This is a genomic window from Gymnodinialimonas mytili, from assembly GCF_037544085.1.
GTDB classification, from domain to species: Bacteria; Pseudomonadota; Alphaproteobacteria; order Rhodobacterales; family Rhodobacteraceae; genus Gymnodinialimonas; species Gymnodinialimonas mytili.
Window position 1 is genome coordinate 282445 of the sequence record NZ_JBBIFW010000003.1, and the last position, 57671, is coordinate 340115.

Below are 57671 nucleotides of genomic sequence, written 5' to 3' on the forward strand. Positions count from 1 at the left end.
GTTTGGGCACGAGCTGCTGCCCGACGATTTCGACAAGATCGAGGACAGCATCGCATTTGCCTATCGCCGTTTCCCGGTTCTGGAACGCGCGGGGATCAAATCGGTGATCCACGGGCCCTTCACCTTCGCGCCGGACGGCAACCCCTTGGTCGGCCCGGTGCCCGGCCTACGCAACTACTGGTCGGCCTGTGGCGTGATGGCCGGGTTCAGCCAAGGCGGCGGCGTCGGTTTGAGCCTGGCGCAATGGATGATCCATGGCGAGGCCGAGCGCGATGTCATGGCGATGGATGTCGCGCGGTTCGGGCGCATCATCACGCCCGCCTATACCCTGCCCAAGGTCATCGAAAACTATCAGACGCGGTTTTCCGTAGTGTACCCGAACGAAGAACTGCCCGCCGCCCGCCCGTTTCGCACCACAGCAATGTATGACGTCTTTGACCAGATGGGCGCCGTCTGGGGACAGCAATACGGGTTGGAAGTGCCAAATTACTTCGCTGCACCCGGCGAGGCGCGATATGAGACGCCATCCTTCCGCCGCTCAAACGCGTTCGAGGCCACCGCACGCGAGGTTGCGGCGGTGCGCGGCGCCGTCGGCATCAACGAGGTCCAGAACTTCGGGAAGTATAACGTGCGCGGCGCTGGCGCGCGGGCTTGGCTGGACAGGTTGATGGCGGGCCGCATTCCACCGCCAGGCCGCCTGTCGCTTAGCCCGATGCTATCCCCCAGCGGTAAGATTATCGGCGACTTTACGATCACGTGCTTAAAGGATGACCATTTTCAGCTGACTGGATCCTATGGCGCCCAAGACTACCACAAGCGTTGGTTCCAGCAGAATTTGGATGATGGTGTTGTGCTCGACAACGTCTCTGACCGACGCACCGGATTTCAGATCGCCGGACCAAAGGCGCGCGCGGTGCTCCAAGCGGTCACGCGCGAGGATGTCAGCGACTTGGCGTTCCTGCAGGTCCGACAACTGACAATCGGACACTCCACCGCCATCGTGCAACGTGTCAGCTATACCGGCGATCTCGGATACGAGATCTACGTGGATGCGATGGAGCAACGCGCGCTTTGGGATGTGCTTTGGGCCGCCGGTCAACCTCAGGGAATGAAGCCCTTTGGAATGCGTGCGATGATGTCGCTGCGCCTGGACAAGTTTTTCGGCTCTTGGATGCGGGAATACTCACCGGATTATACACCCGCCGAAACTGGGCTCGACCGCTTTATCGCTTGGAAAAAGAACATGGATTTCATTGGCCGCGCAGCCGTCGAAGCGGAGCGTAGTGCGCCGCCCGAACGGCTATTGGCCGCCTTTGAGGTCGATGCCCATGATGCCGATGTGGTGGCTTATGAGCCGATCTGGATCGATGGTGCTGTGCAGGGCTTTTGCACCTCGGGCGGCTATTCGCACCATGCGCAGAAAAGTGTCGCCTTGGGGTTTGTCCCGCGTGATCAGGCCGTCGACGGGCGCGCGGTTCAAATCGAGATCCTGGGGCAGATGCGCGATGCCACGTTGATCACCACGCCTTTATTCGATGCAGACAATACACGAATGCGCGGTTAATCAATGGCTTATCAAGCGACATTGATCTTGCTGGCGGCCGGCGAGTCGACCCGGATGCGCGGCGCAGACAAATTGCTGGAACACGTGGACGGCCTGCCGCTGCTTCGGCTGATGGCGCAACGCTGCGCCAAGGCCGGATCCACGCGCGTTGTGCTTGGGCCGGATCAGAGCAAGCGTCTGGCGGCGCTGGATGATCTGGATGTCGAGGTGATCACGGCCACAGATGATGACGGTATGGCAGCCTCTATCAGGGCCGGTATCGCAGGGCTTAAAAATCAGGCCGTGATGATCGTGCTCGCCGATATGCCTGACATCCGCGCGGCCGATTTGCATCTGCTGCTCGGGCTACACAGCCAAGGCGTAGCGCCGATTGTACAAGCCGCGAGCGCCGATGGCGAACCGGGACAACCCGTTGTCTTCGGGTCAAAATACCTGAAACAGCTTGCGACGCTGCACGGCGATCACGGAGCGAAGTCGATCCTAAAAGCCCATGCGCGGCAGGTGGCGTTGATCCCTCTGGACGGAGCGCGCGCACGCGTCGATTTGGACACGCCGGAGGATTGGGCGGCGTGGCGCCAATCACGCGCAGGGCAGTCAAACTGAAATCCACAGACCTCACACCTCGTACATCGCCTTTTCGACATGGGTGAAGCGGCTGCAATCGGACGACCCCACCCCCAATTCGGCCACAAAGTGACCGGGGATCGCCCGAAAGCTGAGGGCGGCGCGGTGACACGAACCGCGCGACGCGTCCTCAGAGTTGCAGCAATGCCGCTTTATGACGCTCCGCGATCGATGCCGTAGGGACGCCGAGCCGAGCTGGCTGAACCATCGAATCGCATCATATGGCGCCTATGGAATACATGTATACCGAAGTAGGCTTAAAACACATCACCTGAATTCACCATCCCCGTGAAACCTAGGCGGCTAATTGATTGCTCACGCGAGTCACCCCAAGAACATGTCGCGCAATGACCCACGAGCTCATGACCCGCAGGCGCCACCCTGATAGCCACTGCGCGTCTCTATTCGGTGAGATTATATCGATTGGGCTGGTACCCGAGGTCGGACTCGAACCGACAAGCCTTGCGGCGGGGGATTTTGAATCCCCTGCGTCTACCAATTCCGCCACTCGGGCCCAGGCGTGTGAGATAGCGAAGGCGCCACATCTCGTCCAGCCCAAATATATCGACCGACCGAATGGTGACACCGCTGCCGGTGCCGATCCGCCGCATGCTGGTGAGCGTGCTTCGGATTTGCTAGGCGGGGCCGGTGATTCAGGTGCAACAACCGGGTCCAGAACGCATAGGAGGCACGGGTATGACGGCACACCCCAACGAGGCAATGGCGATTTCGCACAGGCTTTCCCAATTGGCGGAAGACGCCGATGGGGATGCGGTCTCACTGGACTGGATTTTGACGCAGCTCCATGAACGGGCGTTCGGCTTGTTTCTTCTGGTGCTTGCGCTGCCCTGCTGCATCCCGTTTCTGTACGGTGTCCCGCAGATCGTCGCCCTGCCGCTGATGTTCGTGTCGGGGCAGATCCTGTTGGGGCGCAAAGCGCCGTGGCTGCCGAAAAAACTGGGCGCGCGAACGGTATCAAAGGAGGGGTTGGAGAACCTTGCGCGGCGCGCGAGACCGTGGCTGCGCCGGATCGAAGCGGTCAGCCGCCCGCGACTTGTGGCCTTGACGCGCGCGCCTTTGGATCAGGTTATGGGCGCCGCATTGGTGTTGTTCAGCGCATCGATTTTGGTGCCCCTGCCCGGCACAAATACGGTCCCGGGTTTCGCGGTCGTCATCGTGTCGATGGGCCTGTTGCAACGGGATGGCATTCTTGTCGTTGTCGGTGCGATGCTTGGCACGGCGTGGATCGCATCGCTGATCTTTGCCGGAGCGACATTGGCGAGCTTGATCAAGACGTGGCTTGGGTTGTGAGGAACATATGAAACGGAGCCATCTGATTGGCCTGGCGGGTCTTGGATCCCTGGCATTGTTCCTGGCGGCGCTGGCCTTCGAGTATATCGGCGAATTGCTGCCCTGCGCGCTGTGCCTGTGGCAGCGCTGGCCGCACCGGGTAGCGATTGTACTTGCGCTGATCGGCGTTGTGTTTCCGCGGGCGGTGATTGCGTGGCTTGGGGCTGCATCAATGCTGGTCAATGCCGGGATATCGCTGATGCATACGGGCGTGGAGCGCGCCTGGTGGGATGGTCCACAGGTCTGTGGCGCATCGGCGGCGCAAGATCTGGGTAGCCTGTCAGTGGAAGACCTGTTCGACACGACCAGTGGGCCGCAACTGATCCTCTGCAACGAGGCGGCATGGCATTTCCTGGGGCTCAGCATGGCGAGCTGGAACGGCCTCGCCTGCCTTGTGCTGGCGGCGATCTGGATTGCCGCCGCGCGCCGACCTGCCTGACAAGCGCCCAAGCTCAGCCGGGGCCGTAAAACCACGTTTTCCGTGACGGAATTCGTGAGAATGTCGCGCCCCGCCCGGTGGCTAGTGCAGTGAAAACTCACCCGTCACATTGCGCCATTCACCCGGCGTGATCTCTTGTCGGTGGGTAAAACGAACGCTGTGCAGAGGTCCATCGATCTTATCTCGCCAAAACTCGATGAACTCAAACAGCTTGGGATAATCCGGCGCCAGATCGTAATCCTGCCAGACGAACGTATTCAAAACACTCCGATAATCGGGCATCCGGTAGATCATCTCTGCGGTCGTCAGCCCGTATCCTTTTAACATCAGCTCGGTCTCAGTCATGTGCGGCACCTTCTTTAAGGGTTGCCTCCCGTCCGCTATCATCTTGCCGCAAAAATCTTAACATACAACAAAAACAGTGTGTTAGCAGTCGCATCGGACCGGTGCCACTGAGATGCGCATAGGCATTGAACCCAATATCCCGTGGCGGTATAGTTGTGACAAACAAAATATAGCGTTGTACACAGCGAACAGGCGGACACGTGACGGACACCCCAGAACCCCCTGAAATGACTGGAGAAACCCCTCCTGAGCGGCCAGAATATTCCGGCCCCTCGATCGACATTTCTGCAGAGATGAAGACCAGCTTCATCGACTATGCCATGTCGGTCATCATTTCCCGCGCGATCCCGGATCTGCGCGACGGCTTGAAGCCTGTGCACCGACGCATCCTGTTCGCCATGCACGAGACGGGCAATACCCACGAAAAATCCTACCGCAAATCGGCGCGGCCGGTGGGCGACGTGATGGGCCAATACCACCCCCATGGCGATTCCGCGATTTACGACGCGCTGGTGCGGATGGCGCAGGACTTTTCGATGAGCCTGCCGCTTCTGGATGGGCAAGGCAATTTCGGCTCCATGGATGGCGATAATCCCGCCGCAATGCGCTACACGGAAGTGCGCATGGACGCCCCGGCCGCCTTTCTTCTGGCGGATATCGACAAGGACACCGTCGATTTCGTCGACAATTACGACGGCAAACAGCAAGAGCCTTCGGTTTTGCCCGCCCGCTTTCCCAATATGCTGGTCAACGGCGCGGGCGGCATCGCGGTTGGGATGGCGACCAATATCCCACCGCACAATCTGGGCGAGGTGATCGACGCATGTCAGGCCTTGATCACAAATCCGGACCTGTCATCTGAGGAACTGATCGATTACGTCCCTGCCCCCGATTTCCCGACTGGCGGGATCATCCTGGGCCGGTCTGGCGCGCGGAAAGCCTATTTGGAGGGCCGCGGCAGCGTCATCATCCGCGCCAAGACCCATACCGAAGAAATCCGCAAAGATCGCTACGCCATCGTCATCGACGAGATCCCTTATCAGGTGAACAAGGCCACCATGATCGAGCGGATCGCCGAATTGGTCCGCGAGAAGAAAGTCGACGGGATCAGTGGCGTCGCCGACGAATCCGACCGGATCGGAGTGCGGGTGGTCATTGAGCTGAAACGCGATGCGACGCCGGAAGTGGTCTTGAACCAACTCTTCCGCTTCACCCAGATGCAGACAAGCTTTGGCTGCAACATGCTGGCCCTGAATGGAGGCCGGCCCGAGCAATTGACGCTGCGTGGTTTCCTGACCGCCTTCCTGGATTTCCGTGAAGAGGTCGTGGCCCGCCGCACCGCGTTCGAGCTGCGCAAGGCCCGTGACCGCGCCCATGTGCTCTGCGGTCTGGCTGTGGCTGTTAGCAACGTGGATGAAGTTGTCCGCACCATCCGGGCCTCCGCCGATGCCGCAGAGGCCCGCGCGAAATTGATGGAGCGACGCTGGCCCGCCGCAGAAATCCTGCCCTTCATCGCCCTGATCGATGATCCGACCCATACCGCCAACGACGATGGCACCTACAACCTGTCCGAGATCCAGGCCCGCGCGATCCTGGAATTGCGCCTGCAACGCTTGACGCAGATCGGTGTCAAAGAGGTCACGGACGAGTTGGAAGAACTCGCGGGCAAGATCAAGGAATACCTGGCCATCCTCGCTTCGCGCGAGCGCATCCTTCAGATTATCTCTGACGAATTGGCAGAGGTCCGCGAGAAATTCGCCATCGACCGGCGCACCGAGATTGTCGATTGGTCCGGTGATATGGAAGACGAGGACCTGATCGAGCGCGAAGATATGGTCGTGACGATCACCCAAGGCGGTTACATCAAGCGCACGCCCTTGGCCGATTTCCGCGCCCAGAAGCGTGGCGGCAAGGGCCTAAGCGGCGGCTCTATGAAAGACGACGACGTCGTCACGTCGCTCTTCGTGGCCAACACCCATACGCCGCTTTTGTTCTTCACCACTTCGGGCATGGTCTACAAGCTGAAGACCTGGCGCCTGCCGCAAGGCAGCCGCTCCAGCCGTGGCAAGGCCATCGTAAACATCCTGCCCATCGAGATCGGCACCGGGATTGCGGCGATCATGCCCGTGGATCGCGACGAAGACGATTGGGGAGACCTGCAGGTGGTGTTCTGCACCGATCACGGCACCGTTCGCCGCAATGCGCTGAGCGATTTTGCCAATGTCATGCGCAACGGCAAGATTGCCATGAAGTTCGAGGGCGAAAGCGAAGGCTGGAAGATGATCAATGCCCGCATCGCGTCAAATAATGACGATGTGATGCTGGTTACGAAGCTGGGTCGGGCGATCCGGTTCCCGGCCACCGATGTGCGCGTGTTCAACAGCCGCGCCTCCACCGGTGTGCGCGGCGTGAGGCTCGCCAATGGCGATGAGGTCGTTTCGATGTCGATCATCCGGCATTTCGAGGCCGACCCGCAGGAGCGCGCCGCCTATCTCAAACAGCGCCGTCTGATGGCCGGTGTCACCGAAGAGCCCGAGGCCGAAGAAGATGACGTGCCCGCAGGTGACCTGTCGCCCGAACGCTACGCCGAGATGTCGGCTGCGGAGGATCTGATCCTGACGATCACCTCGGGCGGGTCGGGCAAGCTGTCTTCGTCCCACGACTACCCCGTGCGCGGCCGCGGCGGTCAGGGTGTGATGGCCATCGACAAGGCGATGCGCGGCGGCAATCTGGTGGCCTCGTTCCCCGTGGATCTCGATGACCAGATCATGCTGGCCACGTCGACAGGCCAATCGATCCGCGTGCCGATCGATGGCATTTCCTTCCGGTCCCGATCCGCCGGCGGCGTGCGCGTCTTTAATACCGGCAAGGGCGAAGAGGTCGTCTCCGTCGCCTATATTGCCGATCAGGCCGAGGAGGATGGCGAGGACTGACGATCACTTTAGTTATTTGAGAAGGACAGCCGATGGATACGTCGAATATCATAACGATCTTTTCAGTCGGACTGCTCGTGTATTTTGTCATTCACGTGTTCCAATCCCGACGCGCCAATACAACCATGGATCGCGCGAGCGCGGCCCAAGAAAAGCAGGCTGAGGACGCTCGCGCTATGCAAGTAGAGCATCTTACCTTGATGAAGGCCTCAATAGCGTCGCATAAGCAACAAGCCGAAGCGCTGGAACGGATCGCGACCGCGTTGGAGCGCCGTGGCTGATCTATTGGCGCTGGCGGGGCGGCTGCTGCTCGCGGCGCTCCTGCTGGCAGGCACGGCGCAGAAACTGGCCTCCCCGGAAGAGGCGCAGGCGCTTCTCTCACTGGCCGCCCTGCCCGGCTGGCTGATCTGGCCCGCCGCTCTGTTCACCCTGATCGCCGGTCTCGGCCTGACGCTTGGGATCGCCACCCGCCCCCTGGCGCTTCTGGCCGCCGCCTATTGCGCGATCACCAGCATTTTCCACGTCTTGCTGGATGATCCCTGGCAAATGAGTATCGCATTCAAGAACTGGACCATCGCAGGCGGCTATTTGATGCTGGCCGCCCATGGCCCGGGCCGCTTCGCCGTGTGAGTCGGGGCGCCGGGTCAAGGATCGTAGACCGCCATTGGCGGCGCCGCAGGCATCCTTGAGGCGGCGCACGACTCGCCGATCCACACTCGACCTGGCCTGTTTGCAGGCACACGCCACAGCAAACGGCCTCCCCAACACAAACCCACCTCCAAAACCCACCAGCCACCCGATCAAACGGGCTCACAGTTCCGCCGCCGCCAGAAAACGCGTAAAGCGAATGCTTTTCCTTTGGATCGGAAGTCTCTACATCCCCTTCCATGACCAAACTCACAATCATTGGCGGCGGGATGGCCGGGTCCGAGGCCGCGTGGCAGGCCGCGCAAGCGGGACAGCCCGTGCGCCTGATCGAAATGCGGCCCCAGGTGGAAACCTTCGCCCATCGCACCGGCCACCTGGCTGAGATGGTGTGCTCAAACTCTTTCCGATCCGACGATGACGAACAAAACGCCGTCGGTCTGCTCCATTGGGAAATGCGCGCGGCGAGCTCCCTGATCATGGAAATGGCGGATGCGCACAAACTGCCCGCGGGTGGCGCGCTGGCCGTCGACCGCGACGCCTTCGCCGAAGCGGTAACCGCGCGCCTCACAGCCCATCCGTTGATCGAGATCGAAGCGGGCGAAATCACCGCCCTGCCCGAAAGCGGCCCCACGATCATCGCGACAGGCCCGCTGACCGGCGGTGCCCTCGCCCGGGCCATCGCCGAGGAAGCGGGCCAAGACAGCCTCGCCTTTTTCGACGCCATCGCCCCCATCGTCTATGCCGACAGCATCGATATGGACGTCGCCTGGCGCCAATCACGATACGACAAGGGCGACACGCTTGAAGAACGTGAGGCCTATATCAACTGTCCGATGACGAAGGACCAGTACGAGGCCTTCATCGACGCGCTGCTGGCCGCCGACAAGACGGAGTTCAAAGAAGGCGAGACCGCGACCTATTTCGACGGCTGCCTGCCCATCGAAGTGATGGCCGAACGGGGCCGCGAGACACTACGCCACGGCCCGATGAAACCTGTCGGCCTGACCAATCCGCACGATCCGCAGACCAAGGCCTGGGCGGTCGTTCAATTGCGCCGCGACAACGCACTCGGCACGCTCTACAATATCGTCGGGTTCCAGACAAAGATGAAGTACGGTGCACAAACCTCTGTTTTTAAAAAGATTCCTGGCTTGGAGAACGCCTCTTTCGCACGGCTTGGCGGGATACATCGCAACACATTCATCAATTCGCCGACGCTTCTGGACGACCAAATGCGTCTGCGCTCCAAACCCCATATCCGCTTCGCAGGACAAATCACGGGCGTTGAGGGCTACGTGGAATCCGCTGCCATGGGTCTGCTGGCCGGTCGCTTGGCCAGCGCAGAACTGCGTGGAGAGGCTCTGCCCGAAATCCCTCACGTCACTGCCATGGGCGCGCTTGTCACCCACATCACCGGCGGCGCCGAGGCCAAGACCTTCCAGCCGATGAACGTGAATTTCGGCCTCTTCCCTCCGGTCGAGGGTCTAAAAGGCGGGCGTCGTGGCCGCAAAGACCGCTACAAAGCTTATACCGACCGCGCCAAGGCCGCCTGGTCGGACTGGATCGCGCCGGGTTTGAAAGCAGCGCAATAGCGATGATGCGCCCGACCGCCAGCCGCCCGAGGTGATTACCCGCTTCGCCCCATCTCCGACCGGCCCCCTGCATCTGGGCCATGCCTATTCGGCGCTGCTGGCCCATGACATGGCGCGCGAGGCCAACGGCACCTTTCTCCTGCGGATCGAAGATATCGATCGCCAGCGGTCGAAACCCCACTGGGAGGCGCAGATTTGCAACGATCTGGCCTGGCTCGGCATCACCTGGGATGCAGCGCCGATGCGCCAATCCGATCGCCTGCCCGCCTACCGCGCGGCGTTGGAGCAGCTTTGGCGAGACGACCTGCTGTTCCCCTGCACCTGCAACCGCCGCGATATCCTCGTCGCCTCCGCCGCCCCCCATGAAGGCGAGCCTCCAATGGGACCCGACGGCGTCATCTATCCCGGCACTTGCCGCCGCCAATATCCAAGCGCGGGGCGCAGCCCAGCCAACGATCCGCTTCCTGACGCAACCATTCTACGCCTCGATATGGAGCGGGCGGCACATTCGGCCAAGGATGGGCGGATCACACAAGCCGGTCTAGAACGCTTTGCCGGTTTCACTGAAACAGCCGCCCCGATGCGGGGCCTCATCGAGTTTACCGACCGCCAGATCAGAGATGGCATCGGCGACATCGTATTATCCCGCCGCGACTTTCTGGGCTCGTATCATCTCAGCGTCGTGCTCGACGACGCCGCCCAAGGCATCACCCACGTGATCCGCGGCGAAGACCTGTTCGAAGCGACCAAGATCCACGTTATCCTGCAACGTCTGCTGGACCTGCCCACGCCCATCTACCACCACCATCGCCTGATCCGTGACGAACATGGCAAGCGTCTGGCCAAACGCGACGATGCGCGCGCGCTTGCCACTTACCGTGCCGAGGGCGCCACACCTCACGAGATCCGAAACCTGGTCGGGCTCTAGCGGCCTCTTCCAATGGCCGCAAATACCCCGGGGGCGTCCGAAGGACGGGGGCAGAGCCCCCAAATACACAAAAGACTCACTCCGGCGCCATCAACTCCACTTCCTTACCTTGCGTCACCGATGTGTAAAAACACACCCGCCGATTGGTATGGCAGGCCGGGCCGGTCTGCCGCACGATTGCCAGCAAGCAATCCCGGTCGCAATCCACCCTCAAGTCCACCAGATCCTGGGTATGGCCCGAAGTTTCGCCTTTGATCCAAAACGCCTGTCGCGACCGGCTCCAATAAGTGACCCGCCGCGTCTCCAACGTGCGCTCGACAGCCTCTCGGGTCATCCAGGCCATCATCAAAACCTCGCCCGTCCCCTCCTGCTGCGCGATGCAGGGGATCAAACCATTGGCATCATAGCGAAGACTGGCGGCGTCAAAGGCAGTCATGGGCATCCCCCTTTGCAAATTCGAAACTGCCCGCTACCTATGGGAGGTGCGTGAGAAAGGCAAAGCGATGGCAAGCGATACTGATCTGATCAAGCTTTATTCCGGACGCATCCTGGCGTTGGCGGCAGATATTCCCCATCGCGGGCGGCTGGAAAATCCACAGGCCAGTGTCAAGAAACGCGCGCCGCTTTGCGGATCCACGGTGACGGTCGATCTGGATGTCGAAGACGGTGTGATCACGCGGTTTGGGCAGGATGTGAAAGCCTGCGCCCTGGGTCAGGCCTCAGCGGCTCTCATGGGCGCGCATATCATCGGGCGCAGCCGGGCCGAGATTGAAACCGCCCGAGACGCCTTGCGCGCGATGCTGAAAGAGGGCGGCGACGCCCCCGGGGCTCCGTTCATGGGTTATGAAGTGCTGAGCCCCGCGCGCGATTATCGCAACCGCCACGCCTCGATCCTTTTGTCGCTAGAAGCCACCGCGGAAGCCCTGGCGGAGGCCGAGCGCGCAACAGCCTGCGCATAGTCCCGCCATCTGATTCCCAGTAGCATGGAAAACGCATGTTTTCCGTCCCTTTTTCGTGGCGAACAATGCCACCGCCCAAGAAAAAAACCGCCGCGCATCCGGGGCAGGATGGCGGCGGGAGGTATGCGTATCCGGGGCCAGATATCCCCGAGGCAGGGATCACATTGGCGGGACAGGGTTCGCGCGAGGACAAGACGCGGGAACGGCCAACATCTGGCGGACCGCAGGCAGAAACTCAGACTCGAGGCGTCAAAGCGCCCCGGGAACGTACAAAATGGCCAGCGTCATGGCCGCCAAAGCAGCCAGACCCAGAAGGTCACTCATCAATGTCGCGCGGGAGCGGGTCAGGATTTCAGTGGTCTGGCGGATCATGGTGGCGCTCCCTCGATTGTCGCTGTGTTAGCGTTTTGTTCTCACTTTTCGAAATAATTGTCCAGAACTTTTTAAGAACATTCGCGAACAAAACGCGTTTTGGCTGTGTTTACCCAACGTTCAATAGACGTATGGCTTTGTCTTGTTCCATCAGCCAAAGCAAGGTTTTTGCCGCCAGGCCGCGCTCGAAGGTCAGGTCTGGATCAAGCGCCAGCAGCGCACGGGCATCGCTCTGCGCCAGGGCCAATAGGCCCGATTGCGCCTCGAGATCCGCGATGCGGAACCGGGGCAGACCAGATTGCGCGGTTCCGATCACATCGCCCGCGCCCCGGATGGCGAGATCCTCTTCGGCGATGCGAAACCCGTCCTCGGTCTGACGCAGCACTTCAAGCCGCCGCTTCGCCGTCTCTCCCAGCGGTGCGCGGTAAAGCAGCAGGCACGTGGACTCAGCCGATCCCCGCCCCACCCGTCCGCGCAATTGATGCAAGGTCGACAGCCCGAAAATCTCAGCCTGTTCGATTACCATGATCGACGCGTTGGGCACATCCACCCCCACCTCGATCACCGTCGTCGCGACCAGAACACGGGTCTCACCCGCCTTGAACCGCGCCATGATGGCGTTTTTCTCAGCAGGCGGCATCTGGCCGTGAACCAGCGCCACATGTTCGTCGCCAAGCGCCGCGCGCAGCATTTTGAACCGCTCTTCAGCGGCGGTCGCGTCATAGACCTCGGATTCCTCCACCAGCGGGCAGACCCAATAGACCTGCCGCCCCTCGTCCAGAGCGGTCCGAAGCCGCGCGACGACCTCATCAATGCGGGCGGTCGAAATCATCGCCGTCTTGACCGGCGTCCGACCGGGCGGTTTTTCGTCCAGGATGCTCAGATCCATATCGCCATATTGCGCCAGGCTAAGCGTGCGCGGAATCGGAGTGGCGGTCATCACCAGGACATCCGCAGCCGCCCCCTTGTCGCTCAGCCGCACTCGTTCCCGCACACCAAAGCGATGCTGTTCATCCACCACCGCCAGGCGCAGATCCGCAAAGGCGACGTCGTCTTGAAACACCGCATGGGTGCCCACCAGAATGTGGATATCGCCCCGCGCCAGCGCCGCCAGCTTGTCTCGTCGCTCGGCGCCCTTATCTGCACCCGTCAGGATGTCACATACGACACCCGCCGCCTCGGCCAATGGACGCAAGTTGAGCAAGTGTTGACCGGCGAGGATCGAGGTCGGCGCCATCATCACGCCTTGGCCGCCCGCCTCAACCGCCGCGAGCAATGCCATCAACGCGACCAGCGTCTTGCCCGCGCCCACATCGCCCTGCAACAAGCGGTTCATCCGGTGCGGTTCCGCCATGTCGTCTGTGATCTCGGCAATTGCGCGGATCTGAGCATTCGTCGGCGTATAAGGCAGGCTTTTCAAAACCTTATCGCGGAGCGCAACGGTTCCTTTGCTGACCAACCCAGGCTTGCGACGACGCTGTGATCGAGCGAGGGACAGGGTCAGCTGATGGGCAAAAAGCTCATCATAGGCAAGCCGCTCACGCGCGGGGTGGGCACGGCTGATATCGGCATGCCCCGTTGGCGTATGGGTCTTGCGGATCGCGTCGGAAAAGCTTGGCCAATTTCTTTCTTTGATAAGATTGGGATCGGCCCATTCCGCGAGATCCGGCACGCGGCTGAGGGCGGATTGCATCGCCTTGAACACGCCGCGCTGCGTCAGACCCTGGGAGAGTGGATAGACCGGTTCGAACACCGGAATGCTCCCCGCATCCTCCGTCGCCACCATGTGATCGGGATGGGCCATCTGCGCAATGCCGTCATAAAGCTCCACCTTGCCCGACACGACACGATGGGCGCCGGGGGGCAGCTGTTTTTCCAGGTAATCGCCGCGGGCGTGAAAAAATACCAGATGAAACGCGGTCTGCGCATCCTCGACCTCCACCCGATAGGGCCCGCGCCCTTTGGGTTTGCGATGCGCACCGATGGTGACCTCAACGGTGGCTGGACCCGGCAATGGGACCTCACGGATCGAGTCGCGCCGGGTGCGGTCGAGCCCTCCCACGGGCAGGGTCAGGATCAGATCCTTCGGCGTTTCGACCCCAATTCCGGCATAATGCTTTGCCGTTTTCGGGCCGATCCCCTCCAGCGTTTCCAGCTCAGCGAAAAGCGGGAACAGCGCCGGTGGGCGGCCTCTGGTCGGTGCATCAGGCATCGCCGATCAGCTCAAGCCAGCCATCTTCATCGAGTGTCTCAATGCCCAGATCTGCGGCCTTCTTGGCTTTTGACCCCGCCCCTGGCCCGGCCACGACCAAATCGGTTTTCGAGGACACGCTGCCCGAAACCTTGGCACCAAGCGCCTCTGCGCGCGCCTTGGCCTCGGCCCGGGTCATCTTTTCCAGACTGCCGGTGAAGACCACAATCTTGCCCGCCACCGGGCTTTCGGTTGCGCGTGCTTCAGGGGCCTGGATTGTGAGATGATCGATCAACGCGTTGATGGAACTGCGTTCCGTGTCCTGCTGGAACGTGGTCACCAGCGACACGGCCACGGTGGTGCCGATCCCGTCGATCCCGGTCAGATCATCCCAGGCCGCCTTGGCCCCCGGCACCGTCTCGGCCCAGGCCGCTTCACGCGCTTTGATCAGATTGGCGCGTCGGCCTTCATCGCTCGCCTTTGCGCGTTCGGCAGTCTCGGCCTCTTCCGCCGCGCGATGGGCAGCCGCCGCATCGGCCGCGGCATCGACGGTGGTGGCAAGCGCCTCCCAAGTGCCGAAATGACGTGCGAGATCTGCGGCAGCAACCTCACCTACATGGCGAATGCCGAGCGCAAAGATCAAGCGCGCGAGAGGGATATCGTGTTTGTCTTCAATGGCTTGAAACAGGTTATTGGCAGATCTCTCACCCCAGCTTTTTGTCTCGGCGAGAGGTTTCTTCGACAAAACCGATAAGGCCGTCTCAAAATCCTGAAGCGGGTCGACACCCAACACCGTGAGCATTTCGCGCCGTTCCGATAGGCGCGCCGCGTTGTCCTCCGCGTCGCCAGAGGTCCAGCTTGCCGCAATATCTGCGGCGGGAAGAAGCGCCTTCGCCAAAGCCGCATCTCGCGCGGGAAGGGTGAAGATATCCGCCGGCGCTCGCACCCAACCCAAATGATAAAATGCTTCGACTTGCTTGGCGCCAAGACCCTCGATGTCAAACGCAGCGCGGGACACGAAGTGTTTCAGTTTTTCGACGGCCTGCGCCGGGCAGATCAAGCCGCCCGTGCATCGGCGCACGGCGTCCCCTTCTTCGCGAATGGCGAGGCTGCCGCATTTCGGGCAAGTCTCGGGAAAGATGTAGGGCTGCGTACTGTCGGGCCGTTTGCTCAGATCCACATCGGCCACTTTTGGGATGACGTCGCCGGCGCGATAGACTTGAACCGTATCGCCGGCGCGAATGTCTTTGCCGTCCCGGATCAAGGCGCCGTTGGCATCGCGGCCGGCTATGTAATCCTCATTGTGGAGGGTCGCATTCGACACCACGACGCCGCCAACCGTCACCGGGGTCAGCCGCGCAACGGGACTTAGCGCCCCAGTCCGGCCCACCTGAATTTCAATCGCCTCCAAGGTCGTCCAGGCCAGCTCCGCAGGAAATTTATGGGCGATGGCCCAACGCGGCGTGGTCGACCGCAGACCCAGCCGCGCCTGATAGGCAAGGTCATCAACTTTGTAGACCACCCCGTCGATATCGTAGCCGAGCGACGCACGATCCGTTTCGATACGATGATAATGGGCAATCATCTCAGCCACATCCAAGCAGGTTTCCGTCCTGTCATTGATCTGGAACCCAAGAGATTTCAGGCGGTGAAGTGCGCCAGCCTGTGTCTCTGCCAGAGGCTCGCTCAGCGTGCCCCAAGCATAGGCAAAAAAGCGCAACGGGCGCGATCGGGTAATCACCGGGTCGAGCTGCCGCAGCGATCCGGCGGCGGCATTGCGTGGATTGGCGAAGGTTTTGTTGCCCGCCTCCGCCTGGCGGGTGTTGAGCGCTTCGAAATCTGCATGGCTCATATAGACCTCGCCGCGCACTTCCAGGATTTCGGGCGCGCCGCTCAGCTTGGTGGGAATATCGGTAATGGTGCGCGCATTGGCGGTGACGTTTTCCCCCACCGCCCCATCGCCGCGGGTGGCCGCACTGACCAAGGCGCCGTTTTCGTAGCGCAGCGACAGAGACAGCCCGTCGATCTTGGGCTCGGCGGTGAAGGAAAGCGGCGCCTCAGGCGCCAGACCTAGAAACCGACGGATCCCTGAGACGAAATCCGTGACATCGGCATCGTCAAATGCATTGGCCAGCGACAGCATCCGCATGGAATGGGTCAGTTTGGCGAAAGCCTCGGCTGGCGCTGCGCCGATTTGATCACTGGAACTATCGGCGCGTTTCAGATGGGGAAACTGGGCCTCGATCGCCGCGTTCTCGCGCTTGAGCACGTCATATTCGGCATCGCTCAGGCTCGGGTCATCAGCGGCATGATAAGCGAGGTTGGCAGCGCCGAGAATTTCGGCCAGCTCAGCCAGGCGCGACTGGGCATCAGCTTCACTTAGCGAGGCGGCAAGCGTTTGAGCGGTTTCATGTTCCTTGGCCATCCACCGCCTCCCCAGCATTCAAGCATTTGCCCATCCCGGTGATAGGCGCCCGCGCCGATGTCGTCCAGATCGACAATCTATCGCATGGGTTGATGATGAAAAGCCGTCCGCCGCGCGGGCAACGAAAAACGACCCGGGCCGAGGCGCGGGTCGTTTTGTGTCGCTGCAGAAACTCTAACTTAGTGCCTAGGCCGAAGCCGCAATCTCGATCTCGCCACCGACCGGCACCGGATCGCGCAGGACATAGCCGCGGCCCCAAACGGTTTCGATATAGGTGTCGCCGCCGGTCGCCTCGGAAAGCTTTTTACGCAGTTTACAAATGAAAACGTCGATAATCTTCAATTCCGGTTCGTCCATGCCGCCATAGAGATGGTTGAGAAACATCTCTTTGGTCAGAGTTGTCCCTTTGCGCAGGCTCAGCAATTCCAGCATCTGGTATTCTTTACCTGTCAAATGCACGGGCACTGAATCGACATCGACGGTTTTTGCATCAAGATTTACGGATATACGACCGGTATTGATCACCGATTGCGCATGACCTTTCGAGCGGCGAATGATCGCGTGGATGCGGGCCACAAGCTCTTCGCGGTGGAACGGTTTGGTCAGATAGTCGTCCGCCCCGAACCCAAACCCTTTGAGCTTGTTATCCGGGTCATCAAGGCCCGACAGGATCAGGATCGGTGTCTCGACCCGGGCGGTCCGCAGATGGCGCAAAACCTCGTGCCCGGACACATCCGGCAGATTCAGGTCAAGCAGAATGATATCGTAATCATACAGCTTGGCGAGATCCATGCCCTCTTCACCCAGATCGGTTGAATAGACGTTCAGGTTCGCGTGTTTCAGCATCATTTCGATACTGCGGGACGTGGTAGGGTCGTCTTCAACTAGCAAAACGCGCATCAGTTCTCTCCGGGTATGCCTCGACTGTTGCAGCTATGATTTGGCGGAAATAGTTAATCACAGGTTACCCGGACCGAATGAATTCGCCAAAACATCATTTTTTTTTTGAGCTTCATTCTCGGAACTTTTGTAAGGCCGTTGCTTTTAAGGCTTTTTCGCCATGGCGTGCGACGGCATGGCGCCAAGAATCCAACTCCTCTTCCGACAGGGAGTAGGTCCGAATCGCTTCTTCCTCGGTCATTAACCCGAAATCGACCGCCCGAACGACGGCAGCTTTGCGGCTGGCGACCCACCGTGTGGTGTCTGCTGGCGGCAGATCGGAGCGGGTCATTGTGGTTCCATCGGGCAGCGTCACGGCATGCGGCCCTTGGATCTTGCGAATATACATCTCGGCCTCGGTCTGTTGAGTGTTTCGACGCACCATGGCAAACGAGGCTTAAGATCACGTAAGCAGACCTTGCGATTGTGCCGCCCCTGCCTATATCGGCGGATCGATGCTAGACACGGCCTAAAGGACATTCCCATGGCGCTGGACCGCCCTGCCCCAGTAAACTCGCTTGGCTTTGCCAAAGCCCCCGCCGATACGCGGGTGGTCGTGGCCATGTCGGGTGGTGTGGATAGCTCGGTCGTGGCCGCGATGCTGGCAGATGAAGGGTATGACGTTGTCGGTGTCACCCTGCAGCTTTACGATCACGGAGCGGCACTGGCAAAGACGGGTGCGTGCTGTGCGGGCCGCGATATCCATGATGCCGCCCGCGTCGCCGAAACGATGGGCTTTCCCCACTACGTTCTGGATTACGAGAACGTCTTCAAAGACGCGGTGATCGATGAATTCGCCGACAGTTATCTGGGTGGCGCCACGCCGGTGCCCTGTATCCGCTGCAACGAACAGGTGAAATTCAAGGATCTGCTGGGCACGGCGCGCGATCTGGATGCCGATTGCATGGCGACAGGCCATTACATCCAGCGCAAGATGGGCGCCCAGAAGGCCGAACTGCATTCCGCCGCCGATGCCGCCCGCGACCAAAGCTATTTCCTGTTTTCGACCACCCAGGAACAACTCGATTTCCTGCGCTTTCCTCTGGGACATCTGGCCAGCAAGGATGAAACGCGGGCGCTGGCCGCGCGCTACGGGCTCAGTGTCGCCGACAAACCGGACAGCCAGGATATCTGCTTCGTGCCGAATGGCGATTATGCCTCGGTCATCAAAAAGCTGCGCCCCGAAGCCGCCGATCCCGGTGAGATCGTGGACATGGATGGCAATGTGCTGGCCCAGCATAACGGCGTCATCCACTATACGATTGGCCAACGGCGCGGCCTGGGGATCGGCGGGCTGGCCGACCCGCTTTACGTTGTGAAGCTGGATCCAGAGACGCGGCGCGTAATCGTGGGACCGAAAGAGGCGCTGTCGACCCGCACAATCCCCGTGCGCGAGATCAACTGGCTGGGCGATGCACCGTTCGATAGCCAAGATGCCTGGGAGTTGGACGTCAAAATCCGCTCGACACGCCCGCCCCGCGCGGCAACGATCCGTCCGCTTTCGGAAAGCAGCGCCGAAGTCGAACTGGCCGTGGCAGAAGACGGTGTCAGCCCAGGCCAAGCCTGTGTGTTTTACGCGCCCGAAGGCGGGCGGATCTTAGGCGGCGGCTGGATCCACCGCGGCTAGGCGCCACCATTCATCAGGAACGAACGAAAGCGCAGTTCCTGATATCCAATTGTCAGGATCACCGACGCGCTGTCGGCCCGAACCACACTGTCGGCGCGCCCGCCGCCAGCATCCAACCGGTAGCCACTATCGCCGTAAGTCGCCCAGGCATCCGGGCGCGTATTGGGGGCAACATGTTCAAACATCTGCTCCAGCACATCCTCGGCGGCCGCTTGCGAGACAATCGCCACCGAGCGCGTATCGTCCCATACCAAGGTGCAAGCCAGGCGCGCGATGGCTCCGTCGGGCCAAATATCTGCATCGTCGAACCAGGGCAAAACGTGGCGTGTCAGGTCAAAGACCTCCCGGTCCGTCGCGCGCCGCGACGCAAACCAATCGCGGGTCTCGACGCCGTAGCGCGCACAGGTCAAGATCCCGCCCCCGATCAATGGTCCCGTGGGATCCGCGAAGTCGCCGTTGATGGACCACAACAGCGGATCGGTAGGTGGTAGATCAGGCTCGACCGGGTCGCGATAGAAAGACGGCAGGGCCCGCAACAGAGCCTGCCGAAAAGCCTCCTCTGTCAGATACGGCTGCTCGGCCAAGGAAAAGATCGCGGGAAGATCCAAGGTCACCGGAAAAGTGGCCTGTTGCGCTGCGGCAGGGGTCACGTAGGCAAAGACAACGAGGGGCAAAAAAACACGCATGAAGAAACACTAGCGCCGATCACAGTCGGCGCAACGTAAGATCATCCGCACGGCCTGGCCACCTATCCGTGGCAACGCGGGCGGGCGATGGCTCCCGTAAGGGGGCTTGAGGACGCGCGCCCTGCCCCGCAACATCTTAACATCAGGAAAAAGTGGCGCGGTTGACGGGGCTCGAACCCGCGACCCCCGGCGTGACAGGCCGGTACTCTAACCAACTGAGCTACAACCGCGCATCGGGCTGGGGCGCTGCGTAAGGGTGGTGGCGCGGTTGACGGGGCTCGAACCCGCGACCCCCGGCGTGACAGGCCGGTACTCTAACCAACTGAGCTACAACCGCTCACCCTTGGCGCCGGGCGCCCCGGCGTGAGGGGCGGTTTATGCTGGCCAGACAGCCCCGTCAAGCGCCCAAGCCCGCCCAAACGCGCCTTTGTCGATGCAAGGGCGAAATTGCCCGCCTCAGCCCCGCCGCAACGGGCGATCCGCCGCGGGCCCCCTGCCCCCGCGACGCCGCTCGCGCGCGAAAACGTAGATGCCCGCCCCCGCGATCAAGGCGGCGCCCAACACCATGACAGGCGTCGGCACCTCACCAAACACCACCCAGCCAAAGCCGATGGCCATGGGCAGCGCCACATATTCGTAGGAGGCCACGGTTGCCGGGTTTCCGATCCGGTAAGCCTGGGCCAAGCTGTAGCCGATCACGCCGACCATCACGCCCATCAGCGCAAATTTCCACAGATCCGCGGGCGCGGGCCAGACCCAGGCGCGCAATAGGAACACCAGGCTTTCGCTATCGACCCGCTCCGCGAACCGCCCATCGCCGACGCTGAGGAAAAACAAGACCGACACAACCAGAAACGCGCTTTGCACATAGGTGGCCATCGCCACGGCGGGGGATTTCGCGCCCAACTTTCGTGTCATCACCTGCATACCCGCATAGCAGGCGGCGGCGGCAATCGGCAGTGCCAAAGCGGACCGCGGCACATCGGCCCAATCGGTGCCGGGCGCCGCCATCACGGCCACGCCCGCAAATCCAATCAACAGCGCGGTGATCCGGTGGCGGCCGACTGTCTCGCCCAACACCGGGATCGCCAGCAAGGTGATGAACAGCGGGGCCACAAAGAACAAGGCCGTCGCCACCCCCAAGGGCATCACCGCAAGGGCCGAAAAATAGAGCATATTCGCCGCCACCAATAGAAAGGCGCGGATCAGATGTAAGACGGGCGTCTCGGTCCTCAGCAACCGCCACCCGCCCTGGACGCGTACGATCACCAGCGTGATCACCAAACCAATGGCGGATCGCACGAAAACCATCTGATGCAGCGGATAATCCCCCGACAGCAGCTTGATCAGCATATCGTTCACCGAAATGCAGACCATCGAGATCAGGATCAGTAAGATGGCTCGGCTGGGCGTTTCGGGCCCGATCCGGGCGGCGATGTCAGACATTGCCCGACCCACCGCGCAACCGGTCCAGCAGCGCCGCCGTGTCGCGCCAGCCCACCGCGACAGCCGGGACAGAAACATCCAAAATGGTGTCCTGAAACTCCGACGTTTCGCGCCCGCCCCAACGCCGGTAGATCGCCCGCGCCGGACGGTTGGCGCTCAGCACTTCCAGCGACAGCGCGCCGGGCATCGACAGCACGGCAATCGCGGTCATCAATGCCCGCCCAACGCCTTGCGCCCGCGCCTTGGGCGCCACATGCAGCGCATCGAGATAGGCGCAGCCATGGGGGCCTTCGTCTTGCATCGCGGCAAAGCCCATGAGCCGGTCGTCTTCATCGCGCGCGGCAATCACACGATGATCGATCAGCGCTCCGCCATGCCATGTCGCAGCCATGTAGTCAGACAAACGTGCGCCCAACGCGATCTCAGGCAGGACATTCGCATAATCGCGGCGCCAATTGGATTCGTGCAACCGCGCGATATCGGGCAAATCCAGAGCGGTGGCGGGGCGCAGATCCATGCCACCAAATTGCAGCGAAGTGTTCGCCGCCACAAGCGTGATAAGCGGTCGCTAGCGCGGCAGGATTTCCGGCAGCAGGATCGAGAAGAAACGCCGCGCGAGGGCCAGGTCCCGTTGCAGATCCTCCGCCGTGATCCGCAGACCCCCAGCGCCCGCCCGCGCCAGAATATCGAGCCCATGCCGCCCCTCGGCCAGCGCCGCCTCGAACGCGCGCAAATCCGCGGCGCCGGGAGCCATACCCCGCTCAAGCCGCAGCATTGCGCCCTGCCCCGGAACAATCAGATCCAAATCCGCGTCGGCCAAAAACGCCGGGTTCCGGCGCAGGTCTTGCACCTGCAATGCGCCATCGGATGCGAGACCATAGGTTAGCCGCAATCCGCCACCGCTCTGTGACAGGTCCACCCAGCAGGTCAGAGAGTCGTCAGCGGAGTGCACGCATTCGGCCACATCCCGACCATCGCCAGACCCATTCCGATCGCTCAGCGTGACACCCAGATGACCATGGATCATCGCAAATCGCCCGGCCTGTCCCGGCAGAACTTCCTCGATGAAGCGGGAATAGCCCCCCTCAACCGCAACCAACAGACAGGTGACCTCACCGCCCACCAGACGTGGCGGCGCAATAAACCGCGTGCGTATGTTCGGCCCCACATCCTCCGGAACACCGGAAAGACGCCGTTCATTGGGGCAATCGGCATGGCGTTCGGCCCAGGCCGGCGTCGCGGCCAGGGCCAGCACAAGGCAAATCGCGCGGATCACCGATCGGGCAGCGGAATGAACTCCGCATCGTCGGTGGGCGGCAATTGAAAGCGACCATGTTGCCAATCACCCTGGCGCCAGGCCTCTTTCGCTTCCTCGATCCGTTCCTTGGAAGATGCCACGAAATTCCACCAGATGTGCCGCGGGCCCTCCAGCGTATCGCCGCCCAGGATCATCACCCGCGCACCCTGGTCCCCGGCTGTCAATGAGACACGGTCCCCGGGCCGAAACACCATCATCTGGCCCGCGCCAAAGCTCTCGCCCGCAATCGTGACCGTGCCTTGCACGACATAGGCGCCACGATCCTCATGGTCGTCGGGCATGGGCAGCTTGGCGCCGGGCTGCAAATGCGCATCGGCATAGAACATCGCGGACGGCGTTTCGACGGGCGCGCGTTCGCCATAGGCATGTCCGAGGATCAGGCGCAGTTCCTTGCCCTCGCCCTCCAGAAACGGAAGCTCGGACTTTCCAGCGTGCACGAAGGCAGGCGCAATGTCTTCGGCATCCTTCGGTAAGGCGATCCAGGTCTGGATCCCAAACAGCCGGTAGGGATTACGCAACATGTCGCCATCGATCCGCTCGGAATGGGTGATCCCATGGCCCGCCGTCATAAGGTTCACCGCGCCGGGTTCGATCCACTGATCGGTGCCCAGACTGTCGCGGTGATGAAATTTGCCCTCGTACAGATAGGTGACGGTCGACAGGCCGATATGGGGATGGGGCCGGATATCGACCCCATTGCCGGTCAGAAACTCGGCTGGGCCCATCTGATCGAAGAAGATGAAGGGGCCGACCATCTGACGCTTGGGCGCTGGCAAAGCGCGGCGCACCTCAAAATCACCAAGGTCGCGGGCGCGTGGTACGATCACGGTTTCAATTGCATCCACATCGTCACCGGTGGGGCAATCGGGGTCGAGGGCAGGATTCCAACTCATGGCGCGGGGCCTCCGGGGTTGTTCGGGTCTAGGCCATAGCTAAGTGCGCGCGCCCTGCCCGCCAACTCGGTGCGGCAACACGCTGGCTGCGCGCCGCTGCACATTACACCGCTTTCATACCCAGCATCTCCACGCCAGAGATCGGGCGCTGCGCATGGGCAAGCTGAATGCCCGTGATGATCCGCACCAATGTCCAGACGGCCCAAAACAGCAGGATCGGTAGCCCAATCAGGACGAAGGAGGTCGGCACGCCCACCGCCAGCATCAGCAAGCCCCACCAAAAGGTGCGGATCTGAAAACTCAGATGAGTGTCGAGCCCCGGATCCTTGCCCCTTTCGATATAGGCATAAACGACGCCGGCAAGCGCAGTCAGCGCCAAGGCAAAGCCCACCGCATAGAGGATGTAGATGATAAACGCGCTCTGATAGGGACTATCGCCGCCAAAAGGTTGCGGCGCGGATTGGCTCGGGTCAGTCATTGTAAGGCGTCTCGCTCAAATTGCCGGTGCTACACTATAGGCGCAGCGCTGCAAAAACCGCCAGTATCCCATGTGGATCGGCGTGTGACCGCCTTGTAGACTTGAGAATGGTGGGTGGTGAGGGGCTCGAACCCCCGACATCCTCGGTGTAAACGAGACGCTCTACCAACTGAGCTAACCACCCGAACCGATGCGGGGCTTAGCAAAAGGTTGGCCCGGGGGGCAAGGGCCTATCGCAGCCCTAAGATCTCGGCCCGACCCTCGGCGATGAAATGAACGATCCCCTGCCCTCCCGCCACGGCGCTCAGCGCCTCAGGCGGGCGCCCCAACGCCAGACAGCGCAAGACACGCGAGGTGACGCCATGGGTCACGAGGATCGTCGGACGCGTCAGCTCTGCCAAGACGGCGCGGCACCGTTCGGTCATCGCGGACAGGCTTTCGCCGCCCGGCGACGTGAACTTCCACAGATGCGGATCGGACATATCCAGATCGGGGGCCATCTGCGCCACCTGCGCCGGTGTGCAGCCTTGCCAGGCGCCCAGATCAACCTCAACCAAGCGCGGATCGATCACCGCCTCCGCCATCTTATCGGGCAACGCCAATTCCGCTGTCTTGATCGCCCGCCCCGACGGGCTGATACGCAACTCCGTGGACATGATCGACGCCTGCGCCAGGATCCGCCCCTGGTCCAGGGCCTGTGCCCGGCCCAACTCGGTCAATGGGCTGTCCAGGCGCCCTTGCAGGCGGGTCACGACGTTCCATTCCGTCTCGCCATGGCGCAGGATATAAAGCGGCGGCAGATCATTCATCGACCTGATCCTGCCGCTTGCTTGCGCGGACCGCGTCCACCGCTGAACGTTCCGAGGTCTCACCAACCCAACGCCTTGGACCCGCACCTCGCGCGCCCATTCGATCATCGGGATTGTAGAGCGGGCAATGATCCATCGACAGGCAGCCACAGCCGATGCACGCCCCCATCTGATCGCGCAAACGCAGCAATGTTTCGATCTGATCATCCAGCCGGTCCGCCCAGATTGTCGCGGCGCGGGCCCAATCGTCGGCCTTGATCCGGTCATCGGGCAAGTCGTCGAACATTACTTTGATCTCGCTCAGGGGCACACCGACCGCTTGAGCGGTGCGGATAATTGCGATGCGGCGCAGCTCTCGCCGATCATAGCGACGGTGATTGGCGCCATTGCGCCAAGATCGGATCAGCCCCTCGGCCTCATAATAATGCAGCGTCGACACCGCGACGCCTGCCCGCGCGGCCATCTCTCCGACACTCAAATCCTTTGCAACTGAAGACATTTAGCGCTTTACCTCAAGTGAGCTTGAGGTCGTAGCGTCCTGTAATCGCAACGATTCGCCAAGAGGTATTCCCATGTCTATTCAGATTTCTTCGCCCCGCCGCTCCGCGCCGCACCATCCGTTGCGCGCGCCCTGGCGGCATTGGTGGCTGCGTGCCGTTAAGGCACAACAAATGCGCCATCTGGCCGATATCACCCGTGACCCGCATATGGCCCGCGATCTCGGTCTGCCACCGCGCCCCAAACCCGCCACCGGTCTCGAACTATTGGGAGGTCTGCGATGATGTCCGATATTCTTCACCGCCTTTTGGCTTTCACCCGCCACGGTGCCCTGCCCGATCACAGACTGTGCACACAATGCATGGATGCCGCCCTCAGGCGCGAGCTTGCGGACTTGTCTTGGGGTGACGATGGGAATGGCCCATCAGAACAGCCGCGAACTTCCCGATAGAAAGCGCTATTCACGCGTGAAAGAAGGGGGTGGTGGGTGATGAGAGATTTGAACTCCCGACATCTTCGATGTGAACGAAGCGCTCTACCACTGAGCTAATCACCCGCCGGGTGCGTGGGGTTTAGCGGGCCTCGGCGCGCTCTGCAAGAGGGCGCGCACGGGTTGTCATGGTTTGTTCAAGTGGCCGGGTGCTCTAACGCGATGCGCCCGCCAGACGCAGACGGCGGCGATCCCACCGCGGCCATCCAATCAGTTCAGAGACTGTCACAAAGCGAAACCCCCGCGCCGCGACACCATCGAGCGCGGCCGGCATTGCACGCACGGTGGCCGAGTGGATGTCATGGGCCAGGATCACCCCGCCCGTATGGCTGCCATGGACAATCCGTTGGGCCACAACGCCGGAGCCTGGCCGCTGCCAATCCAGCGTGTCGATCGACCACAGCACTGTCGGCATCGCACGGGCCTGGTGCAGCATCAGCCGCTGGCGATCATAAAGATTGCCGTAAGGCGGTCGCATCGTGACCGGCGGGCGCCCGACCGCGGCATAGACAGCCTGATTGGTTCGGTCGATCTGGTTCAAGACGGACGCGTCGGAATGGCCAAACAGGCTGGGATGGGAATAGGTGTGATTACCGATCTCATGCCCCTCAGCCACCATCCGTTGCAGGATTTGCGGGTAGCGCGCCGCGTTGCGCCCGATCACATAAAACGTCGCACGGATGCCGCGGGCGCGCAGCATATCCAAAAGCTGGGGCGTCAGGTTCGGATGCGGTCCATCGTCGAATGTCATCGCCACCAAGGGCTGCGCGGTTGGAACACGCGTCACGGTCGCGTCGACACCGCGCCGGATCGCCCCGCGCCCCGCGAAGCTTTGCGGCGCCGCCTGCGCCTCTGCACCTTTTGCCAGCATTGGCGCCGACAGCATTGAGGCAGCCGCGATCACAAAACGACGGCGATTGATCTCGGGCATGGGGCTCATCTCTTTGATCCCACTCGCATACACAACAAACGTTAACGTCACGTTGGAGGGGCCAGCCGCTCAATCGCAAGTCTGGAGGGTTTTTCGAAGCGAATCGGTTAACGCCCGTGCCCGCCGCGCCACGCTTTCGCGGCAAATTCCGGGCAATTCGGGCCAAAACGGCGCGATTAACTGGCTGATATACGGCGTGTCACGATGAGATCTCATCGCGGAATATGCTGATCGTCCAACGGTCCGACTGCATGCGCCACAGCAAAGCGCGGCGCCGAACTCACGAAAAAACCCGCCAAGCCAGTGGCTCAGCGGGTTTCGGAATAGGTGTCAGCGCCGGATTAATGGGCGGTGGCGGACCCTGCCCCGTCACGTTCGGCGGCGCGGGCCGCGGCGGCTGCTTCTTCGGCGGCCTCGTCCCACTCAATCGCTTCGGGTGCGGTGACCAACGCGCGTTCCAAAACCTCGGAAACATGGCTGACGGGTATAATCTTCAACCCCTCTTTCACATTGTCCGGGATTTCGGCGAGATCCTTTTCGTTCTCTTGAGGGATGAGCACGGTGGTAATCCCACCGCGCAGCGCCGCCAGCAGCTTCTCTTTCAGACCACCAATCGGCATTGCATTACCGCGCAGACTGACTTCGCCGGTCATGGCGATGTCGCGCTTCACGGGAATGCCCGTCAGCACCGACACGATAGAGGTCACCATGGCCAGGCCCGCACTTGGCCCGTCCTTGGGTGTCGCGCCATCGGGCACGTGGACGTGGATGTCCATCCGGTCGAATTTCGGCGGCTTCACTCCGATCTCTGGCGCGATGGACCGCACATAGCTGGCCGCGGCGTCGATGCTTTCTTTCATCACATCGCCTAGCTTACCGGTCGTTTTCATCCGCCCTTTGCCGGGCAGCTTCAACGCCTCGATGTGCAGCAGGTCACCACCGACGCTGGTGTAGGCCAACCCGGTCACAACACCGATTGCATCGGCATCCTCGGCTAGGCCGTAACGAAACTTCTTCACGCCCAGGAAATCGTCGAGATTGTAGGGGGTTACGACAACTTCTTCATCCTGTTTGCGGACGATCCGCGTGACCGCTTTCCGCGCGAGTTTTCCGATTTCTCGCTCCAGATTCCGCACGCCCGCCTCGCGGGTATAGGTGCGGATCATCTCTTGCAGCGCTTCGGGCTCCAACGTGAATTCCTTGGCCTTCAACCCATGGTTCTTGACCTGTTTCGGGATCAGGTGCCGATGGGCAATCTCGGCCTTTTCATCCTCGGTGTAACCGGCCAGCGGGATGATCTCCATCCGGTCCAGGAGTGGGCCTGGCATGTTGTAGGAGTTCGCCGTGGTTAGGAACATCACGTTGCTGAGGTCATATTCGACCTCAAGGTAGTGATCCACAAAAGTGCCGTTCTGTTCGGGATCCAGCACCTCCAACATGGCCGAGGCCGGATCACCCCGGAAATCCTGACCCATCTTGTCAATCTCATCGAGCAAAATCAGTGGGTTGGTGGTTTTAGCCTTTTTCAGCGCCTGGATAATCTTACCGGGCATCGAGCCGATATAGGTCCGGCGGTGGCCGCGAATTTCGCTTTCATCGCGCACGCCGCCCAGCGAGATGCGGATGAACTCCCGCCCCGTCGCCTTCGCCACCGATTTCCCAAGCGAGGTTTTCCCCACGCCCGGCGGGCCGACAAGGCACATGATCGGGCCTTTCAGCTTTTTCGAGCGTTGCTGCACGGCCAAATATTCGACGATCCGTTCCTTGACCTTCTCAAGGCCATAATGGTCGTTGTCCAACACCTCTTGCGCGCGGCCCAGATCCTTTTTCACGCGGGATTTCGTACCCCACGGGATCGACAGCATCCAGTCAAGGTAGTTGCGCACCACGGTCGCCTCGGCGCTCATCGGCGACATGTTCTTGAGCTTTTTCAGCTCGGCCTCGGCCTTTTCGCGCGCCTCTTTCGACAGCTTGGTTTCGGCGATTTTCTCTTCGAGTTCCGCGACTTCGCCCGCGCCCTCTTCACCATCGCCCAATTCGCGCTGGATCGCCTTCATCTGTTCGTTGAGGTAATATTCTCGCTGTGTGCGCTCCATCTGCGATTTCACGCGTGTCTTGATCTTTTTCTCGACCTGTAGAACTGACATTTCGCCCTGCATCAGGCCGTAGACCCGCTCCAGCCGCCCGGCGACTTCCAGCGTTTCCAGAAGCTCCTGCTTCTGGTCCACCTCGATGCCCAGATGACCCGAGACGAGATCGGCCAGTTTCGCCGGATCCGATGCCTCTGACACCAAGGTCAGCGCATCTTCGGGAATGTTTTTCTTAACCTTGGCATATTTCTCGAACTCTTCGGCCACAGAGCGGGTCAGTGCCGCAATCGCTTCGAGATCGCCGGTGGTTTCGGCCAATTCAGTCGCGCGTGCCTCAAAGAACTGCTCAGTCGCCGTGTATTCATCGATCCGCACGCGGCGGCGGCCTTCGACCAGCACCTTCACGGTGCCATCGGGCAGCTTCAAAAGCTGCAAGACATTGGCCAACACACCCATGTCATAGATGCCATCGGGGCCGGGATCATCTTCCGCCGGGTCGCGTTGGCTCGATAGCAGGATCTGCTTGTCGTCCTGCATCACCTCTTCCAAGGCACGCACGGATTTTTCGCGCCCCACAAAAAGCGGCACGATCATATGCGGGAACACGACAATGTCGCGCAGGGGCAGGACGGGATAGGTTGTTTGCTCTGGCATAAGCCTGACGCCTTCCATTTTTTCGGGCCGAGGGCCAAGCCCCGCTTAGCGGCAACTTACCCCCCTCCACTTCAGGATGTGTTAACGTGGGGTTGAAGTTCGCCCGTTTCAAGCGATGTGGCGCCCACGTGCCTCAGGTCAAACTCTGCACTTCGCGCGTCGGAGGCACAACCCACCCTTTGGGGTATGACAGCAGACGAGCGCAAAATGCTGTGGAAAACCCGGCAATCTTGATTTGTCGCATCGGAGGCTAGATGCATCGGCATGTTTCTAGATGTCCTCAACCTGATCCTGACGGCCACCTTGTTCGGCGGGATGGTATTCTACAGCTTCGGTTTCGCACCGGTCCTGTTCGCACAATTGCCGATGGCGCAGGTGCGCCCACTCCTGCGCGGCACGTTCCCGTACTACTATCTCGCGATCATTTGTCTCGGGGCGCTGTCGGCAATCGTCACGTTTTGGGCCTCCGGCACGGCCAGTATGTTTTTGGCGATGATCGCGCTTAGCACAATCTATGCGCGGCAAATCCTGATGCCTCAGATCAACGCGGCCACCGATCGCGACGATCAAGGCGCCTTCAAACGGCTGCATGGCTTTTCGGTTGTTATTCAACTGATCCAGATCGGACTCGCGGGTTGGGCTTTGGTCTTGATCGCCTAAATCACGCCATCGCCATCTTGCGTGCGCTCCACCCAGCGATAGACCAGTCGCGGCGCCCACTGAGCCGTGCTTGAAGCGCATCGAGGTCGGACTGCGCGCTATCGTCCAGCCAAAGAAGCGACCAGGTCCCGAAGCCGAGTTCGATGATTTCATCCTCAGTCGCCACCTCAACCTGATCGTCTGAAACTTTAGCAAGTTCGGCCTTGCACCTCCCCCGCACACCTGCCCGTCTGGGCACGTCATCGACTGGAGCATAGTCGTACGAAAAGCGGTGGGGCCAATCCCAAATCGTTCGAACGTGTCGCTGAACAAGCGTCCCGAACGCGCCCAGCCGAAAATGCACTTCATAGGCTTCAGGCCCCCAATCGGGGCGGGCGTCCACGCGGGTCAATGATCCTGTCCAATAGCTTCTCATGGTCTCTTGACTGGGTGCGATTGCCGCCCAAATGGCGGCGGGCGTTGCGTTCAGCTTGCGGGTGGCGCGCGCATGATAGGTCATTTTCAACCCCGCGCTGCGTAAGAAATCTCGCTCCAGCGCGAAGGCGATCGCGTAGAAGATCGCAAAAAAGCTGATCCACGTGAATGCGCTGACATGGTCCCAGATCGGCATCCCGGACAACGACCGTTCAATGATCGCCTGAAGCACAAGCGCCAAACCCGCCGGCTCCAATGCACGGCGATAGCCCGGAGCCAGCAGGACAACGAGGGCCGCTAACAGGCCCGCGCCAACGGTCACAAGCCCTGTCGCGATTGTAATGAACAGGGTTGTGTTCCCGTTCATCTCGTTTTTCACAACAAAGCGGAACTCTGTGTTGCCGACCGCAAAAATAGCAAATGCCACCGAAAACAAAGTGATGAAAAGCAAAATGCGCCGCCGCTGGCGGTAAAGCCGTCTAAGCATGATCTTGGGCACCTCCAGATGGACCGAACGTTGCGGGCAATCCCGGCAACACTGTGGCGCCGCATCGTCAAATCGGCGGAATATCTCCCTCCGCTCGAATGGCATGAAAATCCGCTTCAAACGCATCGAACCAGTCCTCGGCGATCGCGTCCCGCATCCCCTGCATCAGTTCTTGATAATAATGCAGGTTGTGCCAGGTAAGCAGCATGCCCGAGATCATCTCTTGCGCACGGAAGACGTGGTGCAGATAGGCGCGCGAATAGTTGCGGCAGGCCGGACAGGTGCAATCTTCGTCAAGCGGGCGAGGGTCATCTGCGTGGCGAGCGTTCTTGATGTTGAGCTGCCCGCGCCGTGTCCAGACCTGCCCCGTCCGCCCAGAACGTGAGGGCAGAACACAATCCATCATATCAATGCCGCGTTTCACAGCACCCAGAATGTCATCCGGCTTACCCACGCCCATCAGATAGCGCGGCTTATCAACGGGCAGTTGGTCCGGCGCGAAATCCAGGCAGCCAAACATCGCCTCCTGCCCCTCGCCCACGGCAAGGCCGCCCACCGCATAGCCGTCGAATTCAATCTCACGCAGAGCCTCGGCACTTTCGGCGCGCAGATCTTCCTCAAGCCCGCCCTGTTGGATGCCAAACAGCGCATAGCCGGGCCGATCCCCGAACGCGTCCCGCGACCGCGCGGCCCAGCGCATGGACAGCCGCATCGAGTCTTCCAAGGCTTTACGATCGGCGGGCAACGCCGGACATTCGTCAAAACACATCACGATGTCAGAGCCCAGGAGCTTCTGGATCTCCATCGAGCGCTCGGGGCTCAGCAGATGTTTGGACCCGTCGATATGGGACCGAAAGGTCACGCCATCCTCGGTCAGCTTGCGCAGTTCGGCCAAGCTCATCACCTGGAACCCGCCGGAATCCGTCAAGATCGGACGCTCCCAATTCATAAACCGATGCAACCCGCCTAACCGCGCGATCCGCTCCGCCGTCGGGCGCAGCATCAGGTGATAGGTGTTGCCCAGCAAGATGTCGGCACCCGTCTCGCGCACACTTTCAGGCATCATTGCCTTGACGGTGGCGGCGGTGCCGACGGGCATGAAGGCGGGCGTCCGGATCTCACCACGCGGGGTGTGGATCACACCGGTGCGGGCCTTGCCAGAGGTGGCGTTCAGGGTGAAGGAAAATCTGTCAGTCATGCGCGACCCCATGCACCTCGGGCGCGGATTTGCCAAGGGGCTTCGACTTGCCATTCGTATCGCAACGCCGGACCATGGCACCAAACAACCGGAGATCCCGATGCGCCCCCTCGCCCTGCTCTGTGCGGTCCTGCTGCTGGCCACCTTCCCCGTCCCAAAGTCCGCAACGGCGCTGACGATTGCAGAGTTGACGGCGATCCACGATACACGCGACGAGCCTTATCGCTTGCGCAGCTTCACCATCGACGATGAATGGCGCGCCGACGTTGACGCGGATATGCGAATGCGTATGCCGGACATCGCCGATGAGGTCATGGAGGCCACTTCGGGCCGCTTCGATGGCGCAACCATCCACCTCTACGAACAGGATGACACCTCGCTCATCTCCTACATCGTCGCGCTTGAACATCGGGGCGAGATCGTTTTGCTGTCCTGGCATTCTACCGCGTTTTTCGAGATCCCTACGCTGGTTGAGCGGCGCATTGCTCTGCTGGATGCGGTGGCCGAGGCCTATGCGCCGGACCGGTTTGCGCCGGGTTGGGCCGAGGCCACTTTCTCCGCCGCGATCCAGGGCGTTCAGGATTACCACGACGGCGTCCGCGACGGGCCTTATCCCGGCTGGGCCTACGAGGATCGGCAGGGTATTCAGACCCTTGGGCAATCCCTGATCCCCGACTGGGTGACCATCACGATCACGTCGCTGGATTGCGCGCCCCGCTACCCGAATGAGGGCTGGGCGATCCTGTTTCTCTGCCCATACTAGCGTCTAGGGCGCGTTCTGGGCATGGAACAGGTGGATCCGCGCGGGCACATGCACCGCTCCGCCCGCGCTCTGCATCGTCGCAAACCGCGCCGTGATCTCGTCGCGGATCGCCTGGATCGTCGCCGCATCGGGGGTTTCGTCGGCGATGCGCCTTGCCGCAACCCCAAGATCCATCTGCGTCTCGGCGATATCATTGGGCGTGCCAGTGGGGGTCAGCGGCAGATCCCGCGTCTCGACCTGTGCTTTCCAGCCTGCTGCGGCCAAGGCCTGCAAAGCAATCTCAGGATCAGCAAAGCGGAACGGCCCAGGCGCAGCAGGATCGGTCGGAACGGGTGGCGGGCCCAGTATCTCGGTTGCAACGCGCCCCGCAACACTTAGCCAGGGATTGTCGGACGGCGGCGCCCAGGCGGCCAAGGTCATCTCTCCATCCAGCGCCGTGGCGCGGCGAATATTGGCGAAAGCGGCGATCGTATCGGAAAAGAACATCGTTCCAAACAGCGAAATCACCCGGTCAAAGGCGCGGGGCTGAAACCCGTGCACCTCCGCATCCGCGATGACCAACGTCACCTCGTCCGGTACCCGCTCGGCGGCGCGGCGCACGAAAGGCGGCGCCACATCGGCCCCCGTCACATGCCCGTTGCGCCCCACGATCTGCGCCGCGCGCAATGTGCTCAGGCCGCTGCCTATACCTATATCCAGCACGCGATGCCCAATCCGCAGATCCGACGCGGCAAGCAATGCCTCAAGCACCGGCGCATGGGCCGCCTCCATCCGCGCCTCGGCCCGCAGCCAGGGGGCAGCCATCTCATCCCAGTTTTGCATCTCGTCCGCTCCGTCATCGCCCCCAGAGATGCGCAGGCTGCGCCTTTACGCGCGAGGTCGCAATCCTTATATCAGTGCTCAGGTATTGAGCGTAGGGGTCCCGATGACCGAACAGACACCACATATGGAAGGCGCGCCGCTGATCCGGCCCTCCACCACGGACCACCCGCTTTATGACAACATCGTCGAGGCTTGCCGGTCCGTTTTCGATCCCGAGATCCCGGTGAATATCTACGATCTCGGGCTGATCTACACGATCGAGATCGGCGCCGAGAGCGATGTGGCCATCATCATGACATTGACCGCCCCCGGCTGCCCGGTGGCGGGCGAGATGCCTGGTTGGGTCGCCGACGCGGTGGAGCCGCTGGACGGTGTGAAGACCGTCAATGTCGAGATCACCTGGGACCCACCCTGGGGCATGGACATGATGTCCGACGAGGCGCGGCTCGAACTCGGGTTCATGTAGGCCAACGCCGTTTTCACCAATGTAAAGTCTGGCTTTCCGTAGCCCTTAACCGCCACCTAGGCGGTTGCCGCATTTGTGTGCACCTGACACTATCACCATCGGGGTTAAACGCAGCAGGGGCTGACCGTGAGCGCGGTTGGCTTGGGGCGCCGGGCGATCACATGCCGGGTGGCCGACGGATCAAGGACCATAATCCTCTATGGCGGCCTACACTTTCTCGGCGCTGTTTCTGGCCCATGTTCTTGCGGATTATGTCCTGCAAACCGGCTGGATCGTTGCCAACAAGCGGCGCGCCAGCGCGATGGCGCTGCATATGTCGCTTGTTTTCGGCGCCATGTGCCTGACCACCCTGACATTCAGCCCGTGGTTCATCGGTCTGACCATCGCGCATCTATGGATCGATACGGTCAAGACCTACGCCATGCCCGAGGGGTTGGTGGCCTATATCTTGGATCAGGCGCTACATGTCATTTCGGTGGTCAGCGTGGCGCTGTTGGCGCCTGAAATCTGGTCTTACAGCCCCTTGGCCGAGATCCCAAATGTACCGCTTTACTTTATGATTGCGGGCGGGGTGCTGTTTGCGGTGCGCGGCGGGCAATATGCCGTCGCCATGCTGCTGCCAGAACCGGGGTCGCCCGGCGGGGTCTTGATTGGCTGGTTGGAACGCACCGCGATTTGTATCTTGCTGATCGGCGGCAGCCCGTTTTGGGTCGGGACGGTTCTGGGTGCCAAGGCATTGCAGCTGGGTCTGACCCTGAATGGCCGCGACAAGGCCGGACGGCGACGGCTCGTCTATGGCAGCGCCATCAGCCTGGCTTGGGGCTTTGCCGTGGCGGTCCCGCTGGCCCTTGTTATGCCGATGATGAGCGCACCCGCCCCTTGAGCGCTCAGCGCTACCGCCTTACATTAAGGCCAAACGCCCATAAACACAGGTGCCCCATGTTTGGCATTCCCGGAAAACAGGCCGTGACCATAACGGACAAGGCCGCCCAACAGATCGCCAAACTGATGGCGCAGGGCGACACGCAAGGCCTGCGCATAGGTATCAAGAAGGGTGGCTGCGCGGGCATGGAATACACCATGGATTACGTGTCCGAGATCGACCCCAATGACGAAGTGGTCGAACAAGATGGCGCGCGGGTGATGATCGCCCCGATGGCTCAGATGTTCCTGTTCGGCACCGAAATCGATTACGAGGTCAGCCTGCTGGAATCCTCGTTCAAGTTCCGCAATCCCAATGTCACCGATGCCTGCGGCTGCGGCGAGTCGATCAAGTTCAAGGATGTGGACGAACTGGCCGCAGATCGCGCTGCGGAATGAGCCTGAGCCAAGGTGAGATCGATCACGTGACCGAATTGTTTTCGGGTCTGGGCGATCTTACCGTTCGTAAGATGTTCGGCGGCGTAGGCCTTTATCATCAAGGCACGATCTTCGCGGTCCTGATGTCTGACGGCACCTTGCGCATCAAGGGGGCAGGCGCATTTCAGGATGTGTTGGAGGCCGAGGGCTGCACCCGCTGGACCTATACGCGCGAAGGGTCGGATACGATCCGCTCCATGCCCTATTGGACCATGCCCGATGGCGCCCAGGATGATCCGGATCTGGCCTGCGACTGGGCGCGCCGCGCATTGGAGCATTTGTGACGCCTTTTGTCGGCGTTGACGGGGCTCTGCCCCCGCTCCTTCGGAGCCCACCGGGATATTTTTGAAACAGAGAAGAGACGCGATCAGGACGGAGTGTCTTGCAGATGCGTATAGGTCTCGGCATAGCGCTTTGACAGATGCGCCCCGGCGCTGATCGGCGCGGCGCCGGCGGGCGCGACATTCGTGTCATAGGCCGGATTGAAGAACAGCGGGATCGAGATCCGCTCGGTCGCGCCGCCTTTGACGCGGTGGGGCGTGGCCCGTATCTGCCCGCCGGTCCACATCTCAAGCATCTCACCGAAATTGATGATGAATTCGCCGGGTTCGGCCGAGATCGGCACCCATGTCCCGTCGCGCAATTGCACCTCGAGCCCGGGCTGGCCATCGGTCGCCAGAAGTGTCAGGCAGCCATAATCGGTATGAGCGGCGATGCCGAAATCCTTGGCCCCAGCCCAGGCAGGCCGCTCGGGGTAGTAATTGCCCCGCAAAAGCGCCATGGGCCGGTCGAATTTGTCGGCAAAGAAGCTTGGATCGGCGCCAATCGCCGTCGAGATCCCTTGCAGGAGCTCCAGCGAGACCGCACGGGCTTGGTCGAAATAGGCCTCGATACAGGCCCGAAAGCCGTCGGGGGTCGTTGGCCAGCGGTTCGGCGCATAGACGCTGCGCCGCGACAGCGGGTCGCCCGCCGGTAACTCGACGCCGCAATCGAAGACCTCTTTGTAATCGGGGTTGGCCATTGGGTCGACCTGTTCGGATCCCGGCCCGCCCCAACCCCGATTGGCCCCGGTCGCCGCCATATCCACTGCCTGTTTGACATCATGGTCGCCTTTGAAAAAGGCGCGATAGGCCGCGATGGTCGCGCGCACCTGATCGGGTGAGATGGCGCTGTTATGCAGGGTGAGAAACCCGATCTCTTCCGCACCGATCTTGGTGGCGACCAGGGCCGCATCCTGGCCCTCGGCCAACATGGCGGCATCAATGCGGGGGATCATATCAGGTCTCCTTTCCGGTCTGTTGGCTTGACCCGACCGGGCCCGCCTGCCACCACATGCGCATATGAATGACGGAGGGGCCCATGGCACGCAAAATCGCGGCTGGCAACTGGAAGATGAACGGAACCGAGGCTGCATTGGCGGAGGTCGAGGCGCTGGCCGGCATGATCGGCACGCCCGATTGCGAGGTGCTGCTGTGCCCGCCTGCGACGTTGATCGACCGCATGGTTGCGCGGGCTGAGGGCAGTGTCGTGGCCGTCGGCGCCCAAGCGTGCCATCCGGCCACCAGCGGCGCCCATACCGGCGATATCGCTGCAGATATGCTGGCCGATGCGGGGGCGACGCAGGTCATTCTTGGCCATTCCGAGCGGCGCGCCGACCATGGCGAAACCGACGCCGATGTAGCAGCCCAAGCCGCGGCGGCTCTGACCGCTGGATTGACCGCCATCATTTGCGTTGGTGAGACGGAGGCTGAACGCGATGCCGAGGTGACGCTGAATTTGGTCGCAAGCCAATTGGCGGGCTCCATCCCCGAAGGCGCCGATCCTGCCCGCCTGGTGGTCGCCTATGAGCCGGTTTGGGCGATTGGCACGGGACGCACCCCGACGCTGGACCAGATCGCGGAGGTCCATACTCATATCCGCGCAGAGCTGACCCAGCGGCTTGGCGCTGCGGCAATTGACATACCATTGTTATATGGCGGGTCCGTGAAACCGGGCAACGCGGCAGAGATCTTTGCGGTCAATGATGTGGATGGCGCCTTGGTCGGCGGGGCCTCTCTTAAGGCCGCGGATTTCGCCGGGATCGTTACCGCGCTGTCGGCGGCCTGAGCCCGCTTGCAACTCTCAAAAAAGCCGCCCGCCACATCGGTGACGGGCGGCTTTGTCCATTGATGAAGATCAGTTCTGCGCGGGAACGAACCGTTCGGTCGCGATACGGATGATCCCATTGTAACCGTCGGAATATTGCCGCACGGCCAGCAGATACCGGCCCGGATTGACTCGCGCCACAATCTGACTGTTAAGCGATCCATTCGCGTCATCGTTAAACGCAATCTCCTGGCCCAGATCATTGAACAGGATGATCAGCGGGTCGCTATCGGTGACTTCAACGGCATCAATCACAACCGCGCCGCCCTGCTGTATCTCGAAGGCGAACCAGGTCGCATTCGTGCCGGAAATCTGGCTGTCACGCACGGTGCGCGGCGGTAGGACACCCATATCGATGATCGGGTAAGACCCATCCATCGGCGGGGCCGCATCGCCCGTGGCATACAATTCCTGCAGCGCCGCATTGGCGTCGTAGCCCAGGACCGACACTGTCACCGGCAGATCGGGATTGCTGAGGGCGCGCATGCCGATGCAATAGGTGCCCGCCTGCAGGGGCGTGGTGAAATCGATACGGCTGTTGAGCGACTCGTAGTCGTCGTTTTCCGCCAGAAGGTTCCCGGCCTCATCAAACAGATAGATATACGGATCCGCGTTTGGGTTTTCCGCGCGGATCGACACGGGCTGCGGGCTATCCAAGACAAAGCGGTAATAGGGCGCACCGGTGATCGTGTTGACCTGCGACACGCCGCTTTCGGCCAGTAACCCGTCAATGCCACCCTCGCCCAAGGAAATCGCCGGGGTCTCGGAGGTACAGGGGTCGATACCGACAAAGAACGGGTCACCACCGCCGCCAAAGAATCCACCCGACAATCCAGCGGTGATCGCCTCATGCTCCAGCAAACCGACGCGCACATCGGTGGTCAGCGCGCCACCGGCAAATCCACGGGTGGCCAGGCAATAATCGCCCGGCTCCAATTGTGTCTCGGCGCGCGAGGCAAAAGACCCGCCGGAATCGTCGTCGGACACGACCAATGCGCCATCCGCATCATAAAGCTCAATCACGCTATCTCCGCCGGGCAGAGGCTGCGCCTCCAGGCGCACATCGGTGGGTTCGCTCACGCGGAAAAACGCGACGGTGTTGCCGTTGTTGGGCACCGGCAATCCGGTCAAGGTCAACGGGCCATCTGCCACAGAAATGTCGGATGTCTCCGGCGCTCCACCGATCCACTGGCCGACATCTCCGATTCCGCCACAGGACAGGGCTTGGTCCTGGGCCGATGCGGCCCCGGACCCAAGTCCAACCAATGCGGTCGTGGCCAATGCAGATAGAACAATTCTCATATGCAATCCTCCAAAACGGGCCCTAAGCGCCCTGTCGCGCCGTCGCTCCGTGCGCGCATCTATGCATGACACAGGGCCGCATGCCAGTGAACCACACCAGAAAATCTGCGGGGAATATCGGCGGATTCTCCGCTTGCTCGCGGATCTGGCCAGCGTAGCCAGGCCCTGCCATACTACGGCGCGATGTCAGAGACGGCGATCAACTTCAAAGAAATCCCGGCAGCCGGGACCGCACCGCGCCCCAATCGGCCGCGCCGGGCGATTTGGGCGGTTGCGCTGACCGTCTGCCTGGCGCTGGCCGCGATCCTGGTCGCATCGCCACGGGTCGAGCGGATGTATCTGCGCCAGGCCGCATTGGATGACACCGCGACACTTCATCTGGCCACCCAGGTCCTGCGCGGCGCCCTGGAACGGACCGAGGCCTTGCCGACCCTGATCGCGCAGCGCCCGATCCTGCGCCAGGTTTTATCGGACCCCGACAATTCCGGGCTGCTGCCTTACACCAACGAGCTTCTGCGCCAGACTGCACTATCGCTGGAAGTATCGGATATTTACGTGATGGATATCGACGGGCGCACGATCGCGGCGTCGAACTACCGCAGCGACCGGTCCTTCATCGGCCAGACCTTTGACTACCGCCCCTATTTCCGCGACGCGGTCGATACCGGCATGGGCCGTTTCCATGCCCTTGGCACGACCTCGCGCCAGCGGGGCTATTTCTTTGCCGCGCCCGTCGTCGCGCAAACCGAGATCATCGGGGTGGTGGCGGTCAAACTGCGCGTGGATGTGTTCGAGCGCACATGGGAGGAGAGCGCATCCACCATCATGGTGACCGACACCAACAATGTCGTGTTCCTGTCGGATCGGATCGATTGGCATTTTCGCACCGTTGCGCCACCGCCGATTGGCACGTTGGACCAGATCATCGCAACCCGCCAATATCCCCATGGCCTATTGGCGCCGCTTAGCATTACAACGCGGCCCCTGGATGAAGAGGCTGGGATCGAGCGGATCCGGGTGGACGGGGACGAAGATATGCTGCGCCAAACCGGCCTGATCGCGGCACCCGGATGGCGTGTTTCGGTCCTGACCCCTACGGCACCGGCACTGCAACGCGCGTGGAGCGCGATGACCATGGTCGCCTTGGTGATCATCGTGTTGGGCCTTGTCGCCGCCGCCTTGCTGGGCCGTCGGGCGCGGTTGATCGACCGGTTGGCGGCCGAACGCAATCTGGCGACCCTGCTGGAAGCCCGCGTGGCCGAGCGTACCCGCGAGTTGAAGACCGAGGTCGAAGAGCGCCGTGCCACTGAAGATCGCCTGCGCGCCACCCAAAAGGAACTTGTGCAGGCCGGCAAACTAGCCGCCCTGGGCCAGATGTCGGCGGCCCTCAGCCATGAATTCAACCAACCGCTCGCCGCTGTGAAGAACTATGCTGAAAACGCGGGCACCTTCCTGGATCGTGGCAAAACCGAGGATGTGCGTGGGAATATTGCCCGCATCTCGACCCTCGCTGATCGGATGGCGGCGATCTCAAAACATCTGCGCAATTTCGCCCGGCGGCCGCAGGATAAGACCGGGCCGGTGGCGTTGCGCCCTGTGATTCAGGATGCGTTGGAGCTGATGGCCACGCGCCTGCGCGGGGCGGAGGTCGTCTATACACCACCCGAGGGCGAATTGTGGGTGCGTGGCGGGCGTGTGCGGCTCCAACAGGTGGTGGTCAATCTGCTGGGCAATGCACTGGACGCCATGGCCGACCATCCCGCCCCACGGATCGAGATCGATGTGACAGGCGACGCGACGCCGCAGATTTCGGTGCGCGATGTCGGCCCCGGCCTGACTGAAGAGGCCCTGGCGCAAGCCTTCGATCCGTTTTTCACCACCAAAGATCCCGGCCAAGGCCTGGGGCTTGGCCTGTCGATCTCCTATAACATCATCCGGGATTTCGGCGGTCGGCTTTCGGCGGAAAACCATCCCGATGGCGGCGCACTTTTCCGGGTTAGTCTGGAACCCGCCACCCAGCAAAGCGCGGAGCTGGCCGCCGAATGAAAGACGCGCCGGTTCTGTTTGTGGATGATGAGCCAGAACTGCGCCATGCCGGGGCGCAGACCCTTATGCTGGCCGATCTGGCCCCCGTCCCCTGCACCAGTGCCGCTGAAGCGCTGGACCATATCAGCGACACGTTTCCAGGCATTCTGGTGACCGATATCCGCATGCCCGGCATGGATGGCGCTGAATTGATGGAGGCCGCCCTGGCCCGTGACCCCGACCTGCCAGTGATCTTGGTGACGGGCCACGGCGATGTGGAACTGGCGGTCAGCTTCATGCAACGCGGCGCCTACGATTTCATCGAAAAGCCCTACGATCCAGCCCGGCTGGTCGCCACGATCCGCCGCGCGCTGGACAAACGGGTGCTGACCATGGAGTTACGCGCGCTGCGCTCGGAAACAGCAGCCACGGATCCGATCACCAGCCGTCTCAACGGGCGGTCCAACGTCATGGCGCAATTGCGGGCGCAGATGCGGGCGGTGGCAGATACCGACACGGACGTGCTGATCGAAGGCGCCACGGGCACCGGCAAAGAGGTTGCCGCGCGCGCGATTCACACCGCCTCCCCACGCGCTGACCGGCCCTTCGTGGCGGTCAATTGCGCCGCCCTGCCCGAGGCTTTGTTTGAAAGTGAGCTGTTCGGCCATGCCCCCGGCGCGTTTCCCGGCGCGACGCGTGAGCGCTATGGCAAGTTCGAACACGCGCGCGGCGGCACGCTGTTTCTGGACCAGATCGACAGCCTACCGTTGGCTGTGCAGGGCAAGCTGCTGACCGCCTTGCAGGATCGAGCGATCACCCCGCTCGGCTCAAATGAGCCCCTCACACTGGATCTGCGGGTCATCGCAGCGTCGAAACGCGGGCTGGAGGCGGCGGTGGCCGACGGTACGTTTCGCGATGATCTGCTCTACCGGCTCAACGTCATTACCCTGCGCATGCCCGCATTGTCCGAGCGGCGCGAGGATATCCCGGGGCTTTACCAGATCCTGCTATCCCAGGCCTCGGCCCGGCATGGGCGCCCGGTGCCACCGATGCGGCCCGAGACCCTTGCCGATTTGGCCGCGCGGGATTGGCCCGGCAATGTCCGCGAATTGCGCAACACCGCCGAACGCGCTGTGCTGGGGCTTGACGGCGCGGCCGTTCAGGCCAGCGCCGGACGGCTCGCCGATCAGATGGCGGCCCATGAACGCAGCCTGATCGCCGCCGCCCTCGCCGCCCATGGTGGATCGATCAATGCGACGTTCGATGCGTTGGGGATTAGCCGCAAGACGCTCTACGAAAAAATGAAGCACTACGATTTGCGCCGCGAGGATTTCCGCAACAGCCAGCCAACCAAACGCTGAGCCATAGCACAGCAGCGGGCCAAAACGTCAGCCCCAATCAGCCAATCTTTGTCCGCGGAACAACTGCTGAAGACGTGCTCTGCGGCTGAGTTAACTTGGCATCTGAAACAAGATCCCAGCCAGTCACCTGGGGCCGTGTGCGAATGATCTCTTCCGGATGCACGATCGCATGGTCGAGATACCCTTGGCGCGTCGCGATAAGGATCGCCTGAAAAATTGATGTGACGCCAAGCTTGCGCATCACCTGGTTCTGGATCGTCTGGGCTGAGCCATAGCGCGCACTCTTGGCCAGGGCGCTTGACGGATCCGCACTCTTTGCAACCAACCTCAAGAAGTGGATTTCATCCGCCGTGAGGGAGGCCTGTTCATGGGTCCCCAAGCGAGAAAAATACACCAGAGCATCGCACACGGCCTGGGTCAGTACGTGCAAATCATCACGATACTTGCGAAACTGGCGACGCACATAATCGGGTTGCCGCACCGTGTTCAACACCATGGCCGCCACCAGACCGGACGAATATCCGACCTTGAAGATCACCCCATTGCAGCCGATCAGATGCGCCTCGGCACATTTCAAGTAGCGCATCGGCTCATCGCAATTTGGGTCTTTCGGCATAATCTCGTCAATGAACAATTCGTGCTCACGCGCCAGGATGCCGTTGATCAGCGGATCGTCTTCATTGAGGTTCAGGGCGTGGTAATCATCCCACCATGCATCGGGCAGGGTCGAAATCACGCGCCGTGACAGGCAGGTCTCGCCCTCTTTCAGCACCACAAGCGTTGCGCCATCAAACCCAAATTCAGGTGGGATCGTCGCAAAGGCAGCCGCCAACTGATCGATCGTGTCGGTGTCTTCGATCTGTGCTATCAAACGGTCGGTTGCACGATTGCGTAGAAGGATGGCCCCTTCGCTCGCCAGCCTTGCTCTGGCCTCGCGCAATTCCTCAATCTTCGATGGATTGAATTCGCCGCCCTCGGAGATCAGGTCGTCGAGAAGATCCACAAACCAATTCATACACGGCTCCCAACGGATGACATTCTTGTTGTTTGCAACCCTGAGGGTCTGCCTCTGATGTGAGTAGTGAGCGTCGGTTACTTAAGTTTTGGTAAATCTCGTCCCTAGTTTTGTAAAAATTTTAGATATTATCGTCTTGCCTAAGACTTTCGCAGATCCGACGCGGTCTTGCGACGGTTGGTTGGGTGGCATCGAATGGGTTTGCACGTGTTTTGCGACGCGGTCGCAATCTGTGCGCTTCATGGCTTTGGCCAACGGCGGCGGGCACGCACCGGGGCCGGGCTACGACCTCGGCTGGGTCAGATTCCGCGCATGAGTGGTGGGGCTCACGCCGCTCACTGGCACGTGAAAAGCGGTGTCACGGGACAGCTCTGTGCCTCAAAAAATCCGAACGACCGGCACGCGTTCACCGAAATGTGCATAAATTGACCCACTCCAAATGCAGAAATGGGTTAGTTTCCACCCAAAACCCTGCGCAAATTACAATCGTTAGCGCAATCAGCGGCGAGTGGCGGTTGTTGAAGCCCGCACCAAACCGCATCAACCGCGATAAGCGCGTCGGTGGGGAGCCGACTGCGTGTCAACCAAGGGAGATTTCTATGACCTTCACCAGACTGGGCGCGCTGACGCTCACCACTGCACTTGTGGCAAGCGCGGCATTTGCCCAAGATCAGGACCGCACCGGCTGGCCTGAGAGCTTCACGGTTGCCACGGCCTCGCAAGGCGGCACCTATTTCGCCTATGGCTCAGGCTGGGCGAACCTGGTGGCCGAAGAGCTGGGCATTTCCGGCGGCGGCGAAGTTTCGGGCGGCCCAGGCCAGAACATGGCGCTGGTCCATACCGGCGAAGTTCAGTTCGGCATGACCACGATGGGCCCCGCCGACGAGGCACTGAATGGCCTAAGCCCGATCGCACCCGGTCTGCAGATGACCAATGCCTGCGCGATGTTCCCTATGTACCAGACGCCCTTCTCGATCACCGCATTGTCGTCGTCGGGCATCACCTCGGTGTCCGAGATCCCGGCAGGCGCGCGGATCGGTTTTGGTCCCGCAGGCTCGACCTCCGACACCTATTTCCCGCGTATGCTGGAAACGCTCGGCGTCGAATTCGAGCGGCGCAATGGCGGCTGGAACGATCTGGGCGGGCAGTTGCAGGACGGCCTTCTGGACGTGATCGCCTTTGCAGCCGGTGTTCCGGTTCCCGCGGTCAGCCAGCTTGAAGTGCAGACCGACGTTAATATCATCGAGTTCACCGATGAGGAAAAGGCCACGATCCTGGAGGCCTTCCCGGTCTCGTCCTTCGACATCAGCGCCGACACCTACACAACGCTGGAAGAAGACGCGACATCGGTCTCGATGTGGAACTTCGCGATCGCCAATTGCGAGCTGCCCGAAAACTTCGTTTACGAAGTGGTCGACATTATCATGTCCGACAATGAGCGGATGATGAACATCCACCGCGCGGCCCGCTCAACCGTGCCCGAAAACTGGGTCCAGAACGAAGTTCTGTCCTGGCATCCCGGTGCCGCGCGCTGGTTCCAGGAAAACGCCGATGCCGATATCCCGGCTGAGATGATCTTCGGCGGATAATCCAACGGTTTGGGCGGGCCGCTTCGCAGGCCCGCCCATTCTAAAGGATAACACCATGTTTAGCCGCACCCATATGGCCTACGAGGCCGTGCCCCTGTCCGACAGGGCCGCCCTGACCGATGCTGAAGCACTGGCCGCGGCCCAAGCCGCCTATGATGAAGTGCGCACGCGTCATTCGATCCGTGACTTCAGCGACCGGACTGTGCCCGCCGAAATCATCGAAGCCTGCGTGAAATCCGCGGGCACAGCACCCTCGGGCGCCAATCACCAGCCTTGGCATTTCGTGGCCATCTCCAACCCCGCGCTCAAGGCTCAGATCCGTGCCGAGGCCGAGGCGGAAGAGCAGAAATTCTACGCGGGCGGCGCCAGCGACGAATGGATCAAGGCGCTGGAGCCCATCGGGACAAATGCCGACAAACCGCATCTGACCACAGCGCCTTGGCTGATTGTGATCTTCGCGCAGCGCTGGGGCGAATTCGACGACGGCACCCGGTTCAAGAATTACTACGTGCCCGAAAGCGTCGGCATCGCGACTGGCTTTTTGATTTGGGCGCTGCACCGCGCGGGCCTGTCCGTGCTGACCCACACGCCCAACCCGATGAAATTCCTCAACGGGGCGCTGGATCGCCCCGCCTCGGAAAAACCGACGATGATCCTGGCCGTCGGCCATCCCGCTGACGGCGCCACCGTGCCAGCCGTGGCCAAGATCAAGAAACCGCTCGCCGAGATCCTGACGATCCGCGATTGACCTTAGGGAACCCCACATGTCCGATCCCACCTCTCACCCTGCCGATGACGACCAAACCGACGGCCCCGTGATCGCAGAAGGCGTCGATGACGAGCCCGTTGAAACCAACCGGCGCATGTTCGACGGCGCAGGATATCTGTTGGTGGCTGCCGCATCGACACTCTATGCCGCGTTTCACATGGCCGCGCTGAACGGGCTGTCTATTTCGGCGATAACGGGGATCGATATCGGGTTCTTACCGCAATTCCCCTTGGAGACCTGGAATTTCCGCATCGTCCACATCGCGGGCGCATTGGCTTTGGGATTTGTTCTTTTCTCGGCCCACACCTTTGGCCAGGATCCAAAGACCGACCGCTCCACAAATCTGTTCAGCATCATCGCCGCGATCTTTGCCCTGCCCGCACTCTATGCAGGCTACACGGCGCTGAGCTTCATCGCCCTGGTCAATTCGGGCGAGTTGCCGGAACTGGGCGGTGTGGTGACCTGGGCCGCCTTCCCGGGGACGGAAATCTATGACACCGAAATCTATCGCTTCGGCATCCCTCTGCTGATCGCCACCTTCGGCGCCATCGCGCTTGGCTGGGTCGAACGCCGCCGCCGCGGCAGCTTCGGTATCTCAGATATCGTCCTGGCGCTCTGCGCCATCGTCGTCGCGCTCTATCTGATCCCGATCTATTCCACCGCCGCGCGCAATCAGATCGGCACGCCTTTCGTGCCCATCGGGGTCGCCTTCGCCGCTACAGCAGGTGCGGCCATGATCCTCGAACTGACGCGACGCGTCGCGGGCCTGGCGCTGGTGGTCATCACCGGAGTGTTCCTGGCCTACACGTTCACCGCCCATATGATGCCCGGCATCCTGGCCGTCGAAACCGCCTATTCCTGGCAGCGCTTCTTTGGCCATGTCTATTCCGATGCAGGCATCCTGGGCCCGACCACCGCGGTCTCTTCGACCTATATCATCCTCTTCATCATCTTCGCGGCCTTCCTACAGGCCTCGAAGGTCGGCGATTACTTCGTGAACTTCGCCTTCGCCGCCGCAGGTCGCGCGCGGGGCGGCCCCGCCAAGGTGGCGATCTTCGCCTCCGGCCTGATGGGCATGATCAACGGCACATCAGCGGGCAATGTGGTCGCCACAGGCTCGCTGACCATCCCGCTGATGAAAAAGGTCGGCTACCAGAAAAAGACCGCGGGCGCCGTTGAAGCCGCAGCCTCGACCGGGGGGCAGATCATGCCACCGATCATGGGTGCGGGCGCCTTCATCATGGCCGAGATCACCGGCATCCCCTACCAGGAAATCGCCATCGCCGCGATCATCCCTGCGATCCTCTATTTCGCATCGATCTACTTCATGGTCGATTTCGAAGCGGCGAAAATGGGTATGCGCGGCATGCGCGAGGATGAACTTCCCAAGTTCCGCGACATGGCGCGCCGCGTCTTCCTGTTCCTGCCGATTATCATCCTGATCGTCGCCCTCTTCATGGGTTACTCCGTGATCCGTGCGGGCACGTTGGCCACCGCCGCCGCCGCCGTGGTCTCATGGCTGACACCCTATCGGATGGGTCCGGTCTCGATCATCAAAGCCTTTGAGCTCGCGGGCGTCATGTCGATCCAGATCATCGCAGTCTGCGCCTGCGCAGGGATCATCGTCGGCGTGATTAGCCTGACAGGCGTCGGCGCTCGGTTCTCCGCGGTTCTTCTTGACCTAGCGGGCGTTAGCCAACTCCTGGCCTTGTTCTTCGCCATGTGCATCGCAATCCTGCTGGGCATGGGCATGCCCACGACCGCAGCCTATGCGGTGGCCGCCTCGGTTGTCGCACCGGGCCTGATCCAATTGGGCATCCCGACCCTGACGGCACATTTCTTTGTCTTCTACTTCGCCGTGGTCTCGGCCATAACGCCGCCCGTGGCCCTGGCCAGCTACGCCGCCGCCGGGATATCCGGCGCGAACCCGATGGAAACTTCGGTCGCGTCGTTCAAAATCGGCATCGCCGCTTTCATCGTACCGTTCATGTTCTTCTACAACTCTGCCCTGCTCTTCGACGGCACCGCGCTCGAGATCACGCGCGCGCTCGCCACGGCCTGCGTCGGGGTCTTCCTACTGACGTCGGGGGTGCAAGGCTGGTTTATGGGCGCGCGCGCGGTCTGGTTCCTGCGTCTCGGCCTGATCCTCGCCGCTTTGTGCATGATCGAGGGCGGCTGGATCACGGATATGATCGGCATCGGCATCGCAGCTGCAATCTTCTTCATCCAGCGCGTCGTCCAACCCGCGCCCGGCGCCTCCATCCCGGTACGCGGCGCCGATTGACGCCTGCCTGAAAAAAGCCCAACACCATGAACAGGCGTGCCCCCAAAGCGCGCCTGTTTTCCATTGGCTCCAAATACCCCCGCCGGAGGCATGCAACCTTGGCCATCCCACGCCTGACCCAATCTCCAACAGAGCCAGGTTTCGTCCAGAACCCCTACCCGTTCTACGACCGCGCCCGTGCCGCCGGGCCCCTCGTGTTCTGGGCGGATTACGACCTTCCTATCGCCACCACCCATGCCACCTGCAACGCGATCCTGCGCGACCGGCGCTTTGGGCGCGAGCCTGTCGAGGCATTACCGATCCCAGATCACCTCAAACCGTTCTATGCCGTCGAAACCCATTCGATGCTGGAACTGGAACCGCCCCGCCATACGCGCCTGCGCAGCCTGGTCCTGCGCGCCTTCACCTCACGCCGGATCAAGGCGCTCGCGCCCGAAATCACGCAGCTGACCCATGATCTGATCGACGCCTTCCCAGACGGCGCCCACGATCTGCTGGATACGTTCTGCCGCGCGCTGCCGGTGACCATCATCGCCCGTCTGCTGGGCGTGCCCGAAGTGATGGCGCCGGACTTGCTCAAATGGTCCAATGCGATGGTCATGATGTATCAGGCGGGCCGTAGCCGCGCCGACGAAGACGCCGCGGTAGAGGCGACCGAGGATTTCGTCGCCTTCATGCGCGGCTATGTTGACGAAAAACGTAAAACTTCGCGCGATGACCTGATTTCAAGCCTGATCGCCGCAGAAGAAGACGGTGAAAAGCTTTCCACCGATGAGTTGATCACCACATGCATCTTGCTGCTGAATGCCGGGCATGAGGCGACCGTTCATTCGATGGGGAACGGCCTGAAACTCTGTCTGGAAGACGGCCACCGGCCCGGAGCGGACCCCGCCCCCTTCGTCGAGGAAATCCTGCGGATCGACCCGCCGCTGCACCTGTTCACCCGCTACGCCTATGAGCAAATCGAGATGAAGGGCCACAGCTTTCAACGCGGCGATCAAGTGGGCGTGCTGCTGGCCGCTGCCGGCCGCGATCCGGAGGCCTATCCCGACCCCGGCGCCTTTCAGCCCGGCCGCAGCGGCCCCGCCAATCTGGCCTTCGGGGCCGGGCTGCATTTCTGCGTTGGCGCCCCGCTCGCCCGGTTGGAATTACAAATCGCCCTGCCAATCCTATTCGAGCGTCGCCCCGACCTGATCTTGGCCGAGCCAGCGCTCTACGCAGATATCTATCATTTCCATGGGCTTGAGCGGCTGATGGTGCGTAACAGCTAGCGTCGGCGCACCGATCCACCTGAACGTTCGGATGCGTTGACCGATGCGCCGCCATGGATGTCGATGCTCGCCCCGCTTCGGGCTTGCGCCGTGACCGCGCCCGTCGCCATCACCTCGACGCTGGACCCGCTCCGGGCCTCGATCTCGGCCCGGTCACATGTCAGACCCGCCGCCTCGACACTGGACCCACCGGTGGCTTCGATGCTGAGAGCCGCACAGCTACCCGCCAAAGTTGTGGCCGACCCCGAGGCGACCTGCACGGACAAAGCGTCACTTGTCAGCGCCGCAACCGCAAGATCCGCGCCGGAGCGCACCGCAATCGCCTCCAACCCGATGGCATCCCCCGTCACGGCAGCGCTGCTGCCCGACCGCAACTCAAGCGCTTCAAGTCGTGGAAGCGACACCGTCACTCGAAACCGGTCCTCTCGCGTGCCACTGAACAGATCTACGGACATCTGTCGGCCAAGCTCCAGCCGATCACCGACCCGGTCGACCTCAAGCCGGTCCAAATCCCCGCTCAGGGCTTCGGCCTCAACCCGGAATGCACCGCCAACCTCCACCCGGACATCCAGGCCACTGCTTGCATCGATGCGCGAGAAATCTGTGATGTCATAAATCCTGGTTTCAGCCATAACCATCCCTGCCGTTGCCCCGAGTGCAACGGTTGCTGCGATAAGCGCTTTCATAATCTGATCCTCTGATGCTGCGTCGCGAGCTGACGCGCTCCACACATATGTGAATCGGATTTACATTGCAATATTGCAGGCTATCAAATCCAAATCAGAGCCTAAACGCACCAATAGATCCGCGTCTCTGACAATCGCTCTGCTGAGCCCACGCGTGGCTCGATCCGCTGGCATAATTGGGATCGATCGGATTGCGTTGCAGCACTCAACACCATGCCATCGGCGGGAACAAGCCGACGTTTCTGGAACGTAAGGGATGCCTGACTTGGCCCGAAACGCCCATCCCCTCAGCATATGCGCATGATCATTTTAGATCGTTGGCCGGTCCGGCAGCGCGCCGGGTCTGGTTTTTCTTTCGGTCGATTTCCGACCATTATTTTTTTGGAGACTTTTATGCTTAGACCTTTTTTTATCGGGGCCATCCTGGCCCTGTCTGCCCCAGCCTCTGCAGCGACATTTGCGAATTTCGACGCCTTGGTCGGTGTCACGCTGCAAGCGACGCCTGCCCAGGAATTATACGAAGAAGGGGGATACCTGCCCGGCTCCGAGACGATCATCACCTCGGGCGACTTTACCCTGATCACCGGCGATGACGGTAATCCCGGCGTTTGCTGCAATGGTGGCTTCGTTCCCGACACCAATCCCAATTACATGGGCGAGATCGGGTTATCGGCCGAAGGCGCAGTCAACTCAGCGGGCTCCGTCTTTGCCGAAGGCGAGCGTCGCGCGGTCTGGACCTTTTCCAATCGCGGCGCGTCGACCGAGTCGATCTCGCTGACCTTCGACATCGCCATGTCGATCACGCAGGCCATCGATCCGATGGTGGGCGGCACCGCCGCATCGGGCGCCTATATCAACATCTTCCGCGATGGATCCTCGATCTATAGCGAGGCACTGGATGGGTTCGAAGACGAGTTTGCCGTTGGCACCGCGATTAACGAACCCTTCGTCTACAATTTCGATCTGCCCGCCTCGGGTGACACGGAAACGCAATTCACCTTCTTTGTGGGAGGCTATGTCGACGTGTCCAATGAGGTTGCTCCGGTGCCATTGCCCGCTGGCGCTGTCCTGCTGCTGAGCGGTTTGGGCGCCCTGGGCGTCCACCGCCGGATGCGTCGCTAAGTAGAATACCGCGCGGCGGAGTGATCACTCCGCCGCGTGTTTGCGCGCCTTCAACATGGGCGCCAAGTAACGGCCCGTATGGCTTTCGGCGACCTCGGCCACCTGTTCCGGTGTGCCCTTCGCCACGATCTGCCCACCCCCATCGCCGCCTTCGGGGCCGATATCGATCAGATGGTCAGCGGTTTTGATCACGTCCAGATTGTGCTCGATCACCACAACCGAATTGCCCTGATCTACCAATTCGTGCAGCACTTCGAGCAGTTTGCGCACGTCTTCGAAATGTAGGCCCGTTGTGGGTTCATCCAGGATGTAAAGCGTGCGCCCGGTCGAGCGCTTCGCCAGCTCTTTCGACAATTTCACGCGCTGCGCTTCGCCGCCAGATAGCGTCGTGGCTTGCTGACCCACCTTGATATAGCCCAGGCCCACCCGCATCAGCGCATCCATCTTTTCGCGGATGCTCGGCACCGCCTGGAAAAATGTCTGGGCATCTTCAACCGTCATATCAAGAACGTCGGCTATGCTTTTGCCTTTGAACTGAATTTCCAGCGTCTCGCGGTTGTAGCGCGCGCCTTTGCAGGTTTCGCATTGCACATAGACATCAGGCAGGAAGTGCATCTCGATCTTGATGACGCCATCGCCCTGGCAGGCCTCACACCGGCCGCCTTTCACGTTGAAGCTGAACCGACCGGGCTTGTACCCACGCGCCTTCGATTCCGGCAGGCCCGCGAACCAATCCCGGATCGGGGTAAAGGCGCCGGTATAGGTGGCGGGGTTCGACCGCGGCGTGCGCCCAATGGGGCGCTGGTCGATATCGATCACCTTATCGAGGTGCTCCAACCCCTTGATCGTCTCGCAGGGCGCAGGCGTCTGCCGCGCCCCGTTCAACTTCATAGAAGCGGTCTTGAACAAGGTTTCGATGGTCAGAGTCGATTTCCCGCCCCCAGACACACCCGTCACGCACACAAACTTGCCCAAAGGGAAGTCGGCGGTGACGTTTTGCAGGTTATTGCCGGTGGCTTTGACCACGCTCACCTTCTTCTTGTTACCTTTGCGACGGGTTGCGGGCACGGCAATCTCGCGTCGCCCGGCCAGGTAATCGCCGGTCACCGATTGCTCCGTCGCCATGATCTGGTCCGGCGTGCCCTGGGCCACGATCTCGCCGCCATGGACACCCGCGCCAGGGCCGATATCGAAGACGTAATCGGCCTCGCGGATCGCCTCTTCATCATGTTCGACGACGATCACGGTATTGCCCTGATCCCGCAGATTTTTCAGCGTGGTCAGCAGGCGGTCATTGTCGCGTTGGTGCAGGCCGATCGAGGGCTCATCCAGCACATAAAGCACTCCGGTCAGGCCGCTGCCGATCTGCGACGCGAGCCGGATCCGCTGCGATTCCCCACCCGACAGCGTACCCGCGTTCCGGCTGAGTGTCAGATATTGCAGGCCTACATTGTTCAAAAAGCCGAGCCGTTCGCGGATTTCCTTCAAGATCGCGCGGGCAATCTCGTTGCGCTGCAAGGTCAGCGCCTCAGGCACGGTGTCTATCCACTCCAATGCCTCGGCGATGGACATCTGCACCACCTGCCCCACATGCAGCAGCCTGTCGCCCCGACCAATCTTCACGGCCAGTGCCTCGGGCCGCAGGCGGTAGCCGCCGCAATCGCCGCAAGGCCGGTTGTTCTGAAACCGCTCGAATTCTTCACGGATCCATGCGCTATCCGTCTCGCGATACCGGCGCTCCATATTCGGGATGACACCTTCGAAGGTCCGCTCCACCTGATAGACGCGCCCGCCCTCATCATAGCGGAATTTGATTTCCTCCTCACCCGACCCGCGCAGGAAAATCTGCTGGATTTTCTTGTCCAGATCTTTCCAAGCGGTTTTGGCATCAAATCCATAATGCCGGGCAATGGCTTCGATGGTCTGCACGAAATAGGGGGACTTCCCCTTGCGCCAGGGGGCAATCGCGCCGTCTTCCAAAGACAACGCCGCGTCAGGCACCATCAGCCGTTCGTCGAAGAACAGCTCCACGCCAAGCCCGTCACAGGACGGACATGCCCCAAAGGGGGCGTTGAACGAAAACAGGCGCGGCTCGATTTCCGGGATCGTGAACCCGCTTTCCGGGCAGGCAAAGTTCTCGGAGAAGGTGAAGCGCTCAGGATCGCCTTCTTTTGGTGCGGTTTCCAGGATAGCGATGCCATCGGCCAGATCCAACGCCGTGCGGAAACTGTCGGCCAGCCGCGTCTCGGTGCCCTCGCGCACCACGATGCGGTCAACCACCACGTCGATATCGTGGCGGAACTTCTTGTCCAATGTCGGCGGGTTATCCAAATCGTGGAATTCCCCATCCACCTTCACCCGTTGGAAACCCTGCTTGCGCAATTCCAGGAATTCCTTGCGGTATTCCCCTTTGCGGTCGCGAACGATCGGGGCCAGCAGATAGGCGCGTGTGCCCTCCTCCATTGCCATGACGCGGTCCACCATATCCTGCACCTGCTGCGCCTCAATCGGCAGACCGGTGGCCGGGGAATAGGGCGTACCGACACGCGCGAACAACAGGCGCAGATAGTCGTAAATCTCGGTAACAGTGCCGACAGTCGAGCGCGGGTTTTTCGACGTTGTCTTCTGCTCGATGGAAATCGCAGGCGACAGCCCCGCAATATGATCCACATCGGGTTTTTCCATCATATCAAGGAATTGCCGCGCATAGGCGCTGAGCGATTCCACATAACGCCGCTGCCCTTCGGCATAGATCGTGTCGAAGGCCAGGCTCGACTTGCCCGATCCCGACAGGCCAGTGACCACCACCAACTGATCACGCGGAATATCCAGATCGATATTCTTCAGGTTGTGCTCGCGTGCGCCGCGCACTTCGATCTGCTTTAGCTCTGGCATAGAGGCCCCCGTTAACCGTCCAACGAAACATAGGCGAGTGGCTGTGAGTCTCCAACCGAAAATGAAGAACGTTTCAAGAACGTGCCGCTTTGTAGGCCAGGCCGGTGACACAGGCTGCCACCAAACACACGCCAATCGCCACCGGCAGATAGGCTGCGGGCGCCAGTGCCGCATAAATGGGCGTTCCAGCGAAGGTGCCGATATTGCCCAGCTGCGCCAGCGCGCCGTTCGACAAGGCTCGGTCCTCGTCGCTGCCGTTCAGCCAAGGGACGGCGGCAAATCCCCCGCCCGCAACAATGCCGCTGAAGCCCATCGCCACGATGAGCATATAGGGCGCCGCGCCGCCCGCGACGATTGTGGCACCAAACAGAACGCCCAGGCCCAGAAAGCCGGTCCAGACGAGCGTCCCCGGCGAGACCCATCGCGCCAGAGCGCCCGCAGCGAACGAACCGCAGATGCTGACCACCGGCAGGATCGGCGCCAGCCAGGGCGCCATCAGGGCCGCAGGCATGAACGTGACCAAGGCGAGGAATTGGCTGGCATAGATGCCATGGCCCAGGCCGGGCGCGAACAGGCGCGGCGTGCGATAGATCGTGATGTGATCGGACAGGCGCGGCAGCCGGCGCCGCGCCATCACCACACCCGGGGGCAACATTCGCCACAGCAGCAGAAATATAAGCAGAGACAGTAACCCATGCGCTGCATAAGCCATGCTTATACTGTCCCCGGCAAACAACGCGGTAAGCGAAAAGCTGACGCCGAAGAACGTTGCCCATAATCCCATGACCAAAGCCCGATCCTTGGGCGCCGCCACGCCTGCCATCAGGGTTGGCGTGGCCACCACCAGCAACAGGTGGCCCGCGCCCTCGATGACGCGCAGGGCCATGAAGACCGGAAACGGCGGCAGCAACGCCTCTAACAGGCTGACCGTGGCCGAGGCCGCCAGTGCCCATAGGATCGCCCGGCGCGGCCCGATACTGGCGGTCACGCCGCCCGCCATCACACCAAAGAGCAGCCCGACCACCGCTACGCCCGACACCGCAAAGGCCACGTTCCAGCCCGGATAGGTCTCGGCCAACCCGTCCAAGGTCAGCGAAATCTTGGTGAATTGCGCACCGGCCAAAAGGCCAGCCGCATAAAGGGCCGCAATCAGCGGCCAGGGCGTCCGGTCGGAAGTCATAAAAATGTCCTGAATACAGGCAACAAGAAGCGTGTGCTCCACCCAAATACCGGAATTCCCGCCCTATGCCAGCACCTGTTTTCACGCTAGCGTGACCCAACGGACATTATCGCCCGTACTGCCCCTTTATCTTGCGACCAGAACGGATTCTTTTTGATGCGCGCCTTTATCCTCACGCTTATCACTCTGATTTTTATTCCTTTTGCGGCTGTTTCCCAATCGGCGGACCGGCCCAATACGATCCTGGTTCTGGACGGGTCAGGCTCGATGTGGGGTCAGATTGACGGTGTGAACAAGATTGTTATCGCCCGCAATGTGATCGGCGATATGCTGGCGGAGATGGCCGATGATGTGAGCTTAGGCCTGACGGTTTACGGCCATAGGGAACGTGGATCCTGCGGCGATATCGAAACCATTGTCGAGCCTGCGCCCTTCACCCAGGACCGCATTCTAGAGGCCGTGAACAGCATTAATCCCCGCGGTCGCACGCCGATGACCGATGCTGTGATTGCCGCCGCGCAAAGCCTGCGTCACACCGAAGAGGCCGCGACCGTGATCCTGGTCTCCGACGGGATCGAAAACTGCAACCCAGATCCCTGCGCCATCGCAACCGAGTTGGAGCAATCGGGCGTCGCCTTCACCGCCCATGTGATCGGGTTTGACGTCGCCTCGGAACCTGAGGCGCGCGCGCAGATGCAATGTATTGCCGACAATACAGGCGGGCTGTTCCTGACCGCCGACAATGCCGCCGAGCTGAGCCAAGCCCTTGAAACCGTTGTTGAAGTCGCCGCGACACCCACACAGATGCGGATTGAGGCGCAAATCCTGCCCGAAGGCACCTATCCCACACGCCCGATCACCTGGACGCTGCTGGACGGCGCGGGCAATGTACTGAGCGCCGGTGTGCAATCGCCCGCCATTGATGTCGGCCTGATGCCCGGCAGTTACGTTGCCCAAGCCACCCGCGACGAGCCCGAGGGCCCGCGCACCTACCAGACCGCCTTCAGTGTGGTGCAGGATCAGACCGATCTGATCGTGGTCGGCATGCCCGCGATTGTTGAGACCAGCCAGATCACCTTCTCGGCCCGGGTCATGCCCGATGGCACGACGCCATCATCTCAATTGAATTGGACGCTCTTTGACGCCTCCGGCAACGCTCTGTTCGGGCCTTTGCAGGCCCCCGGCGGCAATGTCGCGCTTCTGCCAGGCGACTACCGCCTGCAGGTGGAACGGGTGAGCCAAGGCACGATGCATGAGGCGCGCTTTACCGTGCAGCCCAGCACGCCGCAGCAAGTCGTCATCGACCTGCCAGCCATCGCGGTCGAGGTCACGTTTGTGGCCCGGATCGGCGATATCGGCGGCCTGCCCATCACCGATCCGGTTGTCTGGGATGTTGAGCCGTTGATGAGCAATCCCGCCACCAGCAATCCCGCAACCTTCCTGATGCCCCGCGGCGCCTATCGGGTGACCGCCTATTGGACGGCCCAGGAAATCGAGGTCACGCAGGATTTCGTGGTGGTGGACCAGCCGCGTGAGATCGTGGTCGTCTTCCCCGCGCCCCAGCCGCGCGCCTCGATCACCACGGTGGCGTCCGGTGTGGCCGGATCGCTGATCGAGTTCGGCTGGAACGGGCCGGGGGCGGATCGCGATTGGATCGGCTTCTACCCACCCGAGAACCGCACAAATCACAACTATGACGCCATCACCCGCGTTGATCTGCGCAATCTCGACGGCGCGACGGGTGAATTGCGCCTGCCCCCGACGCCGGGGATTTACGAACTGCGCTACATCTCGTCTGAGAACAACCGACAGGTCTTGTCCAGCGCAACGGTTGAGGTGCTGCCGGTGCCTGCCTCGGTCGACGTGACGACGGGTGTCGCTGGGTCTATCGCGCAGGTCACCTGGAGCGGGCCGAGTTATCCCGGCGATTGGCTGGGTTTCTACCCGGTCGATGACCGCACCAGCCACAGCTATGACGCGCTGACCCGGATGGAAATCGCGGATGAGACCAATCCGACCCGCGATCTGCGCTATCCCGCGCGGCCCGGGACCTATGAGTTGCGCTATGTGATGAATCAGGACCGCACGGTCATTGCCCGCCAGACGGTCGAGGTGACGCCCGTCGCCGCCAGCCTGACGGTCCCGGAAACTGGTGTCGCCGGGGCGGAATTCCAGGTCGGCTGGACCGGTCCCGCCTATCCCCGCGACTGGATCGGCTTCTATGCCGTCGATGACCGCACCAATCACAGCTACGATGCCTTCACGCGGGTCGAGGTCGAGGCGGATCGCCCCAATCTGCCCCTGCGCTATCCGTCCGAGCCCGGCACATATGAGCTGCGTTATGTGATGAGCCAGGACCGCGTGACGATTGCCATGGCTACGATTGAGGTGAGCGATATCGGCGCCACGCTGACCACTCCCGCCCGGGGCGTGGCGGGCGCGTTGGCCGAGGTGGGCTGGTCCGGCCCGGCCAATCCTCGCGATTGGATCGGCTTTTATCCCGTCGAGAACCGCAGCAATCACGCCTATGAGGCGATCAGCCGCGTCGAGGTTGCCGCCGATACGCCAGTGGCCGAGCTGCGCTATCCGCCGGAGCCGGGCACCTACGAATTGCGCTATGTCATGGCCC

The 57671-nt window shown here is 61.4% G+C and carries 53 protein-coding genes and 5 tRNA genes (2 of these 58 only partly in view); 27 read left to right on the plus strand and 31 right to left on the minus strand.

The window, feature by feature from the left end:
• Positions 1-1564, plus strand: partial view of a GcvT family protein gene (locus V8J82_RS15625; protein WP_339976350.1) — the 3' portion only. 845 nt of this gene lie to the left of the window's left edge; only the last 1564 of its 2409 coding nucleotides appear in the window; its start codon lies beyond the left edge, outside the window; the stop codon is at positions 1562-1564.
• 3 nt (positions 1565-1567) lie between these two features.
• Complete coding sequence (locus tag V8J82_RS15630) at positions 1568-2167, plus strand: nucleotidyltransferase family protein (RefSeq protein ID WP_339976352.1); 600 nt, start codon at positions 1568-1570, stop codon at positions 2165-2167.
• Positions 2168-2617: 450 nt separating this feature from the next.
• Here the strand turns inward: V8J82_RS15630 and V8J82_RS15635 are convergent.
• Positions 2618-2702, minus strand: a tRNA-Leu gene (locus tag V8J82_RS15635).
• Between the two features lie 182 nt (positions 2703-2884).
• Here V8J82_RS15635 and V8J82_RS15640 point away from each other — a divergent pair.
• Positions 2885-3499 carry an exopolysaccharide biosynthesis protein gene (locus V8J82_RS15640; protein ID WP_339976354.1) on the plus strand — a complete coding sequence of 205 codons (615 nt, stop codon included), beginning with the start codon at positions 2885-2887 and terminating at the stop codon, positions 3497-3499.
• Between the two features lie 7 nt (positions 3500-3506).
• Positions 3507-3977: a disulfide bond formation protein B gene (locus V8J82_RS15645; RefSeq protein ID WP_339976356.1), complete on the plus strand. Its 471-nt coding sequence runs from the start codon at positions 3507-3509 to the stop codon at positions 3975-3977.
• An 81-nt stretch (positions 3978-4058) separates the two neighbouring features.
• Here the strand turns inward: V8J82_RS15645 and V8J82_RS15650 are convergent, their stop codons facing one another.
• Positions 4059-4322 carry an usg protein gene (locus tag V8J82_RS15650; protein ID WP_339976358.1) on the minus strand — a complete coding sequence of 88 codons (264 nt, stop codon included), beginning with the start codon at positions 4320-4322 and terminating at the stop codon, positions 4059-4061.
• Between the two features lie 200 nt (positions 4323-4522).
• Between V8J82_RS15650 and gyrA the strand changes: the two genes are divergently transcribed.
• The 5 genes from gyrA to gluQRS all read left to right on the plus strand — a co-directional run bounded on the left by gyrA (position 4523) and on the right by gluQRS (position 10423).
• The gene (gene gyrA / locus V8J82_RS15655) at positions 4523-7255 is read left to right on the plus strand and encodes a DNA gyrase subunit A (RefSeq protein WP_339976360.1); all 2733 of its coding nucleotides are present in this window, start codon (positions 4523-4525) and stop codon (positions 7253-7255) included.
• A gap of 32 nt (positions 7256-7287) precedes the next feature.
• The gene (locus tag V8J82_RS15660; RefSeq protein WP_339976362.1) at positions 7288-7536 is read left to right on the plus strand and encodes a hypothetical protein; all 249 of its coding nucleotides are present in this window, start codon (positions 7288-7290) and stop codon (positions 7534-7536) included.
• Positions 7529-7885 carry a DoxX family protein gene (locus tag V8J82_RS15665; RefSeq protein ID WP_339976364.1) on the plus strand — a complete coding sequence of 119 codons (357 nt, stop codon included), beginning with the start codon at positions 7529-7531 and terminating at the stop codon, positions 7883-7885. The genes V8J82_RS15660 and V8J82_RS15665 overlap by 8 nt, the downstream gene beginning before the upstream one ends.
• 257 nt (positions 7886-8142) lie before the next feature.
• The gene (trmFO, locus tag V8J82_RS15670) at positions 8143-9495 is read left to right on the plus strand and encodes a methylenetetrahydrofolate--tRNA-(uracil(54)-C(5))-methyltransferase (FADH(2)-oxidizing) TrmFO (protein ID WP_339976366.1); all 1353 of its coding nucleotides are present in this window, start codon (positions 8143-8145) and stop codon (positions 9493-9495) included.
• 31 nt (positions 9496-9526) lie between these two features.
• Entirely contained in the window at positions 9527-10423 is an 897-nt protein-coding gene (gluQRS, locus tag V8J82_RS15675) for a tRNA glutamyl-Q(34) synthetase GluQRS (RefSeq protein ID WP_339976368.1), read from the plus strand.
• 76 nt (positions 10424-10499) lie between these two features.
• Here gluQRS and hisI read toward each other — a convergent pair whose 3' ends face one another.
• Positions 10500-10859, minus strand: a complete 360-nt coding sequence (gene hisI / locus V8J82_RS15680; RefSeq protein WP_339976370.1) for a phosphoribosyl-AMP cyclohydrolase — start codon at positions 10857-10859, stop codon at positions 10500-10502.
• Positions 10860-10926: 67 nt separating this feature from the next.
• Between hisI and V8J82_RS15685 the strand changes: the two genes are divergently transcribed.
• The gene (locus V8J82_RS15685; protein WP_339976658.1) at positions 10927-11382 is read left to right on the plus strand and encodes an iron-sulfur cluster assembly scaffold protein; all 456 of its coding nucleotides are present in this window, start codon (positions 10927-10929) and stop codon (positions 11380-11382) included.
• 249 nt (positions 11383-11631) lie between these two features.
• Here V8J82_RS15685 and V8J82_RS15690 read toward each other — a convergent pair whose 3' ends face one another.
• The 5 genes from V8J82_RS15690 to sciP all read right to left on the minus strand — a co-directional run bounded on the left by V8J82_RS15690 (position 11632) and on the right by sciP (position 17658).
• Positions 11632-11754 (minus strand): hypothetical protein, encoded by a 123-nt coding sequence (locus V8J82_RS15690; RefSeq protein WP_339976371.1) that lies wholly within the window; start codon positions 11752-11754, stop codon positions 11632-11634.
• Between the two features lie 109 nt (positions 11755-11863).
• Positions 11864-13966: an ATP-dependent DNA helicase RecG gene (gene recG / locus V8J82_RS15695; RefSeq protein ID WP_339976372.1), complete on the minus strand. Its 2103-nt coding sequence runs from the start codon at positions 13964-13966 to the stop codon at positions 11864-11866.
• Positions 13959-16370, minus strand: a complete 2412-nt coding sequence (gene ligA, locus V8J82_RS15700; protein ID WP_339976373.1) for an NAD-dependent DNA ligase LigA — start codon at positions 16368-16370, stop codon at positions 13959-13961. Before ligA ends, recG begins: the two co-directional genes overlap by 8 nt.
• A 186-nt stretch (positions 16371-16556) precedes the next feature.
• Positions 16557-17270, minus strand: coding sequence for a response regulator transcription factor CtrA (gene ctrA / locus V8J82_RS15705; protein ID WP_339976374.1), 714 nt, complete (start codon positions 17268-17270; stop codon positions 16557-16559).
• 112 nt (positions 17271-17382) lie between these two features.
• Positions 17383-17658, minus strand: coding sequence for a CtrA inhibitor SciP (sciP, locus tag V8J82_RS15710; protein WP_339976660.1), 276 nt, complete (start codon positions 17656-17658; stop codon positions 17383-17385).
• A gap of 135 nt (positions 17659-17793) precedes the next feature.
• Between sciP and mnmA the strand changes: the two genes are divergently transcribed.
• Positions 17794-18936, plus strand: coding sequence for a tRNA 2-thiouridine(34) synthase MnmA (mnmA, locus tag V8J82_RS15715; protein ID WP_339976375.1), 1143 nt, complete (start codon positions 17794-17796; stop codon positions 18934-18936).
• Here the strand turns inward: mnmA and V8J82_RS15720 are convergent.
• From V8J82_RS15720 to soxR, 11 genes are all read right to left on the minus strand, one after another.
• Positions 18933-19622, minus strand: coding sequence for a hypothetical protein (locus V8J82_RS15720; protein ID WP_339976377.1), 690 nt, complete (start codon positions 19620-19622; stop codon positions 18933-18935). The two genes, mnmA and V8J82_RS15720, sit on opposite strands and share 4 nt — an antisense overlap.
• 153 nt (positions 19623-19775) lie before the next feature.
• Positions 19776-19852: transfer RNA gene (locus tag V8J82_RS15725), tRNA-Asp, on the minus strand.
• 30 nt (positions 19853-19882) lie between these two features.
• Positions 19883-19959 (minus strand) — tRNA-Asp (locus tag V8J82_RS15730).
• 119 nt (positions 19960-20078) lie between these two features.
• Positions 20079-21068, minus strand: a complete 990-nt coding sequence (locus V8J82_RS15735) for a DMT family transporter (protein WP_339976379.1) — start codon at positions 21066-21068, stop codon at positions 20079-20081.
• Positions 21061-21585, minus strand: coding sequence for a GNAT family N-acetyltransferase (locus tag V8J82_RS15740; RefSeq protein WP_339976382.1), 525 nt, complete (start codon positions 21583-21585; stop codon positions 21061-21063). The genes V8J82_RS15735 and V8J82_RS15740 overlap by 8 nt, the downstream gene beginning before the upstream one ends.
• 51 nt (positions 21586-21636) lie before the next feature.
• On the minus strand, positions 21637-22344 hold the full coding sequence (locus V8J82_RS15745) for a hypothetical protein (RefSeq protein ID WP_339976384.1): 708 nt from the start codon (positions 22342-22344) through the stop codon (positions 21637-21639).
• Positions 22341-23279 carry a pirin family protein gene (locus V8J82_RS15750; RefSeq protein ID WP_339976386.1) on the minus strand — a complete coding sequence of 313 codons (939 nt, stop codon included), beginning with the start codon at positions 23277-23279 and terminating at the stop codon, positions 22341-22343. Before V8J82_RS15750 ends, V8J82_RS15745 begins: the two co-directional genes overlap by 4 nt.
• Before the next feature lie 103 nt (positions 23280-23382).
• The gene (locus V8J82_RS15755; RefSeq protein ID WP_339976388.1) at positions 23383-23757 is read right to left on the minus strand and encodes a DUF4870 family protein; all 375 of its coding nucleotides are present in this window, start codon (positions 23755-23757) and stop codon (positions 23383-23385) included.
• A 108-nt stretch (positions 23758-23865) separates the two neighbouring features.
• Positions 23866-23941: transfer RNA gene (locus tag V8J82_RS15760), tRNA-Val, on the minus strand.
• A gap of 46 nt (positions 23942-23987) precedes the next feature.
• Positions 23988-24566: a histidine phosphatase family protein gene (locus tag V8J82_RS15765; protein WP_339976390.1), complete on the minus strand. Its 579-nt coding sequence runs from the start codon at positions 24564-24566 to the stop codon at positions 23988-23990.
• Positions 24559-25065 (minus strand): redox-sensitive transcriptional activator SoxR, encoded by a 507-nt coding sequence (gene soxR, locus V8J82_RS15770; RefSeq protein WP_339976392.1) that lies wholly within the window; start codon positions 25063-25065, stop codon positions 24559-24561. The genes V8J82_RS15765 and soxR overlap by 8 nt, the downstream gene beginning before the upstream one ends.
• Before the next feature lie 73 nt (positions 25066-25138).
• On the opposite strand from soxR, the gene V8J82_RS15775 reads away from it, so the two are divergent.
• Positions 25139-25348: a hypothetical protein gene (locus V8J82_RS15775; protein WP_339976394.1), complete on the plus strand. Its 210-nt coding sequence runs from the start codon at positions 25139-25141 to the stop codon at positions 25346-25348.
• Between the two features lie 197 nt (positions 25349-25545).
• Here V8J82_RS15775 and V8J82_RS15780 read toward each other — a convergent pair.
• The 3 genes from V8J82_RS15780 to lon form a co-directional block, all read right to left on the minus strand.
• A tRNA-Val gene (locus tag V8J82_RS15780) sits at positions 25546-25620 on the minus strand.
• Between the two features lie 88 nt (positions 25621-25708).
• Positions 25709-26485, minus strand: a complete 777-nt coding sequence (locus V8J82_RS15785; RefSeq protein ID WP_339976396.1) for a polysaccharide deacetylase family protein — start codon at positions 26483-26485, stop codon at positions 25709-25711.
• 341 nt (positions 26486-26826) lie between these two features.
• Positions 26827-29229: an endopeptidase La gene (gene lon, locus V8J82_RS15790; RefSeq protein ID WP_339976398.1), complete on the minus strand. Its 2403-nt coding sequence runs from the start codon at positions 29227-29229 to the stop codon at positions 26827-26829.
• 264 nt (positions 29230-29493) lie between these two features.
• Between lon and V8J82_RS15795 the strand changes: the two genes are divergently transcribed.
• Positions 29494-29889 (plus strand): DUF4149 domain-containing protein, encoded by a 396-nt coding sequence (locus tag V8J82_RS15795; RefSeq protein WP_339976400.1) that lies wholly within the window; start codon positions 29494-29496, stop codon positions 29887-29889.
• Between the two features lies 1 nt (position 29890).
• Here V8J82_RS15795 and V8J82_RS15800 read toward each other — a convergent pair whose 3' ends face one another.
• Both V8J82_RS15800 and tgt read right to left on the minus strand, forming a co-directional pair.
• Positions 29891-30730, minus strand: a complete 840-nt coding sequence (locus V8J82_RS15800; protein WP_339976403.1) for a hypothetical protein — start codon at positions 30728-30730, stop codon at positions 29891-29893.
• A gap of 127 nt (positions 30731-30857) precedes the next feature.
• On the minus strand, positions 30858-31988 hold the full coding sequence (gene tgt, locus V8J82_RS15805; RefSeq protein ID WP_339976405.1) for a tRNA guanosine(34) transglycosylase Tgt: 1131 nt from the start codon (positions 31986-31988) through the stop codon (positions 30858-30860).
• On the opposite strand from tgt, the gene V8J82_RS15810 reads away from it, so the two are divergent.
• On the plus strand, positions 31987-32751 hold the full coding sequence (locus tag V8J82_RS15810) for a hypothetical protein (RefSeq protein WP_339976407.1): 765 nt from the start codon (positions 31987-31989) through the stop codon (positions 32749-32751). The genes tgt and V8J82_RS15810 overlap by 2 nt on opposite strands.
• Before the next feature lie 3 nt (positions 32752-32754).
• On the opposite strand, the gene V8J82_RS15815 is transcribed toward V8J82_RS15810, so the two are convergent.
• Positions 32755-33573 (minus strand): class I SAM-dependent methyltransferase, encoded by an 819-nt coding sequence (locus V8J82_RS15815; protein ID WP_339976409.1) that lies wholly within the window; start codon positions 33571-33573, stop codon positions 32755-32757.
• A gap of 103 nt (positions 33574-33676) precedes the next feature.
• Between V8J82_RS15815 and V8J82_RS15820 the strand changes: the two genes are divergently transcribed.
• The 4 genes from V8J82_RS15820 to V8J82_RS15835 all read left to right on the plus strand — a co-directional run bounded on the left by V8J82_RS15820 (position 33677) and on the right by V8J82_RS15835 (position 35682).
• Positions 33677-34039, plus strand: coding sequence for an SUF system Fe-S cluster assembly protein (locus tag V8J82_RS15820; protein ID WP_339976411.1), 363 nt, complete (start codon positions 33677-33679; stop codon positions 34037-34039).
• A gap of 199 nt (positions 34040-34238) precedes the next feature.
• Entirely contained in the window at positions 34239-34922 is a 684-nt protein-coding gene (locus V8J82_RS15825; RefSeq protein WP_339976413.1) for a DUF3307 domain-containing protein, read from the plus strand.
• Between the two features lie 56 nt (positions 34923-34978).
• A complete protein-coding gene (locus tag V8J82_RS15830) occupies positions 34979-35359 on the plus strand; it encodes a HesB/IscA family protein (protein WP_339976415.1) in 381 nt (126 codons plus the stop codon).
• Positions 35356-35682 (plus strand): TfoX/Sxy family protein, encoded by a 327-nt coding sequence (locus V8J82_RS15835; RefSeq protein ID WP_339976417.1) that lies wholly within the window; start codon positions 35356-35358, stop codon positions 35680-35682. The genes V8J82_RS15830 and V8J82_RS15835 overlap by 4 nt, the downstream gene beginning before the upstream one ends.
• A gap of 83 nt (positions 35683-35765) precedes the next feature.
• Here V8J82_RS15835 and V8J82_RS15840 read toward each other — a convergent pair whose 3' ends face one another.
• Complete coding sequence (locus V8J82_RS15840; RefSeq protein WP_339976419.1) at positions 35766-36674, minus strand: isopenicillin N synthase family dioxygenase; 909 nt, start codon at positions 36672-36674, stop codon at positions 35766-35768.
• An 83-nt stretch (positions 36675-36757) separates the two neighbouring features.
• On the opposite strand from V8J82_RS15840, the gene tpiA reads away from it, so the two are divergent.
• A complete protein-coding gene (tpiA, locus tag V8J82_RS15845) occupies positions 36758-37504 on the plus strand; it encodes a triose-phosphate isomerase (RefSeq protein ID WP_339976421.1) in 747 nt (248 codons plus the stop codon).
• Between the two features lie 69 nt (positions 37505-37573).
• Here tpiA and V8J82_RS15850 read toward each other — a convergent pair whose 3' ends face one another.
• Positions 37574-38845 (minus strand): PPC domain-containing protein, encoded by a 1272-nt coding sequence (locus V8J82_RS15850; protein ID WP_339976423.1) that lies wholly within the window; start codon positions 38843-38845, stop codon positions 37574-37576.
• 183 nt (positions 38846-39028) lie between these two features.
• Between V8J82_RS15850 and V8J82_RS15855 the strand changes: the two genes are divergently transcribed.
• Both V8J82_RS15855 and V8J82_RS15860 read left to right on the plus strand, forming a co-directional pair.
• Positions 39029-40891, plus strand: coding sequence for a sensor histidine kinase (locus tag V8J82_RS15855; protein ID WP_339976425.1), 1863 nt, complete (start codon positions 39029-39031; stop codon positions 40889-40891).
• Positions 40888-42231, plus strand: a complete 1344-nt coding sequence (locus V8J82_RS15860) for a sigma-54-dependent transcriptional regulator (protein WP_339976427.1) — start codon at positions 40888-40890, stop codon at positions 42229-42231. The genes V8J82_RS15855 and V8J82_RS15860 overlap by 4 nt, the downstream gene beginning before the upstream one ends.
• A gap of 37 nt (positions 42232-42268) precedes the next feature.
• Here V8J82_RS15860 and V8J82_RS15865 read toward each other — a convergent pair whose 3' ends face one another.
• Positions 42269-43246 carry an autoinducer binding domain-containing protein gene (locus V8J82_RS15865; protein ID WP_339976429.1) on the minus strand — a complete coding sequence of 326 codons (978 nt, stop codon included), beginning with the start codon at positions 43244-43246 and terminating at the stop codon, positions 42269-42271.
• A 599-nt stretch (positions 43247-43845) separates the two neighbouring features.
• Here V8J82_RS15865 and V8J82_RS15870 point away from each other — a divergent pair.
• From V8J82_RS15870 to V8J82_RS15885, 4 genes are all read left to right on the plus strand, one after another.
• Entirely contained in the window at positions 43846-44835 is a 990-nt protein-coding gene (locus V8J82_RS15870) for a TAXI family TRAP transporter solute-binding subunit (RefSeq protein WP_339976431.1), read from the plus strand.
• Positions 44836-44890: 55 nt separating this feature from the next.
• Positions 44891-45583: a nitroreductase family protein gene (locus tag V8J82_RS15875; protein ID WP_339976433.1), complete on the plus strand. Its 693-nt coding sequence runs from the start codon at positions 44891-44893 to the stop codon at positions 45581-45583.
• A gap of 16 nt (positions 45584-45599) precedes the next feature.
• A complete protein-coding gene (locus tag V8J82_RS15880; RefSeq protein ID WP_339976435.1) occupies positions 45600-47888 on the plus strand; it encodes a TRAP transporter permease in 2289 nt (762 codons plus the stop codon).
• Positions 47889-47992: 104 nt separating this feature from the next.
• Complete coding sequence (locus V8J82_RS15885; RefSeq protein WP_339976662.1) at positions 47993-49159, plus strand: cytochrome P450; 1167 nt, start codon at positions 47993-47995, stop codon at positions 49157-49159.
• Here the strand turns inward: V8J82_RS15885 and V8J82_RS15890 are convergent.
• Positions 49156-49845, minus strand: coding sequence for a GIN domain-containing protein (locus V8J82_RS15890; protein WP_339976437.1), 690 nt, complete (start codon positions 49843-49845; stop codon positions 49156-49158). The two genes, V8J82_RS15885 and V8J82_RS15890, sit on opposite strands and share 4 nt — an antisense overlap.
• A 393-nt stretch (positions 49846-50238) precedes the next feature.
• Between V8J82_RS15890 and V8J82_RS15895 the strand changes: the two genes are divergently transcribed.
• Complete coding sequence (locus V8J82_RS15895) at positions 50239-50967, plus strand: VPLPA-CTERM sorting domain-containing protein (protein WP_339976439.1); 729 nt, start codon at positions 50239-50241, stop codon at positions 50965-50967.
• A gap of 24 nt (positions 50968-50991) precedes the next feature.
• Here V8J82_RS15895 and uvrA read toward each other — a convergent pair whose 3' ends face one another.
• Positions 50992-53862, minus strand: a complete 2871-nt coding sequence (uvrA, locus tag V8J82_RS15900) for an excinuclease ABC subunit UvrA (RefSeq protein ID WP_339976442.1) — start codon at positions 53860-53862, stop codon at positions 50992-50994.
• 73 nt (positions 53863-53935) lie between these two features.
• Positions 53936-55042, minus strand: a complete 1107-nt coding sequence (locus V8J82_RS15905) for an MFS transporter (RefSeq protein WP_339976444.1) — start codon at positions 55040-55042, stop codon at positions 53936-53938.
• Positions 55043-55198: 156 nt separating this feature from the next.
• Here V8J82_RS15905 and V8J82_RS15910 point away from each other — a divergent pair, with 156 nt between their 5' ends.
• Positions 55199-57671, plus strand: the 5' portion of a protein-coding gene (locus tag V8J82_RS15910; RefSeq protein ID WP_339976447.1) for a VWA domain-containing protein. 1937 nt of this gene lie beyond the right edge of the window; 2473 of the gene's 4410 nt are visible here — the first part of the coding sequence; its start codon is at positions 55199-55201; the stop codon falls past the right edge of the window.

Coding starts and splice junctions, on each gene's coding strand:
- V8J82_RS15630 (WP_339976352.1), top strand. CDS start 1,568: ATGGCTTATCAAGCGACATTGATCTTGCTGGCGGCCGGCGAGTCGACC.
- V8J82_RS15640 (WP_339976354.1), top strand. CDS start 2,885: ATGACGGCACACCCCAACGAGGCAATGGCGATTTCGCACAGGCTTTCC.
- V8J82_RS15645 (WP_339976356.1), top strand. CDS start 3,507: ATGAAACGGAGCCATCTGATTGGCCTGGCGGGTCTTGGATCCCTGGCA.
- V8J82_RS15650 (WP_339976358.1), bottom strand. CDS start 4,322: ATGACTGAGACCGAGCTGATGTTAAAAGGATACGGGCTGACGACCGCA.
- V8J82_RS15660 (WP_339976362.1), top strand. CDS start 7,288: ATGGATACGTCGAATATCATAACGATCTTTTCAGTCGGACTGCTCGTG.
- trmFO (WP_339976366.1), top strand. CDS start 8,143: ATGACCAAACTCACAATCATTGGCGGCGGGATGGCCGGGTCCGAGGCC.
- hisI (WP_339976370.1), bottom strand. CDS start 10,859: ATGACTGCCTTTGACGCCGCCAGTCTTCGCTATGATGCCAATGGTTTG.
- V8J82_RS15685 (WP_339976658.1), top strand. CDS start 10,927: ATGGCAAGCGATACTGATCTGATCAAGCTTTATTCCGGACGCATCCTG.
- V8J82_RS15690 (WP_339976371.1), bottom strand. CDS start 11,754: ATGATCCGCCAGACCACTGAAATCCTGACCCGCTCCCGCGCGACATTG.
- recG (WP_339976372.1), bottom strand. CDS start 13,966: ATGCCTGATGCACCGACCAGAGGCCGCCCACCGGCGCTGTTCCCGCTT.
- ligA (WP_339976373.1), bottom strand. CDS start 16,370: ATGGCCAAGGAACATGAAACCGCTCAAACGCTTGCCGCCTCGCTAAGT.
- ctrA (WP_339976374.1), bottom strand. CDS start 17,270: ATGCGCGTTTTGCTAGTTGAAGACGACCCTACCACGTCCCGCAGTATC.
- sciP (WP_339976660.1), bottom strand. CDS start 17,658: ATGTATATTCGCAAGATCCAAGGGCCGCATGCCGTGACGCTGCCCGAT.
- mnmA (WP_339976375.1), top strand. CDS start 17,794: ATGGCGCTGGACCGCCCTGCCCCAGTAAACTCGCTTGGCTTTGCCAAA.
- V8J82_RS15720 (WP_339976377.1), bottom strand. CDS start 19,622: ATGCGTGTTTTTTTGCCCCTCGTTGTCTTTGCCTACGTGACCCCTGCC.
- V8J82_RS15735 (WP_339976379.1), bottom strand. CDS start 21,068: ATGTCTGACATCGCCGCCCGGATCGGGCCCGAAACGCCCAGCCGAGCC.
- V8J82_RS15740 (WP_339976382.1), bottom strand. CDS start 21,585: ATGGATCTGCGCCCCGCCACCGCTCTGGATTTGCCCGATATCGCGCGG.
- V8J82_RS15750 (WP_339976386.1), bottom strand. CDS start 23,279: ATGAGTTGGAATCCTGCCCTCGACCCCGATTGCCCCACCGGTGACGAT.
- V8J82_RS15755 (WP_339976388.1), bottom strand. CDS start 23,757: ATGACTGACCCGAGCCAATCCGCGCCGCAACCTTTTGGCGGCGATAGT.
- V8J82_RS15765 (WP_339976390.1), bottom strand. CDS start 24,566: ATGAATGATCTGCCGCCGCTTTATATCCTGCGCCATGGCGAGACGGAA.
- soxR (WP_339976392.1), bottom strand. CDS start 25,065: ATGTCTTCAGTTGCAAAGGATTTGAGTGTCGGAGAGATGGCCGCGCGG.
- V8J82_RS15775 (WP_339976394.1), top strand. CDS start 25,139: ATGTCTATTCAGATTTCTTCGCCCCGCCGCTCCGCGCCGCACCATCCG.
- V8J82_RS15785 (WP_339976396.1), bottom strand. CDS start 26,485: ATGCCCGAGATCAATCGCCGTCGTTTTGTGATCGCGGCTGCCTCAATG.
- lon (WP_339976398.1), bottom strand. CDS start 29,229: ATGCCAGAGCAAACAACCTATCCCGTCCTGCCCCTGCGCGACATTGTC.
- V8J82_RS15795 (WP_339976400.1), top strand. CDS start 29,494: ATGTTTCTAGATGTCCTCAACCTGATCCTGACGGCCACCTTGTTCGGC.
- V8J82_RS15810 (WP_339976407.1), top strand. CDS start 31,987: ATGCGCGACCCCATGCACCTCGGGCGCGGATTTGCCAAGGGGCTTCGA.
- tgt (WP_339976405.1), bottom strand. CDS start 31,988: ATGACTGACAGATTTTCCTTCACCCTGAACGCCACCTCTGGCAAGGCC.
- V8J82_RS15815 (WP_339976409.1), bottom strand. CDS start 33,573: ATGCAAAACTGGGATGAGATGGCTGCCCCCTGGCTGCGGGCCGAGGCG.
- V8J82_RS15820 (WP_339976411.1), top strand. CDS start 33,677: ATGACCGAACAGACACCACATATGGAAGGCGCGCCGCTGATCCGGCCC.
- V8J82_RS15825 (WP_339976413.1), top strand. CDS start 34,239: ATGGCGGCCTACACTTTCTCGGCGCTGTTTCTGGCCCATGTTCTTGCG.
- V8J82_RS15830 (WP_339976415.1), top strand. CDS start 34,979: ATGTTTGGCATTCCCGGAAAACAGGCCGTGACCATAACGGACAAGGCC.
- V8J82_RS15835 (WP_339976417.1), top strand. CDS start 35,356: ATGAGCCTGAGCCAAGGTGAGATCGATCACGTGACCGAATTGTTTTCG.
- V8J82_RS15840 (WP_339976419.1), bottom strand. CDS start 36,674: ATGATCCCCCGCATTGATGCCGCCATGTTGGCCGAGGGCCAGGATGCG.
- tpiA (WP_339976421.1), top strand. CDS start 36,758: ATGGCACGCAAAATCGCGGCTGGCAACTGGAAGATGAACGGAACCGAG.
- V8J82_RS15850 (WP_339976423.1), bottom strand. CDS start 38,845: ATGAGAATTGTTCTATCTGCATTGGCCACGACCGCATTGGTTGGACTT.
- V8J82_RS15855 (WP_339976425.1), top strand. CDS start 39,029: ATGTCAGAGACGGCGATCAACTTCAAAGAAATCCCGGCAGCCGGGACC.
- V8J82_RS15860 (WP_339976427.1), top strand. CDS start 40,888: ATGAAAGACGCGCCGGTTCTGTTTGTGGATGATGAGCCAGAACTGCGC.
- V8J82_RS15865 (WP_339976429.1), bottom strand. CDS start 43,246: ATGAATTGGTTTGTGGATCTTCTCGACGACCTGATCTCCGAGGGCGGC.
- V8J82_RS15870 (WP_339976431.1), top strand. CDS start 43,846: ATGACCTTCACCAGACTGGGCGCGCTGACGCTCACCACTGCACTTGTG.
- V8J82_RS15875 (WP_339976433.1), top strand. CDS start 44,891: ATGTTTAGCCGCACCCATATGGCCTACGAGGCCGTGCCCCTGTCCGAC.
- V8J82_RS15880 (WP_339976435.1), top strand. CDS start 45,600: ATGTCCGATCCCACCTCTCACCCTGCCGATGACGACCAAACCGACGGC.
- V8J82_RS15890 (WP_339976437.1), bottom strand. CDS start 49,845: ATGAAAGCGCTTATCGCAGCAACCGTTGCACTCGGGGCAACGGCAGGG.
- V8J82_RS15895 (WP_339976439.1), top strand. CDS start 50,239: ATGCTTAGACCTTTTTTTATCGGGGCCATCCTGGCCCTGTCTGCCCCA.
- uvrA (WP_339976442.1), bottom strand. CDS start 53,862: ATGCCAGAGCTAAAGCAGATCGAAGTGCGCGGCGCACGCGAGCACAAC.
- V8J82_RS15905 (WP_339976444.1), bottom strand. CDS start 55,042: ATGACTTCCGACCGGACGCCCTGGCCGCTGATTGCGGCCCTTTATGCG.